47 protein-coding genes are annotated in these 57,671 nt (G+C 42.6%); 12 read left to right on the top strand and 35 right to left on the bottom strand.

From position 1 onward, the window contains the following. Positions 1 to 118 precede the first annotated feature (118 nt). Genes H8B19_RS16695 through H8B19_RS16680 form a run of 4 tightly spaced genes read left to right on the top strand, consistent with a single transcriptional unit; the run spans position 119 to position 3,031 of the window. Positions 119 to 595, top strand: coding sequence for a TlpA disulfide reductase family protein (locus tag H8B19_RS16695; protein WP_186508074.1), 477 nt, complete (start codon positions 119 to 121; stop codon positions 593 to 595). Between the two features lie 7 nt (positions 596 to 602). After that, positions 603 to 827, top strand: a complete 225-nt coding sequence (locus tag H8B19_RS16690; protein ID WP_186508072.1) for a DUF4266 domain-containing protein — start codon at positions 603 to 605, stop codon at positions 825 to 827. After that, the gene (locus H8B19_RS16685; RefSeq protein WP_186508070.1) at positions 818 to 2,119 is read left to right on the top strand and encodes a DUF3570 domain-containing protein; all 1,302 of its coding nucleotides are present in this window, start codon (positions 818 to 820) and stop codon (positions 2,117 to 2,119) included. Before H8B19_RS16690 ends, H8B19_RS16685 begins: the two co-directional genes overlap by 10 nt. Positions 2,120 to 2,137: 18 nt before the next feature. Beyond that, on the top strand, positions 2,138 to 3,031 hold the full coding sequence (locus H8B19_RS16680) for an FAD:protein FMN transferase (RefSeq protein ID WP_241737650.1): 894 nt from the start codon (positions 2,138 to 2,140) through the stop codon (positions 3,029 to 3,031). Between the two features lie 24 nt (positions 3,032 to 3,055). On the opposite strand, the gene H8B19_RS16675 is transcribed toward H8B19_RS16680, so the two are convergent. Then, positions 3,056 to 4,333: a M24 family metallopeptidase gene (locus tag H8B19_RS16675; RefSeq protein ID WP_186508077.1), complete on the bottom strand. Its 1,278-nt coding sequence runs from the start codon at positions 4,331 to 4,333 to the stop codon at positions 3,056 to 3,058. A 273-nt stretch (positions 4,334 to 4,606) separates the two neighbouring features. Here H8B19_RS16675 and H8B19_RS19265 point away from each other — a divergent pair, with 273 nt between their 5' ends. From H8B19_RS19265 to H8B19_RS16655, 4 genes are read left to right on the top strand one after another with little or no spacing between them, the layout of a single operon-like run. Beyond that, positions 4,607 to 5,911: an N-acetylmuramoyl-L-alanine amidase gene (locus H8B19_RS19265; RefSeq protein WP_186508068.1), complete on the top strand. Its 1,305-nt coding sequence runs from the start codon at positions 4,607 to 4,609 to the stop codon at positions 5,909 to 5,911. A 12-nt stretch (positions 5,912 to 5,923) separates the two neighbouring features. After that, positions 5,924 to 6,484, top strand: coding sequence for a hypothetical protein (locus H8B19_RS16665; protein WP_186508066.1), 561 nt, complete (start codon positions 5,924 to 5,926; stop codon positions 6,482 to 6,484). Positions 6,485 to 6,495: 11 nt separating this feature from the next. Then, the gene (locus tag H8B19_RS16660) at positions 6,496 to 6,996 is read left to right on the top strand and encodes a hypothetical protein (RefSeq protein ID WP_186508064.1); all 501 of its coding nucleotides are present in this window, start codon (positions 6,496 to 6,498) and stop codon (positions 6,994 to 6,996) included. Between the two features lie 5 nt (positions 6,997 to 7,001). Continuing rightward, the gene (locus H8B19_RS16655; RefSeq protein ID WP_186508062.1) at positions 7,002 to 7,589 is read left to right on the top strand and encodes a hypothetical protein; all 588 of its coding nucleotides are present in this window, start codon (positions 7,002 to 7,004) and stop codon (positions 7,587 to 7,589) included. A 65-nt stretch (positions 7,590 to 7,654) separates the two neighbouring features. Here the strand turns inward: H8B19_RS16655 and rmf are convergent, their stop codons facing one another. From rmf to H8B19_RS16540, 23 genes are all read right to left on the bottom strand, one after another. Continuing rightward, complete coding sequence (rmf, locus tag H8B19_RS16650) at positions 7,655 to 7,840, bottom strand: ribosome modulation factor (protein WP_186508061.1); 186 nt, start codon at positions 7,838 to 7,840, stop codon at positions 7,655 to 7,657. Positions 7,841 to 8,074: 234 nt separating this feature from the next. Further along, the gene (locus H8B19_RS16645) at positions 8,075 to 9,736 is read right to left on the bottom strand and encodes a DUF3466 family protein (RefSeq protein WP_186508059.1); all 1,662 of its coding nucleotides are present in this window, start codon (positions 9,734 to 9,736) and stop codon (positions 8,075 to 8,077) included. A gap of 17 nt (positions 9,737 to 9,753) precedes the next feature. Next, positions 9,754 to 11,658, bottom strand: coding sequence for an ATP-binding cassette ATPase Uup (gene uup / locus H8B19_RS16640; RefSeq protein ID WP_186508057.1), 1,905 nt, complete (start codon positions 11,656 to 11,658; stop codon positions 9,754 to 9,756). Beyond that, complete coding sequence (locus H8B19_RS16635; protein ID WP_186508055.1) at positions 11,655 to 11,888, bottom strand: glutaredoxin family protein; 234 nt, start codon at positions 11,886 to 11,888, stop codon at positions 11,655 to 11,657. The genes uup and H8B19_RS16635 overlap by 4 nt, the downstream gene beginning before the upstream one ends. Further along, a complete protein-coding gene (rlmKL, locus tag H8B19_RS16630) occupies positions 11,878 to 13,980 on the bottom strand; it encodes a bifunctional 23S rRNA (guanine(2069)-N(7))-methyltransferase RlmK/23S rRNA (guanine(2445)-N(2))-methyltransferase RlmL (RefSeq protein WP_186508053.1) in 2,103 nt (700 codons plus the stop codon). Before rlmKL ends, H8B19_RS16635 begins: the two co-directional genes overlap by 11 nt. A 98-nt stretch (positions 13,981 to 14,078) precedes the next feature. After that, the gene (locus tag H8B19_RS16625) at positions 14,079 to 14,585 is read right to left on the bottom strand and encodes a cell division protein ZapC domain-containing protein (protein ID WP_186508052.1); all 507 of its coding nucleotides are present in this window, start codon (positions 14,583 to 14,585) and stop codon (positions 14,079 to 14,081) included. Positions 14,586 to 14,588: 3 nt separating this feature from the next. Beyond that, the gene (gene pyrD, locus H8B19_RS16620; RefSeq protein WP_186508050.1) at positions 14,589 to 15,596 is read right to left on the bottom strand and encodes a quinone-dependent dihydroorotate dehydrogenase; all 1,008 of its coding nucleotides are present in this window, start codon (positions 15,594 to 15,596) and stop codon (positions 14,589 to 14,591) included. A 79-nt stretch (positions 15,597 to 15,675) separates the two neighbouring features. Next, positions 15,676 to 20,517, bottom strand: a complete 4,842-nt coding sequence (locus H8B19_RS16615) for an NAD-glutamate dehydrogenase (protein WP_186508049.1) — start codon at positions 20,515 to 20,517, stop codon at positions 15,676 to 15,678. A 262-nt stretch (positions 20,518 to 20,779) separates the two neighbouring features. After that, positions 20,780 to 23,104 carry an efflux RND transporter permease subunit gene (locus H8B19_RS16610; protein WP_186508048.1) on the bottom strand — a complete coding sequence of 775 codons (2,325 nt, stop codon included), beginning with the start codon at positions 23,102 to 23,104 and terminating at the stop codon, positions 20,780 to 20,782. 11 nt (positions 23,105 to 23,115) lie between these two features. Next, positions 23,116 to 24,117 carry a WD40/YVTN/BNR-like repeat-containing protein gene (locus tag H8B19_RS16605; RefSeq protein WP_186508046.1) on the bottom strand — a complete coding sequence of 334 codons (1,002 nt, stop codon included), beginning with the start codon at positions 24,115 to 24,117 and terminating at the stop codon, positions 23,116 to 23,118. A 72-nt stretch (positions 24,118 to 24,189) separates the two neighbouring features. Beyond that, positions 24,190 to 25,557, bottom strand: coding sequence for a DUF1329 domain-containing protein (locus H8B19_RS16600; RefSeq protein ID WP_186508044.1), 1,368 nt, complete (start codon positions 25,555 to 25,557; stop codon positions 24,190 to 24,192). A 10-nt stretch (positions 25,558 to 25,567) separates the two neighbouring features. Continuing rightward, positions 25,568 to 27,634, bottom strand: coding sequence for a DUF1302 domain-containing protein (locus H8B19_RS16595; protein ID WP_186508042.1), 2,067 nt, complete (start codon positions 27,632 to 27,634; stop codon positions 25,568 to 25,570). Between the two features lie 192 nt (positions 27,635 to 27,826). Beyond that, the gene (locus H8B19_RS16590; RefSeq protein ID WP_186508040.1) at positions 27,827 to 28,048 is read right to left on the bottom strand and encodes a DUF2835 family protein; all 222 of its coding nucleotides are present in this window, start codon (positions 28,046 to 28,048) and stop codon (positions 27,827 to 27,829) included. 19 nt (positions 28,049 to 28,067) lie between these two features. After that, positions 28,068 to 30,689: an aminopeptidase N gene (gene pepN, locus H8B19_RS16585; protein WP_186508038.1), complete on the bottom strand. Its 2,622-nt coding sequence runs from the start codon at positions 30,687 to 30,689 to the stop codon at positions 28,068 to 28,070. Between the two features lie 27 nt (positions 30,690 to 30,716). Next, a complete protein-coding gene (gene nhaC / locus H8B19_RS16580) occupies positions 30,717 to 32,189 on the bottom strand; it encodes a Na+/H+ antiporter NhaC (protein ID WP_186508036.1) in 1,473 nt (490 codons plus the stop codon). Positions 32,190 to 32,231: 42 nt separating this feature from the next. Then, entirely contained in the window at positions 32,232 to 33,575 is a 1,344-nt protein-coding gene (locus H8B19_RS16575) for a sodium-dependent transporter (protein ID WP_186508034.1), read from the bottom strand. A gap of 142 nt (positions 33,576 to 33,717) precedes the next feature. After that, positions 33,718 to 35,760, bottom strand: coding sequence for a carboxy terminal-processing peptidase (prc, locus tag H8B19_RS16570; RefSeq protein ID WP_186508032.1), 2,043 nt, complete (start codon positions 35,758 to 35,760; stop codon positions 33,718 to 33,720). Between the two features lie 39 nt (positions 35,761 to 35,799). After that, complete coding sequence (gene proQ, locus H8B19_RS16565) at positions 35,800 to 36,447, bottom strand: RNA chaperone ProQ (protein WP_186508031.1); 648 nt, start codon at positions 36,445 to 36,447, stop codon at positions 35,800 to 35,802. A gap of 10 nt (positions 36,448 to 36,457) precedes the next feature. Next, positions 36,458 to 36,748, bottom strand: coding sequence for a hypothetical protein (locus tag H8B19_RS16560; protein ID WP_422121168.1), 291 nt, complete (start codon positions 36,746 to 36,748; stop codon positions 36,458 to 36,460). A gap of 5 nt (positions 36,749 to 36,753) precedes the next feature. Next, positions 36,754 to 37,218, bottom strand: coding sequence for a GAF domain-containing protein (locus tag H8B19_RS16555; RefSeq protein WP_186508027.1), 465 nt, complete (start codon positions 37,216 to 37,218; stop codon positions 36,754 to 36,756). Positions 37,219 to 37,263: 45 nt separating this feature from the next. Then, positions 37,264 to 37,935 carry an SIMPL domain-containing protein gene (locus tag H8B19_RS16550; RefSeq protein WP_186508025.1) on the bottom strand — a complete coding sequence of 224 codons (672 nt, stop codon included), beginning with the start codon at positions 37,933 to 37,935 and terminating at the stop codon, positions 37,264 to 37,266. A gap of 67 nt (positions 37,936 to 38,002) precedes the next feature. Further along, the gene (gene bamE / locus H8B19_RS16545) at positions 38,003 to 38,257 is read right to left on the bottom strand and encodes an outer membrane protein assembly factor BamE domain-containing protein (RefSeq protein WP_186508023.1); all 255 of its coding nucleotides are present in this window, start codon (positions 38,255 to 38,257) and stop codon (positions 38,003 to 38,005) included. Positions 38,258 to 38,310: 53 nt separating this feature from the next. Next, entirely contained in the window at positions 38,311 to 39,102 is a 792-nt protein-coding gene (locus H8B19_RS16540) for a hypothetical protein (RefSeq protein ID WP_186508022.1), read from the bottom strand. A 258-nt stretch (positions 39,103 to 39,360) separates the two neighbouring features. On the opposite strand from H8B19_RS16540, the gene rsmF reads away from it, so the two are divergent. Next, positions 39,361 to 40,782, top strand: coding sequence for a 16S rRNA (cytosine(1407)-C(5))-methyltransferase RsmF (rsmF, locus tag H8B19_RS16535; RefSeq protein ID WP_206683203.1), 1,422 nt, complete (start codon positions 39,361 to 39,363; stop codon positions 40,780 to 40,782). Between the two features lie 429 nt (positions 40,783 to 41,211). On the opposite strand, the gene H8B19_RS16530 is transcribed toward rsmF, so the two are convergent. The 11 genes from H8B19_RS16530 to dapA all read right to left on the bottom strand — a co-directional run bounded on the left by H8B19_RS16530 (position 41,212) and on the right by dapA (position 54,863). Further along, entirely contained in the window at positions 41,212 to 42,072 is an 861-nt protein-coding gene (locus H8B19_RS16530; RefSeq protein ID WP_186508019.1) for an acyl-CoA thioesterase, read from the bottom strand. After that, positions 42,072 to 43,922: a protein kinase domain-containing protein gene (locus tag H8B19_RS16525; protein ID WP_186508018.1), complete on the bottom strand. Its 1,851-nt coding sequence runs from the start codon at positions 43,920 to 43,922 to the stop codon at positions 42,072 to 42,074. Before H8B19_RS16525 ends, H8B19_RS16530 begins: the two co-directional genes overlap by 1 nt. A gap of 12 nt (positions 43,923 to 43,934) precedes the next feature. Continuing rightward, positions 43,935 to 44,777, bottom strand: coding sequence for a 23S rRNA (adenine(2030)-N(6))-methyltransferase RlmJ (locus H8B19_RS16520; protein WP_186508016.1), 843 nt, complete (start codon positions 44,775 to 44,777; stop codon positions 43,935 to 43,937). Positions 44,778 to 44,884: 107 nt separating this feature from the next. Then, positions 44,885 to 46,459: a dihydrolipoyllysine-residue acetyltransferase gene (locus H8B19_RS16515; protein WP_186508014.1), complete on the bottom strand. Its 1,575-nt coding sequence runs from the start codon at positions 46,457 to 46,459 to the stop codon at positions 44,885 to 44,887. 10 nt (positions 46,460 to 46,469) lie between these two features. Beyond that, positions 46,470 to 47,447: an alpha-ketoacid dehydrogenase subunit beta gene (locus H8B19_RS16510; protein ID WP_186508012.1), complete on the bottom strand. Its 978-nt coding sequence runs from the start codon at positions 47,445 to 47,447 to the stop codon at positions 46,470 to 46,472. After that, positions 47,440 to 48,633 (bottom strand): thiamine pyrophosphate-dependent dehydrogenase E1 component subunit alpha, encoded by a 1,194-nt coding sequence (locus H8B19_RS16505; protein WP_186508010.1) that lies wholly within the window; start codon positions 48,631 to 48,633, stop codon positions 47,440 to 47,442. The genes H8B19_RS16510 and H8B19_RS16505 overlap by 8 nt, the downstream gene beginning before the upstream one ends. Positions 48,634 to 48,925: 292 nt before the next feature. Continuing rightward, complete coding sequence (locus H8B19_RS16500) at positions 48,926 to 49,684, bottom strand: ThuA domain-containing protein (RefSeq protein ID WP_186508008.1); 759 nt, start codon at positions 49,682 to 49,684, stop codon at positions 48,926 to 48,928. 117 nt (positions 49,685 to 49,801) lie between these two features. Further along, positions 49,802 to 52,036, bottom strand: a complete 2,235-nt coding sequence (locus H8B19_RS16495) for a carbohydrate binding family 9 domain-containing protein (protein ID WP_186508007.1) — start codon at positions 52,034 to 52,036, stop codon at positions 49,802 to 49,804. Between the two features lie 86 nt (positions 52,037 to 52,122). Next, on the bottom strand, positions 52,123 to 52,836 hold the full coding sequence (gene purC / locus H8B19_RS16490; RefSeq protein WP_186508005.1) for a phosphoribosylaminoimidazolesuccinocarboxamide synthase: 714 nt from the start codon (positions 52,834 to 52,836) through the stop codon (positions 52,123 to 52,125). A 31-nt stretch (positions 52,837 to 52,867) separates the two neighbouring features. Further along, a complete protein-coding gene (gene bamC / locus H8B19_RS16485; RefSeq protein WP_186508003.1) occupies positions 52,868 to 53,968 on the bottom strand; it encodes an outer membrane protein assembly factor BamC in 1,101 nt (366 codons plus the stop codon). A gap of 10 nt (positions 53,969 to 53,978) precedes the next feature. After that, positions 53,979 to 54,863 (bottom strand): 4-hydroxy-tetrahydrodipicolinate synthase, encoded by an 885-nt coding sequence (dapA, locus tag H8B19_RS16480; protein WP_186508001.1) that lies wholly within the window; start codon positions 54,861 to 54,863, stop codon positions 53,979 to 53,981. Between the two features lie 130 nt (positions 54,864 to 54,993). Between dapA and H8B19_RS16475 the strand changes: the two genes are divergently transcribed. The 3 genes from H8B19_RS16475 to H8B19_RS16465 all read left to right on the top strand — a co-directional run bounded on the left by H8B19_RS16475 (position 54,994) and on the right by H8B19_RS16465 (position 57,449). After that, entirely contained in the window at positions 54,994 to 55,518 is a 525-nt protein-coding gene (locus H8B19_RS16475; protein ID WP_186508000.1) for a glycine cleavage system transcriptional repressor, read from the top strand. Between the two features lie 25 nt (positions 55,519 to 55,543). Then, positions 55,544 to 56,008 (top strand): thioredoxin-dependent thiol peroxidase, encoded by a 465-nt coding sequence (gene bcp, locus H8B19_RS16470; RefSeq protein WP_186507999.1) that lies wholly within the window; start codon positions 55,544 to 55,546, stop codon positions 56,006 to 56,008. Positions 56,009 to 56,393: 385 nt separating this feature from the next. After that, positions 56,394 to 57,449 carry a restriction endonuclease gene (locus H8B19_RS16465; protein WP_206683202.1) on the top strand — a complete coding sequence of 352 codons (1,056 nt, stop codon included), beginning with the start codon at positions 56,394 to 56,396 and terminating at the stop codon, positions 57,447 to 57,449. The last annotated feature ends 222 nt before the right edge of the window (positions 57,450 to 57,671 follow it).

Here is a 57,671-nt window from a genome sequence, read left to right as displayed (position 1 = left end):
CTGAAATCCGCATTTATTTGGAGGTTGAGCAAATGTAAAAGCATGGGTTAATTAAGATAAAATTAAGAAACTGTCATTAAAGTAACGGTCAATCCTGCTTTAATAGGTTTTAAAATCGATGATACGTGCAGTAGTTTTTTTATGCGTTTTGTTATTCCAACCTGTCAGCTTTGCACAAACTGCCACAGACTTTTTGCTTCATTCACCTAATTTGCCAGACAAACTTTCAGACTTAAAAGGCAAAGTTGTCTATGTCGACTTTTGGGCTTCCTGGTGTGCCCCATGTCGCCTTTCATTCCCCTGGATGGAAAAAATGTATCAGCAGCATAAAGATGATGGCCTGATTGTAATTGCGATTAATCTTGATAACGACAGTGAGCAGGCTAAAAAATTTCTTAGCAGTATCCAACCGTCCTTTGCTATTGAATATGACCCGGACGGAGACATTGCCCAACAATATAAATTAACCGGCATGCCAAGTAGTTATGTCATAGACAAACAAGGCCAAATCCGATTTAAACATCAGGGCTTTTTTGTCAACAAACAACAAGCTTATGAACAGGAGTTAACGACGCTCCTGAATGAGATGGAGTAATAAAGTGATGAAAAAACGTTTTGGTCTGGCAATTATAGTAGGAATAGTCGCAACAACCAGCGGTTGTGCCTCATTAGGAGTACAACCCTGGGAACGTGATTTACTGGCAAAAGATGAAATGGCACTTGATGCCGACAGTGTTGACAGCGGACTCGATGATCACATTTATTTTAGTAAAGAAGCAACCAGTGGTGGTAAAGCATTTAGTGGTGGAGGTTGCGGATGCAATTAACTCAAAACAAAAATATTAGCCATGCCTTACTGGCGGCTAGCTGCACACTGTTGGGAGTTACACCAGTAGCTCAGGCTGCTGGTAATAGTGAAGATGGCTGGAAGATAGATACTGCTCTATTACTGTACAGTGAGCAGGACAGAGTTTCTGCTGTGGAAAGTGTTATTGCGGCCAGTAAAGACTTTGGCGATCAGCATATTTTTTCAGGCAAGCTGGTTATCGACACATTAACGGGCTCTTCCGCTTCAGGTGCCGTACCGCAGGATAAAGTACAAACCTTTACCCGCCCTTCTGGCAATGGGCAATATCAGATTGAAGCCAATACCCTTCCTCTGGACGATACTTTCCATGACACACGCGTACAATTAAATGCGCAGTGGACACAACCTGTTATGGAAAATACCCGAGTATCTTCAGGCGTGCATTTTTCCAAAGAGTATGACTATTTGTCTCTGGCGGTTAATGCATCTTTAGCCCGGGATTTTAACAATAAAAACACCACAGTCAGCGCAGGTTTTTCTTATGCAAATGACACCATAGATCCAGAAGGCGGACGCCCTGTTGGATTTTCTGGCATGGTAATAAATCAGGGACAATTTAGCTCAGAAGATGCGTATAAAAACGCCTTCGATTTAACACGTCAGGACGGAAGTGATACCAAAAGTACACTGGATTTAATGTTTGGCCTCACCCAAACCATTAACCGCCGTATGATCATGCAGCTTAATTATGGCTTTAGCAAAGTTGATGGTTATCTGACCGATCCATTTAAAGTTCTGAGTGTGGTGGATCAATCAGGGACATCGGTTAACACCTTGTACGAAAATCGCCCCGACAATCGTACAAAACACAATATTTTTGTTCAGGGCAAATACGCGTTTGATTCCGGTGTTGCCGATGTGTCATATCGCTTTGCAACTGATGACTGGGATATTGATTCACATACAGTAGACAGTAAATTCCGTTTTAATTTATCGGACAATAGCTACCTGCAACCGCATGTGCGTTTTTATCAGCAAAGTGCAGCCAACTTTTACCAGCCATTTTTAACCCAAGCTGATCCCCTGCCGGCATTTGCAACAGCAGATTATCGTTTGGGAGAAATGACAGCATTTACACTGGGATTAAAATACGGCATGACGCTGGAATCCGGCAATGAACTGGCATTCAGAGTCGAATATTATCAGCAGAACCCGAAAAACAATGGCACGCCACTACCAGGTCAGCTGCAACAGCAGGATCTATTCCCGTCTGTTAAAGCACTGATGGCTCAGGTAAGTTATAGCTTTTAATTAAGCGGACAGTCATTAATGCAACAACCATTTGTTCTAGAGCATAAAACCGGCCACATTTGTGGTCGGTTTTATGCCATGGCAAGCCCCTGTGAATTACTTATAGATACAGACGATATGTTAGTTGCACAGCAATTAGTTGCACTGGCCTATCAGGAAACAAAACGTATTGAACAAAAGTTTAGCCGCTATCTGCCCGACAATATTGTTCATCAAATTAATTCAGCTGAGGGTAACCCCGTTGCGATCGATGACGAAACCTTTAAGTTATTATCTTTCGCTGATACCTGCTATCAAATAAGTCAGGGCATGTTTGATATTACCTCGGGTGTATTACGTAAAGCATGGCGTTTTGACGGCAGTGACAAATTGCCAGATGACAGTCTGGTGCAGGACTTAATGCCTTTTATCGGCTGGCAAAAAATACACTTTGATCAACATCAGCTTCGAATGCCTAAAGGTTACGAACTCGATTTTGGCGGTATTGGCAAAGAATATGCTGTCGACAAAGTTGCTCAGGTTTGTCTGCAAGCCCAGCCAACAATATCGATTTTGATAAATTTTGGTGGAGATATACAAATCACCCGCGCCCGGGACGGGCAACAACCCTGGGTTATTGGTATCGAAAACCCACTTAATCAGGATAAGGCTGTAAAAACGCTTTCACTTTATCATGGCGGCATGGCAACCAGCGGAGATAGCCGACGTTATCTGCTAAAAAATGGTGAACGTTACAGCCATATACTTAACCCTCATACGGGTTATCCGGTAAAAAATGCTCCCCGCTCTGTCACTGTCATAGCAGAACATTGTATTCAGGCGGGGTTACTTGCCACACTGGCCTTATTACAGGGCGAACAAGCGGAAGCATTTTTAAAGCAGCAGCAAGTTCAGCATTGGTGCATGCGTTAAACTTGCTTTTATATTTCAGTATTACTACACAGCCAGAGGCATCAATTTACCAATCGGTGACTCAATAGACTGAGCTGGCTCAGTAAACCATACTGGGCCGTTTTCAGTCATATAAATACAATCTTCCAAACGTACACCAAATTCTCCGGGTAAATATATCCCCGGCTCATTTGAAAAACACATTCCTGGCTTTAATGCCTGCATTTCACCGTGTACAAAATTAACCGGTTCATGCCCTTCCATACCAATACCGTGTCCTGTGCGATGCGATAACCCCGGAAGTTTATAGGCAGGACCAAATCCCCGTGCCGTGTACCAGTTTCGAACGGCATCATCCACCTGACCGGCAGGTTGATTTAATCTGGCATTTTCAAACGCAATTTGTTGGCCTTTACGCACAGTTTGCCAAACCTTTTGCACTTTTTTGTCAGGCTCGCCAAACACAAAAGTACGACTGATATCCGACTGGTAACCATGCACACTGCAGCCACAGTCCATTAAGACAACTGAGCCTTTTCTAATAACATGTTGTTGTTTAGTTCCGTGAGGATAAGCGCTGGCTTCATCAAACAACGCCATATTCCAGATACCATGCCCGCCAAGTTGCTGTTGCGCCTTATGCATCATGGATTTAACATCCTGTTGAGTCATGCCTTCGGCCAGGTTTTGCCAAACATATTCATAGGCTTTTAACGTAACTTCGCTGGCTTTATGCATGAGTGCTATTTCGTGAGCCGTTTTAATCATTCTGCATCCGCGGGTAACAGAGTCTGCATTAACATGCACAAGATCCGGTATAGCTTTTTGAAGCCCGTCCAACACAAAATAGCGAACTGAATGTTCAAATCCTATACGCCCGTTTATCGCCCCTCGTTCTAACAAAATTTCTTTAATTAACGCAAATGGACTTTCATGCTCCTGCCACACTCGCACATCGTCATCAATAGCCAGACTTTCCCTAATACTCGGCTCCTCAAAAAAAGGACAAACAACGGCTATTTCACCTTTAGCGGGGATCACTAATGCGGTAAGCCGTTCACTACGCCACCACTGAATGCCGCTGAAATAATCCATTGCCGCACCCGGTTCAAGCACTAATGCCGATAAATGTTGCTGTTGCATCAATTGCTGAGCTTTTTCAATACGAAGTTTTCGTTCTTTTTCACTAATCGGCCTGGCGTCTTTGGTGATATCAGATAATACACCAGGAGTATTTTTTTTAGGTGTAGCCTTAACCATGCTGGTTAATCCTGCCGAAGCGAATAACGCAGTCCCCGTTTTTAAAAACTGCCGTTTGGTCATGTGAATTGTCATGGTTATCCTTGTTTTCATTTTTAGGATTTAGCATACATGATTAAACAGCAGAGTCCCCTCTAAATCCTGCCAAGTTCATATACTTTGCTATTAACAACATTTTTTATTGCAACTGTATAATTTTATTGCAATTACCCAATCATTTTTGCCTATACTGAAACAGAGCTCCTCAGCTACGTTTTAAAAATTAACGCTGTATTCAATTTGTGGTCACAAGCGATGGCATTGGAAGATATTAGATTACAGCGAACAGGGAAAAACGTGGCCTTTTCACCAACCGATATCGAAAAAATTATCACGGCACTGACCGTTGCAGCAGGATTTTCTCTGTTAATTGAACGTGCTATTGAATGGCTAAAACACATCATTGATGGTTCAAATATCAATCAGATCCGCTATCAACAATTGACGTCAAAAATCAATAATCCAAAAGCTGAAAAAACCATAAATAAATACCACAACTTACTGCAAAAACTGGAACAAAAAACACAGGAGATTCCTCCTTTAGTTAATACACAACAACAAAAATACCAGTCCCCTGTAATACCACTAGCTGATGAAGAAAACTGGGATGAAAGCCAGTTTGAGAAATACAGTTCAATCGCCTTATCACCGCTTGCACCTCCCCTAAAAGCCGACTTACTCAATGCACAACTAAACCTGTTTTACATTCTTAGCGCGGTTGGGCTGGCTATTGCGGCAACGTCTTTTATGAAATTACACCTGCTGTCCATGCTTCTGGGGAAAAGCGACCTGTCTGTTCAGGCACAATTACTGGATGAAGTCATTAGCGGGATAGTGATTGCAGGAGGGGCACAACCACTGCACGTCCTGATCACATTTTTAACCACCAAAAAAATGCATTTAGAAGAAATAAGCGCGCAACAAAAACAAACCGGGAAAGTTATTTCAGAAGCCAGAGAGGTTAAATCCAAAAGCGATACTCCGGTAAATACCAACCCTTTTGCCATCATATATCAAGGTGGAGTTAACCCGGATGCGTTGGAGTTGACTCATCTTAGACAACAGCCTGTGGATATGATTATTTATCATCATACTGCGATGCACAGTGGCTTAGCATTTGAAGGCATTATTGGTGAATTTATCGACAGTAAAAAATGGCTAACAGCGTATCACGCAATCATAATGCCTGACGGTGTGATCCACCCCTTTTGCCGATGGGATCGCGCTGGCAATCATTGCATTGGATTCAATCAACAAAGTTTAGCCATAGCCCTGCATGGAAACTTTCATTCAATAACGGATGATGATTTTAGCAACCATGACGGCCGCTATGGCAACAAAAAACCTACCTCCGCTCAAATACAGTCAGCGGCCTGTTTAATTGAACTGTGGATTCAGTTGTATGCCATTCCTGTCAATTTCAATCAAAACATACTTCCTCACTGTGATGTGTTAGCAGGAAAAACCGTATGCCCTGGCAACCAGTTTCCACATGAGATACTGCAGCAAGCTATTTTGCGCCAGCATCAACAAAGCTTATCACTAAGGAATATCGATAATTTACGTCAGCAATTTCAGTTAAAGCCCTACGTAATGGCTTAGGAATCAAACAACATGGACAGCGCCACTTCATCCGTTATTTTAGTTGCTACTGCTATTTTCATCTCTTTATTAGTAGAGCGTATTTTAGAAATTTTAATGTGCCTTTACCGCCTGTTGGAAGTCAAATACGGTTGGTACAACTTGTGGAATCAGAGTGCTCAAAAACTGCAAACGTCCATGCATCATTATCAATTAAACCAGTCTGCGGCTTCTGATAACCAGATTGAGCAGCTGCGCACCAAAGCGCTGACTAAACTGCTACAACGGTTTCGTCCTGTACAAGCAGCGGACACTGACGGATTATCCATCTCCGCCGAACGAGTAAGACATTTCACTATCCGATTAATCAATAAAATCAACGGTATGCTACTCGGTATAGCCTTAGCATTTGCTGCTGATATTGACATCATCTGTGCCATCAAACAGTACACAGATTTAAGCATTAATAACGGTTACCTGAACCATGTATTACATTTAATTTTAACAGGTATTGCCATGGGGCTTGGTTCAGCTCCTCTGCACAAAATAATTATTGCGTTAGAAAAATCAAAGAAGTTACGCAAAGCACTTTAAAAGGACATCACATGATGGATTTTATTTTGCAGTACCGCGATTATACCGGCGTTTTAATTGGATTTATCGTGCTTTTGGCTGCCGTATTTTTATTACCTTCAGGCATTCGCTCACATGTGCTTACAGCGGGAGTTAGTTTATTGCTTTTCCGTACCTGGCAAATTTATTCCAACAAACACAAACTGGCAAAGGCAGACCAAAAATGGGCGGAAATTAAACAACAACAAAAACAGTTACAACAGCAACGAGACAAGTTAGTAAAACAAACCGAGCAATTACGACAAGAGCAAATACAAATAGAACGTCAGGTAAAGGATTTAAAACAACAACAGCAAAAACTTGAGACAGAATCTCAACAACATAGCGAGGAAAAACAGCAGCTGGATAAACAGTTAAGCGAGTTATTAAAGCAGGACCAGTCTAAACAGCAACAACGTCAACAAACGTTGGCAACGTTAAGAGACATTGCCGCCGCCAATCGTCAACTTAACAACATCTCAGTCAATGGGTGAAAATTATGCGTAAATATTTTGCTTTACTGACTCTAATACCAGGCTCACTGCTGGCTGAAAATTGCGATTTCCTCATTGCCGCTGATGCATTACAACCGAAAATCATTCAGGGCAAACGTTATTATATCGTGTTAGAAAATCAAATGACTAAACAATGTATTGATACCCAAAGCATTGCCGACGATTTGCAGCGCATGGACGAACTAAAAACGTTGCTTTTAAAATACAAAAACAACTCGGATAAATTAACCGGTGATATTCAAAAATATCAGACACTATCAAAAGATTACGAACTGGCTAGTAATCAACTCGTTGAATTAACGCATAAATATGATTTACAGATTTCATTATATGATCAACTTGCGGGCAAATACGATGCGTTAACGCAGGACTATAACAAGCTGGTGCAGGACTACCGAAATTTAGCGCTGCAATCGTCCCCATCAGGCATTAAGTTAGATATCGGCGCCGGATTTAACAATCATGGTGAAGTTGGCGGGCTAATTGGTGTGGAAGTATATAAATTTAAAGTCTGGGGAGTCGTTCAGCAAGGCAATAACGCTGTGATGGTCGGGACTAACATTACATTTTAAACAAACTAATAGCTGTTGCATTTGAAACTCGAAAATGACAACAGCTATTGATCACGAATTACATATTAAAGAAATTGTTTAACACCCTGACTTCGGTCTTCCATGGCTTCCCGCCATCCGCCTAGCCATTGTGAGCGCGTATCTGAGTTTAAATCGGTGTGAGGACAAATGTCTTTGGATCTACCTGAAATGCCAGCCTGATAACCTTTAGCGTGAGCTCTGGAGAGTTTATCTCTTTTCTGTCTTTTCATTGATTACCTCGTTCATTTATTTTACGTAGGAAAGTGATCATTGCGACCACAAAAATATAGATAAGGTAACTGCGGAATTGGTTCAATACTTTTTTAACCCGGTTTGAGTCAATTGTTCCTAACCCCCTGAATTATTAAGACAATTTCATTAAATTTTTTTTGCATAAATATGACTAACCTAAAAAATAATTGTCATAAAAAAAAGGGGCTAAATGCCCCTTTTTAGTCTACTCATTATTTAGCCTTTCGACGCAGCCTGACAAACAAGGCAATGGGTAATAATATCCAGCCAAAACTGCCGCCTTTGCGCTGATTTTTTTCTTCATCAATGGTACAGTTTTCTGAGGTACCACCAGCAATAGGAACAAGCTTAACTGCCACGGCAATATCCTGAGTTACAGCTGTACCATCATCATTTAGTATTGCCGTGCCTGTTATATCCAGCATTTCTTTTTTAACAACAGCAGTGGCTAAAATTTCATTGTTGTCGTTAATATCATTTGCTTGCACGATAGAATATGGGCTATCACAAGCGATAAGGTCATTTACATCAGTGAAAGACTGCTCATTGTAATCATAAATAAATGCGTGGCGACGACGATTCACATTCAGTCCTGTGTCAACTTCACCATCCCCCACCACAATATCATTGTTATTTATGGCGCGAGCGACACTATCAGAACCAGTGAAGTAGTCTTCCGGAAAAATGGTTTCATTACTGTCAATGCTATAAACAAAAAACTTATTACGTGGGTATCCATTAATGCTTTTCCGTGCGCTCCCAACAACCAGATTATGGTCATTAATATCGACAGCTTCACTGGAATAATAATCATCAAAATTGATAATACTATCGACACCGTTATCAGAAAAAATCGACGCTAAATCATAATAAGAAATTTGCCCCAGATAGTTAACCTGACTGTATGTACTTGCGCCAACAATCACACCGTTGTTATTAATAGCTTCTGCACGGCTGGAAAAAATATTGTCATTAATACTATCAGGCCCTTCAACCACACCAAATGACTGAAAATCTATAACTTCACCAGAGTCATTTATTTTCCAATATGCTGCACGTTGCGTGAAATAATTGTTATCTGCAATTTGCTGTAAGCAATAATCTAACGGGCTGTCGCCACGTGTCTCATCGTCTTCACAGTTCGCAATGGCTTCAACACCGTTGTCTGAAAGTTCAGTCCCTGCTGAGCCCACAATTTCATTACTGTCATTTAAACCATAAGCACGGCTTCTGCCTCCTATCCGCATATCTTCAGGTTTTAGCTCAACTAACTGCCCGCCCATTTCAACATAAGCACGCTGAGGGAATTCACGCAGTTGATAGACAATTTCCTCATCATTTTCGTTGGTGTAATTTTTCGTGATGTAAGGCGCAGTTGAGTAACCAGCTATCCAGCCTTTATTATTAATTTCACTGGCCCGGTTAGTGGTGCTCTGTGTAAGTTCTCCCGTTTCCGGATTAACCTGATCATAACCAGTTAATAATTCCGCGTCAGAATTTCCACTGCCATAGGCGGTAAACAACTCTCCGCGTTGCTGGAAGGATAAATTGCCCCGTTGTTGTATCAGTATGTTGTACAAATACAACATGTCGTCATGATTGATATCACCATTTTCGACCGCATCAATATCGGTCAGGTTGTCTTTATAGGTTTGCAATGTGAGATCAAGTAAGCTCACATCGATAACAGGGTGATATACAAAATCAAGTTGAGTCAAATACTCACCCTGATCATTAATAGCCACAGAATAGCTGCTACGCCCCAGTTCGGCAGTGGGTAATTCAATAACCTGATAGGTAGCAGCCTGAGCGGCAAATCCTGAAAGCAGTGAAAACGACAGCGCGCACAGCGAAGCCAACTTAGTTTTATTCATTCTAATTCCTGTTACTTCTATTTCATGCTCTCTAACTCATCCCAACGCTCGTATGCTGAACCCAGTGACGTTTCCAGTTCACTTAATTGCTCCAGTATCGGACGAGAGAGTGAGGCATCCTGTTTGAAAAACTCAGGATCATTTACCTGATTCTGCAATTCCTGTAGCTGCTCTTCCATCTGTTCAATTTGTCCTGGTAACTGCTCCAGTTCTAATTGCAGCTTGTAAGATAGCTTTTTACTTTTGGGGGCCGCAGATGATGACTTGGCTGTTGGACTTTTTGATTTAACAGAAGTTTCAGCCGCAAGCATATTTTGTTTTTGTGCCTGATACCAGTGCTGAATATCTTCGTAGCCCCCGATAAATTCTTTAATTTCTCCGTTGCCTTCAAAAAACAAACTGGAGGTGACCACATTATCCACAAATTCCCGGTCATGGCTAACCAGAATCACGGTGCCATCATACTGACTGATAATATCTTCCAACAATTCCAGTGTTTCAACATCCAAATCGTTGGTTGGTTCATCGAGAATCAATAAATTACTGGGTTTGGTTAAAAGCTTAGCCAGCAATAGTCGGTTCTTTTCGCCACCCGATAGTGCACTCACAGGTACATTCACCCGCTCTGGTGTAAATAAAAAATCCTGTAAATAGCTAATTACGTGGCGGGTTTTCCCATTTAAGGTCACTTCGCGTTTACCATCAGCAATAGTGTCGATCAGCGTTTTATCAGGATCGAGCTGCATACGATGCTGGTCAAAATACGCCACTTCCAGTTTTGTGCCACAGTGCACTTTACCTTTATCGGGCGTTAACTGACCTAACAGTAATTTGATCAGGGTACTTTTACCGCAACCATTAGGACCAATCAGGGCTAATTTGTCGCCACGCAAAATGCTGGTTTCAAGGTGATTAACAATCTTTTGTCCATCAATTTGATACGCCATATTCTGAATTTCAAAAACAATTTTGCCAGACTGCTGTGCACTATTAAGTGTAATTTTGGCTTTGCCTTGCTGATTACGGCGTTGCGCATGTTCCTGACGTAACGCCTTTAGTGCGCGTACCCTGCCCTCATTACGTGTACGGCGTGCTTTGATACCCTGTCTTATCCAGGTTTCTTCCTGAGATAACTTCTTATCAAACAAAGCATTCTGAGTTTCTTCAATCTGTAAATCTTCAGCTTTTTTATCCAGATATTGTTGATAGTTCCCCGGGTAACTGGTTGCTGTGCCACGATCTAAATCGATAATGCGCGTGGCTAAATTGCGAATAAAGGCACGGTCGTGACTGACAAAAACCACCGTTCCCTGATAGTCGGACACCGTTTTTTCCAGCCACTGGATCATATCAATATCCAAATGGTTGGTCGGTTCGTCTAATAATAAAATATCAGGATTAGATACCAGGGCGCGAGCCAATGCAGCCTTGCGTCGCCAGCCACCTGACAAAGAAGATAATGGCTGTGAAGCACTTAAGTTCAGTTGCGATAAAATTTGCTGGATACGTTGTTCAAATTGCCAACCATCGACGTGATCTAATTGGTGCTGTAGCTGTTCCAACTTTTTAAGTTGCGCTTCGCTGTAATCTTCGGCAACAATTTGTGTTTGATGCGCGAATTGCTGCAGCAACTGGCCCACTTCTGACAGTTCTTCTGCCACATAATCAAACAGGCTCATTTCCACTGACACGGGTGGATCCTGTGGCAAACGTGAAATAATAACATCACTGCTAACAATACGCTGACCATCGTCCAGCTTCATCTCGCCAGCAATCACCTTTAGCAGCGTCGATTTACCACAGCCATTACGCCCTACTAAACAAATACGTTCCTGACTTTTCACCAATAATTCGATGCCATCTAATAAAGGAGGATGGCCCAAACTTAAACTGGCATTTTTTAATTGTAATAAGGTACTCAAGATAAAAACTCAGTTAACAATGCGGCATCAAATGGCCAACCTAACTCTTGCTGATTATCCTGCCTGAAAATAACAGGAATGCGAATGCCGTAGCGCCCAAATAAATCGTCATCAAATGCGATATCAACCGTTTGCCATTTTACTTTTGGTTGGGTTTGATTTAATAGTTCCGCGGCTTGCTCACATAAATGACAACCGCTGGTGGAATACAAAATAATCTCAGTTTGCATCGGTTAATAACCAGCAATGATGGATTTTAGGATTACGTTTAAAATCTTCTGGCAAGGTTTTTTGGCACCAGTCAGTGACCTTAAAACCAAGCTGTTCTAATCCGGCCGTATCTAATTTAAAACTACGCAGGTTATTAGAGAAAATGATTTCTCCGCCCGGTTTTAAACAGGCTTTAGCATTTTCTAACAAGGCCAGGTGATCACGTTGAACATCCCAGCTTTGATCCATGCGTTTAGAATTGGAGAATGAAGGCGGATCTATAAAGATCAAATCGTATTGTGATTTATGTTCGGCCAGCCAGTTAAGGCAATCTGCCTGAATAAACTGATATTGCTGTCCTTTTAAATTATTTAATTCAAAGTTTCTTTTTGCCCAGTCGAGATAGGTATTGGACATATCTACCGTGGTAACGGAAGACGCTTTGCCAATGGCGGCATGCACAGAGACACTGCCGGTATAAGCAAACAAATTAAGCACATGTTTGCCCGCGGCTTTTTGCTGCACTAAATGACGGGTTGTGCGGTGATCCAAAAATAAACCGGTGTCTAAGTAATCGCGTAAATTAACCCATAATCTGGCACCATTTTCGACCACTTCAAAAAACTCTTTACGCTGCGCGAGCTTCTGATATTGCTGCTTACCTTTTTGCTGTTCACGCACTTTTAAAACGATTTTTTCGGCGTCACAATTTAATACAGCGGGTACGCCAGCAATCACCTGATGCAAACGTTGACGGGTTTTAGCTTCAGGAATATCTTTTGGTGCCGCATATTCCTGTATAACCACTGCATCGGCATAACAGTCGATCGCCACATTATATTCAGGTAAATCCGCGTCATAGACACGAAAACAATTGGTTCGCTGTTTTTTGAGCCACTTCTGAGTTTTTTGCCAGTTTTTGCTTAAACGATTAGTAAAATCATTGTTGGTATCTACCTCACGAATTTCGCAGTTTGACTCGTCCATGACATAGTTAACTAACTGACATTCCAGCTTACCATTCATTAACTGGTAGGCTTTTTTAGCGCGTAAACGCAATGCACGCAGTAACTCGCGATTAGAGGTTAATAAGGATAAATGCCAGTGAGCAAAATGTTGTTTGATGTGTTTGCCCCACACTTCAAACTTGGGAATAAGCGCGGTGATTTCACTTAAACGCTCACCAAAAGGTGGGTTACTTACCAGATAACCGGCTTTATTAACGTCTGGCACGCTTTCAAACGCATCGGCTTGTGAGAACTGAATATAATCGGCAACACCTGCTTGTTCAGCGTTAACTTTGGCAACCTCGATCATCTGAGCATCGATATCGCTGCCAATAATTAATTTGTCAGGCGCAACAATAGCCTGCTCAGCGTCGTTGACTAATTGTGACCAGATACTACTATCGTGCTGGCGCCATTGACTAAAGCCCCAGCTGCGACGCCGTAAACCAGGAGGAATATTAGCTGCCATCATCGCCGCTTCAATCACTATGGTGCCTGAGCCACACATTGGATCATATAAAGGGGCATCGCTACTGGCCGCCCAACCGCTGCGCATTAACATGGCGCTGGCCAGATGCTCTTTAAGCGGCGCGGGCCCGGTATTTTTACGATAATGGCGTTGGTGTAGGCTATGACCAGAGAGGTCTAAAAATATGGTTAATTCACCTTTCCACAAACGACCCTGAATACGAATATCCGGGTACACCTTGCTAATCGAAGGGCGTTTGCCATACAGGCTATTAAATTGATCCACCACCGCATCTTTAATTTTTAACGCACCAAACTGGCTGTTATTAATACTGCGATTGGTGCCATTGAAATCGACAATAAAGGTATGGTGCACGTCAAAATGCTGTCCCCAATTGACCGAATCGGCAATGGTGTATACGTCTTCAGCCTTATCGACCGTGCCTGATGCCAGCTTGACCAGCACCCGGTTTGCCAGTCGGGAGTGCAAACAAATTTTGTATGCATGCTCGAGTGAGCCAGTAAAATGCAATTGTCCCGGTTTTACTTTTATTTGCAGATCAGGACAGATGGTTTGCACTTCCTGTAACAGTAAGTCATCGATGCCTTTGGCACTGGTAATGACTAAATCAAACATGCGTTACCCTTTTTCATATGGCGGAATTCAAATTAAGGCGCGGATTATAAGTGATTTGGCAACAAAAGACCTGCTGGATTACAAAAATACACAAACAATTACGGCAAGTAAGGCTGTAAATAGTCATTCATCACTTTAATAAGGCTAAATGGCTTTAATTGTGCCGATTCATCCAGTGCAACTTGTGAGGAAATTAACATACATACGCTCGCCTGCGCTTCCTTCTCAACAATATACACCTTTAATTGTTCGCGTTTGCATTGCAGTAATGCAAAATGATGATGCATGCCATGCAAGCGAGGTTTAGTGAAATACCAGCTTTTGGGTGCCAGTGGTTTATGAAAAAAACGTGCTGCAACGGCATTAATTGCGATTTGACTGGCTAGCTCTGAGGTTAATCCGGCAGCAAACTGCTGAATATCCTCTTCAACGGAAGTAAAGCACTGCAAATGCTCCAGCGTAAATTCCTGCGGCAAACTCACATGACCAAGCAAGTGTTTAGATTTGTAGGGCGTGTGATAAACGCCCTCTTCTAACTCAAGGGTAAGACACTGAGTGTCCTCATCCATCACCCAACACCAGTACATAGAAGGCTGCAACATCATAAATTACAGCTCTTGTACTATCTGTTTAATCAAATCAGGTCCCTGGTAAATTAACGCAGAATAAACCTGAATCAGACTCGCGCCAGCGTTTAAACGCTGTTTCGCAGAAGCACCATTATATATACCACCCACGCCAACAACAGGCATAGCACCATCCAGCGCTTTCACTAGTTGCTCTGTCACTAGCAGGCTCTTATCGGTTAATGGTTGTCCACTGAGTCCACCCGCTTCTTTAGCGTAGCGCAGCCCTTCAACCCCTTCGCGCGATAACGTGGTATTGGTTGCTATCACGCCGTCGACTGACGCTTTAGTTAGAGATACAGCAACATCGTTGATTTCATCTGTAGTTAAGTCGGGAGCAATTTTAATTAAAATGGGCACTTTTCTACCGTGTTGATCTGCCAGTTTTTGTTGCTCGAGCATTAATCCATTCAATAAATTATCTAACGCTTCACCATATTGCAGATTACGCAGCCCTGGGGTATTGGGAGAACTGATATTTACCGTAACATAACTGGCGTGCTCATAAACTTTATTCAGACAAATCAGGTAATCGCTTAATGCATCTTTTTCTTCAGTCACTTTATTTTTACCGATATTGATGCCCAAAACACCCGAATACTCCGCTTGCTTAACCTGCTCAACCAAATAATCGACACCTTTATTGTTAAACCCCATTCGGTTGATAATGGCATTGGCGTCTTTTAAGCGGAATAAACGCGGCTTGTCATTACCATCCTGCGCCACAGGCGTAACCGTACCCACTTCAATAAAACCAAATCCCATTGCCGCAAACGCATCAATACACTCACCATTTTTATCTAAACCCGCTGCTAACCCAACGGGATTATCAAATTCCAACCCAAACACCGATACCGGCTTTTTAGGCAAAACTTGCGAATACAACTGACGTAATGCATTGTGTTGAGTGAGTTTTAACCCCGCCATGGTTAAATTATGTGACGTCTCACCATCCAGCTGGAATAACAGTTTTTGCAACAATGAATACACGTAATACTCTCTTTTTATTTAATTTACAGATACAAAAAAGCCCTGATATTGTCAGGGCTTTTGATAAAAACAACAACTACTAATGACGAATACCGCAATTAACACTTAGCAGCATTAACTCACGCAATGCCACAGAGAATTTTGCAAATTCGTGTGTGGTACTGGTTTTGAATTCGTACATCATGAGTGTCCAGCGTTCTAATAATGCTTCATGCTCAGCCATCCAGCGTTCCAGGACTTCGTCTGCATCCTTACCCTTTTGATCAAATTTAAGAATCACAGCTGCCAGTGAACGTTGCTGCCAGTCGAGCTCTTCACGGTATGAAGCCCGGGCAAGCGCCTGCCAGTGGTTAGAAACAGTTTGACGATTAATTTGATCAAGGAACCAGTGGATTTCCAGTTTGTAACCCAGTTTATAATAAATACTGGCCACTGTTGCTTTATCGCGTGATTCAGACTCTGCAACTTGTGCTAAATCAAAACATGAGAACATTGAACTCAGACACGCGACTTTCATCGAAATATCCTTTGGAACACCTTTATCCTGCAATTTAGCCGCACGTTGCTCCAAATCAGAATACTCTTCTTCGATCATATATTGCTGCATATTTTTCAATAAATCTTCAGCAAACGGACGGTAGAACGCAATCTCTTTACCAATATCTGACTGCTTGTTGCCGTGGCGTAAATACCAGCGTGATGAACGACGCAAGGTACGGCGAATCTCAGTTAACATGGCCAGTTGAACATCCGCCGGAACTTTATTATCCAAACCCTCAATTTGTTCCCATAATGTCTGTGCATCAAACACACCTTTAACGATGGTGTAGGCCTGCGCGATTTCGGCATGAGAGGCTCCGGTTTCTTCCTGTATACGGAAGACAAAGTTCATGCCCATATCATTTACAATGTTATTGGCTAACTTAGTTGCAACGATCTCACTACGCAAAGCATGCCCTTCCATCTGACTTTTATACTTCTTACGCAGTACCTCAGGAAACGCCGTAACCAGCAAGGTTTCGTGATAGGGGTTTTCAGTAATTTCCGGAATATTCAGCGATTCTTTTAATTCCATTTTGCCGTAAGCAAATAGCACAGATAACTCCGGACGGGTTAACCCTTGTGCTGATGCAAGGCGCTCTGAAATTTCATCATCGCTTGGGATAAATTCCAGTTCACGATTTAAACGACCACTGCGTTCCAGACCATGGATAAAGCGCAATTGTTCACGTAACACTGACACGCCGCCACGTTGCGTAATCGACATAGACTGTGACTGGCGATAACAATCTTCCAGAACCAACTCAGACACATCATCGGTCATGGCATACAATAATTCTTTACGTTGCTTAATGGTCATATCACCATTGGCCACCAGCGCATTTAACAAGATTTTGATATTAACTTCGTTATCGGAACAATCCACCCCACCAACGTTATCGATAAAATCGGTGTTCATTCGGCCGCCGTTAGCTGCAAATTCCATGCGACCTAACTGTGTACAACCCAGGTTTCCGCCTTCGCCGATGATTTTGGCTTTAAGGTCCTGACCATTTACACGTAAATCATCATTGGCGCGATCCCCCACTTCGGAATGGGTTTCCTTACGGCTTTTCACATAGGTGCCGATACCGCCGTTCCAAATCAGATCCACAGGCATTTTCAAAATATTATGAATCAGCTCGGTAGGCGTCATGGTTTGTTTGGTGGTACCAAGCGCTTTTTTCATTTCTGGTGACAACTTGATAGATTTCGCGGAGCGCATAAATACCCCTCCGCCTTTTGAGATCAATTTCTTATCGTAGTCATCCCAGGATAAAGAAGGATTATCAAATAAGCGCTGACGCTCAACGTAACTGCTTGCTGCATCAGGATTCGGATCGAAGAAAATATGTAAATGGTTAAAGGCTGCCATGAGACGAATATGTTTTGACAACAACATACCGTTTCCAAATACATCCCCTGCCATGTCTCCTATACCCACACAGGTAAAGTCAGTATTCTGGCAATCAATACCTATTTCACGGAAGTGACGTTTTACCGACTCCCACGCACCGCGTGCGGTAATACCCATTTTCTTATGATCGTATCCAACACTACCACCTGAAGCAAAGGCATCTCCCATCCAAAAGCCATATTCTTCCGAAATCGCATTGGCGATATCCGAGAAGGTCGCGGTCCCTTTATCCGCAGCCACAACCAGATAAGGGTCATCTTCGTCTAAACGTACTACGTTTTCAGGTGGAACAATTTTTCCATCGACGATGTTATCGGTAACGTCCAATAAGCTGCGGATGAAGATGCGGTAACACTCCTGACCTTCTTTCAAAAACGCCTCACGGCCACCATCTGTAGGAGGACGTTTGCAAATAAAACCCCCTTTGGCACCCACTGGAACAATAACAGCATTTTTAACCTGTTGAGCTTTCACTAAGCCCAAAATTTCTGTACGGAAATCTTCCTGGCGATCTGACCAGCGCAAACCTCCACGAGCAACTTTACCACCACGTAAATGCACACCTTCCACTCGTGGAGAGTAAACAAAGATTTCAAATTTAGGACGTGGTAGCGGCATATCGGGGATAAGCTCAGGCAACATTTTGAACGACACATAGGGTTTGTCGTTACCTTCGCTATCTTTTTGATAAAAGTTAGTACGAAGCGTTGCCATGATCATATCCAGATAACGGCGAACAATACGGTCATCATCCAGATTACTCACCTGATCCAGTTCAGATACTACTGCATCAGACAAATCATTTAACTTTTTCTCAGAACGTTTTATTGCCGGGTTTAAGCGCTGTTCAAATAATTTCACTAACAGATCAGCGATTTTCGGATACTTATCCAGTGTCCGGGCAATGTAATCCTTGCTGAAAGAACTACCGGTTTGACGCATGTATTTTGAGTAAGCACGTAAAATAGTCACATTACGTCCGGGCATACCGGCACCCAATACCAGGCGGTTAAATGAATCATCTTCCAGCTGTTGCGTCCACACATCGGAAAACGCCTGCTGGAAAAGCGCCTGTGCCTGCTCCAGCGTCAATTTGCCGCTGTTACTGTGCAACATGGTGAAATCCATGATCCAACAGACTTTTCCGTTTTCACATTTTACCTGATAAGGACTTTCGTCAATCACCCTCAAACCAAAGTTTTCCAGCATCGGCAGTACATCAGATAAATGGATTGGTTGATGCAGGTGGAACAGTTTTAACTTAACAATCTGACTGTCTTCATTTTCTTCCAGTGGACGATAAAACAACATATCTAACGTCTGTTGCTGATTTAGTCCTTCTATCTTATCGATATCTACCACGGCACTGCTGGGCAGGTTGTGATCTTTATAGCTACGTGAAAATGCATTCAGGTACTGACTTTCAAGCAAGCGGCCAGATGCCTCACCATGGGTAGACAATAATGCTGTCGACAATCTGTCATCCCAGCTCTTGCCCAGCTCGATTAAGTTCTTTTCTATTTCCTTCACATTTATTTCCACGTTGTTATTTTTAACACGAACAATGTAATGGGTTCTGGCATAAACCGATTCAGAGAAGAAAGTCGTAAACTCAACTTCTTCTGTGCTGCCGAATGCTTTTTGTAATAATGCCTGCGTACTGATACGTAACGCTGTGTTGTATCGCTCTCTGGGTACATACGCCATACAGGAATAGAAGCGGCCAAAATCGTCTTTACGCACAAACAACCGGGTAATGCCACGCTCCTGCATCTGGAAAATACCTTTAAAGATACTTGCCAGTTGTACTTCATCGACCTGAAGCAATTCATCACGAGGATAAGTTTCCAGCGTATTTAAAAAAGCTTTATAGGCGTGAGTGCCCTTATTAAAACCAGACTCGGCACATATACGTGCAATTTTATTTTGCAATACCGGTAACTGGGTCGCACTACTATTATAGAAATTCGCTGAATAAAGGCCGAGGAAGCGATCTTCGCCAACGACTTTACCCTGTTCATCAAATCGTTTTACCCCAATGTAATCCATATAAGCATTACGGTGTATGCGCGATTTTGAATTGGTTTTAGTCAGAATCAGGGGATTGCGGCTTAATGTTTCTTCACGCGCAGACAATGGAATATTCGACAACAGACGGTCACGGTCACTGATAGACTTTTTCATTAAACCGAGACTGGATTCTTTATCCGGTACCCAGCGATAATCACCTTTTATTGCCTTAGACTCGTAACCTCGATAGCCCATCAGAGTGAAATTATCGTTCAAAACCCAGGTCAGGAACTCAATGGTTTCTTTCTGAGTTGCATCAGTATTTGGGTTAGGATTTTTCGCATAGCTATCGATAATTGATTGCAGTCGTTCACGCATTGGGATCCAATCAGAGACTGCCAATGAAATTTCATCCACAACCGAATGAATTTCCTGTTTTAAAGCATCAATATCTTTTTGCTGACTTTGATGATCGATTTCAATCATAAATACCGTTTGTTTCAGCATGCCTTTGGGTTTTCTGTTACCTTCAACAAACGATTTAACGGAATTATCAGCATTTCTAACTAACTGTACCGGGCAGTTCAGCAGTAAGTGGGTGGTGATGCCCATACGATTGAGCACCATACGAATTGAATCCACCAAAAAAGGCATGTCATTTACTATGATTTCAATGACAGTATGGGTGGATTTCCAACCGTTTTTGGCAACCTCCGGATTAAACACATTTATTCTTGCGTTTTCACCATCAAACTTATCAAAAATATTCCACAAGCTGAGCGCAGCACCGTACAGATCACTATCATTACGGCTTTCTAAATCATCTTTGGATATGTTTCTGAATAAAGAGCGGGCAAATTGTTCTACATGTGAAGAATGCGCAGGGTCGACTTTTTTATGGATAAAATTGTAAACATTTTCGAGTAAAACTGAATGGCTATTGGCAACCGACATTTTATTACCTTGTTGAGATCGCGTTAACCCATATATTGTAACAAGAGACTGAGATATATATAGTTTTTTCTAATTCCATATTAAAAATAAATCACATTTTCGCGACCGTAATAAGCATCATGCAATCGGTTTATCCCAAACATATGTGTATTAAATCGCCTCAAATGTTAATTATTTATTAATAAATTGCATTTATTAGGATGTAGCTCGCAAAATAACAAAAAAGGGAGCAAATGCTCCCCTTTTTTGGTTCAAAATAAAATTACTGTTTCTTATACCAAAATAGTGAAGCAAGTGCTGGTAAGACTATAATCGCCCCCAACATATTGACCACAAACATAAAGGTTAACAATATGCCCATATCCATCTGAAATTTCAGCGCTGAAAATACCCAGGTACTCACTCCAATAGCCAGTGTAATACCGGTAAATAATACCGCACTGCCCCTTTCCTGCAGGGCTTCATAATATGCCTGTTGCACCGGAATATTTTGTTTAAGTTTTTCATTCATTGTCGACAGGATATAAATACCATAATCAACACCTATACCGACACCTAAGGCAATAACGGGTAACGTCGATACCGTTAAGCCAATATTGAGATAAGTCATCAATGCCTGCGCCAGTACAGATACCAAATAAAGTGGCAGCACAACCACCAGAGTGGAACGCAGAGATCGGAAACTCAATAAACATAATAAGATAACAGCACCAAATACGTACCACATCATTGGGTTTTGAGCACCTTTTACTGCTTCATTGGTTGCGCCCATGACACCAACAGGACCGGATGCCAGTTTAAACTTCAGATCATTGGTTTCGTACTGCTGACGATAATCCTTAACCGCAGCAATGACAGTTTCAATGGTTTCAGCTTTGTGATCCTGCATAAACAAAATAACTGGCATGACCGAGCAGTTGCCATTCAGCAACCCTGACGAAGTAGGAATACGAGCAATTGCCTGTACCAGAGTTTGCTGATTACGCGGTAATACACGCCACTTAGGATTTCCCTCGTTGTACCCTGCGTTCACAATTTTAGCCACGGAAGCCAGACTAACGCTGGACTGTACCCCAGGAACGTTAGTCATTTTCCATTGGAAGTCATCAATGGCTTGCATCACAGAATGAGACGTACACCCATCTTCGGTGGTTTCAACCAGTACAGACATATAATCCACTGTAATGGCGAACTTATCTGTAATTAAGAAGGTGTCCTGATTGTAACGAGAAGATTCATGCAGCGCTGCGGCGCCATTCTCTAAGTCGCCTATCTGCATTTTTCCTGACTGATATAGTCCAAATGCAAATAACACTAAACTCACCACGACAATAATAATGCCGTTGCGAGTGGTTGCTGCACCAGACATCCAACGCCAGTATTTGTCCGCGGTCAGTGACTTATTAACAAAACGACTTTTGTAATTCTCACCCAATCGAATATAAGACGTCAGCACAGGTAACAAAATCAGGTTAGTCAGGATAATAACAGCCACACCTATACTGGCTGTAATCGCCAATTCACGGATGATACCTATATCGATAACCAACAGAGTTAAAAAGCCCACAGTATCGGATAACAGCGCAATACCACCGGGTAATGCCAGACTGACAAAAGCAAATTGGGCCGCTTTACAAACCGTTAAGCCCTTGCGAACTTCCTTGCCCACAGCATTGATCATTTGCACACCGTGACTTACCCCGATGGCGAATATCAGGAAAGGCACCAGAATTGACATCGGATCGAGGCCAAACCCCAACAACGTAAGTATGCCCAACTGCCAGATAACTGAAACAATCGAACACACTATGGTTAACACAGTTTTCTGCAATGATTTTGAAAACAGATATACCATCAGGCCGGTAATCGCGATGGCTATGGCAAAAAACAGTAAAACCCCTTTTGCACCGTTGGCAACATCACCCACCATTTTGGCAAAACCAATAATGTGAATAGAGATTTTATCGTTTTCGAACTCACCGCGAATTTGTTTTTCTAAACGCTCAGCCAGTTCAATGGTATTAAGCTTTTCTCCGGTATTCGGATTGATTTCCAGTAATCGGGCATTAACCATCGAACAGCTAAAGTCATCTGACACCATGCGCCCGACAATACCGGCCTTGATCACATTTTCCCTGACTTTTTCAAGCGCACTGGCATTCGAAGAATTAAAATCGGCAGGGATAACCGGCCCACCTGCAAAACCATCTTCCACCACTTCGGTAAAGCGAGTGGAAGGAGAGTAAAGCGAGCTAACCTGTGCCCTGTCTATCCCTGGAATAAAGTACAACTGGTCATGCACTTTTTTTAAGGTATCAAAAAAATCCTGATTAAAAATGTCACTGTCTTTATCACACACCGCAACCAAAATACTGTTTGCTCCACCAAAATCCTTTTGATGCTTCATATAGGTTTGCATATAGGGATGATTAAGCGGAATATTCTTAGTAAATGAGGCGTCCAGTTTTAGTTGAGTGGCCTGATATCCAAGAAAAAGAGTTAATAGCGCAAAAATGGCGAGTACTAAGCGTCTATGGCTAAAGATAGCGCTTTCACATATCGCAATGGCTTTTTTTGTTGTCAGCATAGAGCCATTCCCTACTTAATATTTAAAATTTGTAAACCCGCTTCAGTCGCGGTAACGATTTGACCTTTAAACCACACAGCTCCAACAATGGCTTTCCCCTCTGCGGTTTGACCAGCAGTGATACTGTCGCCCGATACATTAAGGTAACGCCCATTATTGCCCACCATCACCAGCTGATTATTATCCAGTTCCACTATGTCATTAATTGACGAATTGATTAAAGATTTAAGATGTACCGGATTGCCATCTTCAATACGGTACACGTTTCCACGCAGACCAGCCGCAAAAATTGCGCCTGACGCCTGCTGATGTACCGCAAAGAAAGAACCATAATAATTGATATCCAACCGTTGCCAGCTTTTACCTTCATCTTCTGAAAAAGCAATTAAGCCAGCTTCACCCACTAAATAAAGGGTATTTCCCTGATTATCCGACAGATGATTTAAATGCGGTAATATGGAACTCAGTTCCTGCTTATAAAGAGAAACATCTTCTTTTTTCAGATCCTCGAGATAGGCCTGGTCATCTTCACTTAAAAACTCGGCATGTAACTCACGAGTCCAGTTTTGTCCGCCATCCTCGGTACGATAAAACAAGCCATACGCTCCAATAGCTATACCTTGTTTTAAATTAAAAAAGTGCACATCCATAAGCGGCTTTTCCAGCTCTGGATTTTGCCACTGAATTGTCCATGAAATGCCACCATCGGTAGTTGCCAGAATAGTCGCATCATGTCCCACTGCCCAACCGTGTTGCTCATCTAAAAAATAAACTGCGGTTAGTGTTGCTGTGGTAGGAACAGCTTGTTGCTGCCAGTCAAGTCCATTGACGGAAGTCAGTATGTGACCTCTTTCTCCCACCGCAATTAACTTCTCGTCACTAACCCTGGCAATATCAAGCATTAGAGATTTACTGGCTAGCGGCGCCATATATGCATCAGCCGCAACAACACTTTTTGTTGTTACAAGGACACAAATACAAACCAGCAAAGATGAAAGTTTATAAATTTTCATATTTTCTATATTTTTCCTTGTTACAAATAAAAACGGCTGGCTAAGCCAACCGTTTGCTCCTGCTAAGCGATATTATCTTAAACCATCTCTTCGCAGTGCCTGCGGTGTGAACTCACTGTCATCAGGCTTAATAGAGAAGTCATACATTTTGGTTTCATTATCCAAACCTAGCGCCAAATAACGACGAGAGTTCAGATCATGATAAACCTCAAGGGTAGACCACTGGGTTGGTACTTCATAGTAGTTTAACCCATGTGCTACAGCGACTCGATACAATTCACCGCGGTTATCATATAAATCAGCTATTTGAATTTGCCAGCTATCTTCATCAATGTAGAACACACGTTTTTGATATACATGACGGAATTCAGGTTTAAGGTTTGCTTCCACCACCCACACACGATGCTTTTCATAGCGGGTTAAGTCAGGGTTTATATGTCCTGGCTTAAGGATTTCGTCATAGGTCACTTTATCGCTGTGTAATTTGTAGGAGTTATATGCAATATATAACTCTTTTTTACCTTTAAGCGTCCAGTCATAACGATCCGGTGCACCATTAAACATATCAAAATCATCGCTGGTACGCAGACCATCAGAAGCGGTTCCAGGTGCGTCATAGGCAACATTTGGCGCGCGGCGTACACGACGCTGGCCCGTATTATATGTCCATGCCTGACGAGGTTCTCTCACCTGGTCCATGGTTTCATGAACTAACAATGCAGTTCCGGCTAAACGTGCTGGTGAAGTTACTTTTTGTTTAAACTTCATTACCATGTTTTCTTCCATCAGCTGTTCAGGCGTCAGGCTGGTATCAGCATATTTAACCAATAATTCATCATCAAAACCTATGATGTTGTAATCACCCGAAGCGGTAACAGCCGCCTGTCCACCAAAACGGGAAATAGCATTTCCACGATAACGCAATATGTGGTTCCAAATCGCTTCGAGTCCATTTTTAGGGAACGGGAACGGAATGCTTACTGATGCATTTTTAACCCCATTACCGCCTTCCACTAACTCTGCATGTGTTGCGTTTTGTTTTACCGCATCATAAGTAAATTGTGGAAACGACGCAGAACGGCGAGTTTGATAAACCGGCATTGCGTAAGTATCAGGATAAGTTTCAAATAACTTTTTCTGACCATCACTTAAATTGTCTGCATAATCTTTATAGTTTTTTGCAGTAATAGTAAATAAAGGCTTATCAGAGGCAAAAGGATCAGGATGATGATCCCCCACTTTATAGCCTGCTGGTGGTTGAGTGATTCCACCGGTCCAGGCCGGAATACTACCATCTGCATTTGCTGACTTTACCGCCCCCATTGGGGTTAATTCACTTCCTAATTTGGCCGCTTCAGCGTCTGAAACTTTAGCCTGCAATCCAGCTGAACCGCAAGCTAAGGCAATGGCTGTCGTGACTAGGGCAAATTTATTCATCATGTACGTCTCCCTAGATTGAATATTTAATATTGAATGACACATAATCGCGGTCTGCCAACGCATTGGTGGTACCGACACCACCCCAATATGCGTTATATGACATACTGGCTGACCAGCGACTCAGGTAATCAAAATCAAGCGCAATGCTGCTCGATTTTCTACCTTCAACAAATAAGAACAATGGATCAGGTGTAATACCATCAACATCATGGGCAAACGTGCCACGCAGTGACATATTTACACCAGAAAACACGTTGTTAAAGTCGGCTTTGGCCAATAAACGATAACCCCATGCACTGGAAGTTGGGAATGGATTGGTTTCAGGCCCGTTAGATAAACCGGTGTGCAGACCTTCTTTGCCAGGTATCGGGCCACTGCGACCTGTACCAGGGCCATTTAAACGTAATACGGAAGGATCTGGCATATCGTTAATTTCAACGTAACCCACCTCGCCCAGTACCACTAAGTTGTCAGTTCCCAGTGCCGGACCAAATAAGTGAGTCGCCGTCACCTGAGCCTGAACTGTGTCAGACAATACGTACCCCTGGGCAGTATCACCCGGTCCAACGGTATAACCCAGATAATTATCTAATTGCGAAATACCCTCTAAATCCGGACGCAGGCCAGCGTAAGCTAACTGCTGAGGCATACCAGCATATAATAATTCAACGTCATCAATTTGCAGTGGCTCATCCTGACGGTAAGCAATTTCACCCGCCAATGCGGTTTCACCCACGGTAGTATTAAAACTAAAGCCATATAACTTGATATCTTCCGGATATCCAAATTCTGCTTTAGTAAAAGCACGTAAATCGGTCAGGTTATTTTTATCAATGGTGTGAGTCGCTAAATAAGCTAAGTCTGCACCAATACTTGCAGCGGTAAAATCAGATGTCACACCAGAAATAAGCGGACGCTGACTATGGTAATTAATGTGATAAAAACCAAATTCAGTATCGTTTAACGCTTCAGAATAGTAAGAAAGTTTAATACCGTACTGACCGGCATCATCCGCGTCGTGATGTGCAGCATCACTATATCCACGCACAGCAACTTTGGTTGGGAATGCTAAATACGCCTGACCAATTTGTTCTGCACTGGCTCCGGATTTCAATGCACCGCCCAAAGCATTTAAGTTAGCTAACAGGAAATTCAGATCGATATCGGGATTACCGGTAAAACCAAGCTGTACTAACGCTTGTTGACCGCCCTCACCTGCAAAGTCATTAGTGGAGAAATAACTGCCTGACTGAGGTAAACGGCTACGCTCCCACTCATATTGGTAATAAGCAGCTAAACCTAAGTTGTCCGTCAAACCAAATGAGGCGTAAACCATTCCAACAGGAATAAACACTTCTTTTAACTCGGCACCAGGCGCTTGTGCGCGACTAACATCAACCGGATTTGTGGTATTTATACCATGCTGAATAAAGGTACTTTCGCCCCAGCTAACAACCTGATCGCCAATACGTAGCGACACAGGCACGTTACCCAAGTCAAAATCAGCATAGAAAAATGCATCCAGGAAACGTGCATCAGTACACAACTCTTCTTTGGCTTTTGGATCGGAACAAGGATCAAAAGGTTTAGTGACACCAATATTGGCTGCTGAGACTGGGTTTGCCCAATCCCTGTCACTGTCCATTAATGCAAAATCATAAAAATACATGCCGCGTAAAAACACACCCATGTTTTTATAACGAATATCTAAATCATGCGAGCCCTTGAACAAGGTCGAAAAGGCTTTGCCCGGATCGTAGAGTAAATCACTATTATCACCATTAGTTGAATACGATCCTTGTGATTGCGCCCAGATATCACTAGAAGCATAAACAGTATTGGTTGTGCCGTTGTAACCCGCCCAATTAAACTGAGGCTGGTTGCTATTACCAATTAAACTCCAGTCTCTATCTTCTACACGGTAGCTGGTACCAATAGAAAAGTTGGAATCAAAACTGATGGAAAGATCACCCTTTTCCCAGCTTGCTGCTGCAGCTGGCATAGCTAAACCTGCCAGTATTGCAGCAACGCCCAGAGCAATGGGTGATTTATTGGACAGTTGAGGCTTATTCTTCATTTTTACTGTTCTCCCTCGATTCTGCTGAGGTACGTCTTGTAGGATGTAAGCAGAATGTCTTCATAATTGTTAACAAAATGATTACATCATTTTTTGGCTTTAGCAAGAACAAATCGTACCAGTTGATACGCTGAGTTATTCTCAACAGTTTGGTGCTAAATGTCTATAGTTTAAGAAATTTTAGCAACAATGCTAATTAACCCTTTCAAAGGATTTGACTTTATTATTGTCGGATACCAGCAATCTGAAACGACCATGGATTCCATTACTCTGAGTGTAGGGGCGTAAGTTACTCGATGGTAAACGTACTTTTTCCCCTGATTCTGCACGAAGCAATACTGAATTTATCCCTGGCCGGTAAAGGTTTTCACATTGTTGGTAGGATAAAGATAGTTGAAAAAAATAGCTTTTCACCGCTGATATATTTCACCCTTTAAATATTTAGCGCCTTTGACACTTTTTCATACAAATCAGTACTTAAGTCAGGCTGGTTAGCCAAACGCATCAGCTGATGTTTAATTAACGGCTGACGTATCGCGTCATAGCGCTTAAATTGCAGCATAGGCGTAACAATTCGCGCGGCTACCTGTGGGTTAATTTTATCCAGCAAAATCAGTTGTTCGGTAAGCCATTTGTAGCCACTTCCATCAATGTGATGCATGGCTTGTGTGTTATAAAAAGCAAATGTTCCAATCAAGGCTCTGGTACGATTGGGATTACGTAAACTAAAACCACTATGTTCTTTTAGCAATTCAATTCGCGATAAAATATCACTGCGAAAAGCCCCTGCTTGCAACGCAAACCATTTATCCATTACCAGAGCATCATGCTGCCAGCGTTGCTCAAAATCAGCCATCAGTTCATCAAAAAGGGCAACATGGTTATCCTGACACGCTTTTAATACACCCAGGGTGTCTGACATATTATCAGCCGACAAATATTGTTGTTTTGCTTGCTCAGCATATTTAGCCGCGTCAGCAATCAACAGGTAGTTAAGGCAAACATTGTGCATTCGGCGTTTAGCAACCTGCTGCTGATTATATTCGTAAGCTGCTGTTTGGTTGTTCTGATAATGATAAAACCAGCTTTCAACCAACTCTGTTGCCAAAAAATGCTCAAGGCCCTGTTTAATGGCAAGCAACGCTTCTACATCAATTTGAGAATTAAGTTGCGCCATAGTTTCAAAACTAGGCACACACAACATTTCAGCTTTCAGCGCCAAATCAATTTTGTCGTCGTTTAATACTTCAGCCAGTACATTTTTGATACTGCATAATGCCTTTTGCGGTAACCCCTGTTGAGGATGCTCAGATTCGAGTGTTTGATTGATATAGCGGTTAAGTAGCTGATGCCACGCATCAAAACGACTGAACGCGTCAGAGGCATTTAACATGATGAGTTTTAGTTGTTCATCTGTTTGTGATAAATGCAATTTAACCGGTGCTGAAAAATCTCTTAATAAACACAATGCTGCAGGTTGATTGGCACAATGAAATGACCAGCTTTGTTGCTGTTGCTCCAGTGTCAAAACAGCGGATGTTTGTTGCCCGCTAAATAAAGGTAAAGGTGTGCCCGTCGAATCCAACACCTCAATATCGAGAGGAATAGACAAAGCTTGTTTATATGACTGATCAGCCGTGGGGGCATTAACTTGTTTTACACTAAGCGTTAGTATTTGATTTTGTTCATCAAACAGGTAATCGGCAAACACTTCTGGCGTGCCTGATTGTGCATACCAGCGTTTAAACAGGTTTAGGTTTTTTTGATTAGCATCAGCCATTGCATTAACAAAATCGTCACAGGTTACAGCCTGTCCATCATGGCGCTCAAAATACAGATCCATACCAGCACGAAACCCTGTTTGCCCCAGCATTTTGTGTAACATGCTAATGACTTCCGCACCTTTATTGTAAACAGTAACAGTGTAAAAGTTATTCATTTCCATTACTTCATCAGGACGGATGGGGTGTGACATTGGACTGGCATCTTCAGCAAACTGATGCTCACGTATTACTTTAACGTTATTAATCCGGTTAATCGCAGCACTAGCCATATCAGAGCTAAACTGCTGATCACGAAAAACCGTCAAACCTTCTTTAAGGCTTAACTGAAACCAGTCACGACACGTAACCCGATTTCCGGTCCAGTTATGGAAATATTCATGGGCAATGACGGATTCAATATTGAAATAATCTTCATCGGTAGCCGATAAATCATCTGCCAGTACAAACTTGCTATTAAAGACATTTAAACCTTTGTTTTCCATGGCGCCCATATTGAAGAAATCAACGGCGACGACCATGTATATATCCAGATCATATTCCAGCCCGTATACCTGTTCATCCCAGGCCATGGCTTTTTTCAACGATGCCAATGCATGTTCGCCTTTTGCTGCATTGCCTTTATCAACAAATAGCTGCAATTTCACCTCACGTCCCGACAGGGTTGAAAAGCTATCTTCAAGCAAGTCAAAATCACCAGCGACCAAAGCAAATAAATAACTTGGTTTTTTATATGGATCACTCCAGCTTACCCAATGCTTGCCGTTTTCAAGCTCCCCCTGCCCGGTAGGATTGCCATTGGATAACAAATAAGGAAACGCAGCTTGCTCAGCTTCGATGTAGACATCATAAGTCGCAAGGTTGTCGGGTCTGTCGAGGAAATAGGTAATTTTACGAAAACCTTCAGCTTCGCACTGTGTGCAGTAGGTTCCGGCGGATTTATACAAGCCTTCGAGAGAAGAGTTTTGCTCAGGATTGATTTGAGTATCAATGCACAATTCAAAATTGTCTGCATCGATATTTATCTGCAGTCCGGCATCAGTTTGCAGATAATCGTGGTAGGGTTCGCCATCAATATTCAGGCTGAGTAGTGTTAAATCCACACCATCCAGTACTAAGGTGTTGGCATGCTTCACTCGCCGGCTGATTGTTGAGATAGCCCGCACTTTGGTGCGGGTCTCATCTAAATAGAATGCCAGTTTAACGTGTTCAATTTCAAAATCAGCAGGCTGATAATCTGCCCGTTTCTTTGCCACTGGCACACTATGAGTCATTACTACCTCTTTTTAATGGTTTTGGAATTACACCGTCTGTGTTTGTTGTTTATGCTCTTCTGTCGGCTCAATACGCAATATTTTAATACCAACATAAGCATAAATAATCGCTAACACCGGACTAATCAAATTAAATACCGCGTAGAAGAAATACTGGAACGGATCCACATGCAATACGCTATGCATATAGGCACCACAGGTATTCCATGGAATAAGCGGGGAAGTTAAGGTCCCACCGTCTTCAAGACTGCGTGATAAATTCAGTTGGTGTAAGCCACGTTTGGCAAATTCATTTTTGTACATGCGGCCAGGCATTACTATGGACATATATTGATCGGCAGTAATAAGGTTGGTACCAATACAGGTTAAAATTGTGCGACTGATCATATCACCCGCCGATTTAGCCCCTTTCAAAAATACGCTTACAGCACGCTTTAATAAACCGACTTTTTCCAGTACGGCACCAAAGGTTAAGGCACACATAATTAACCAAATAGTATTGAGCATACTCGACATGCCACCGCCGCTTAATAAATCATTTAGTTCGCTGTTGCCAGTATCCATTGATACACCATCAAACAATGCCGTCCAGGCTACGGTGACTGAGGCTAACCAGCCCTTATGATCCTGAGTCGCTAATTTATCTATGACTTCGGGTTGAAAAATCACTGCCCATAGTGCACCTAACAGTGCTCCAATGGCCACCGCTGGGAAAGCTGGCATTTTTCTGACAGCTAGCGTCAATAACACAATCAGTGGCACCACCATTTGCCAGCCGATATTAAATTGCTCACCCAATAAACGCTGAATTTCATTAATTTTGTCAGTCGATGCCTGACCCGATTCGCTAAAGCCTAAAATGGTAAAAATGATTAAGGTTAAAATAAAGCTTGGTACAGTGGTCCACAACATATAGCGAATATGATCGAATAATTGTGTGCCTGCCACAGCGGGTGCCAAATTAGTGGTTTCAGACAAAGGAGATATTTTATCGCCAAAATAAGCGCCGGAGACAACCGCACCTGCGGTAATTGCTTCTGACAACCCCATCCCTCCGGACACGCCCATCAAAGCCACACCAACTGTCGCCGCAGTGGTCCACGAACTACCAATACTCATAGCGACGATGGCACAAATAATACAGGTGGCAGTATAGAAGATGCTTGGATTTAACAGCTCCAGACCATAATAAATCAATGTGGGAACCGTGCCGGACAATAACCAGGATCCAATCAGGGCCCCTACCGCTAACAAAATGAGAATGGCACCTAATGATAATGCAATACCATTTATCATCGCCTGTTCAATATCTTCCCATTTAAAACCGTTTTTAATTCCAATAATGGCGGTAATACCGGTGGAAATCAGCAAAGCGATTTGGTTGGGACCATAGGATGAGTTGTCACCAAACAGAATTACCGATGACGCTAATAACGCCACCAAAATGACAATAGGGATCAGCGCATCGGTTAACGATGGCGTCTTATGTTGATCAGGCATGTTATTGTATTCTCCTGAGCGAGATCTTTAACTGACTATGTATTACAACGAACGGTAAAACATAAAAATAATGACAATCGGGCAAACAAAACGTACATACCATGGCCAGATTTTCCAAAACAGTGAAGACTCTACCTGTTCGTCACCTTGTTTTAGTTCTGCCAGTACTTTGTCACGTTTCCACACCCAACCTAAAAAGATACACAACATTAAACCAAGTAATGGTTGACTATATTGCGTGGTTAAAGCGATGACCAAACCGAATAGATCGTCAAAGTTTAGTGCAATGACAATACTGCAAAAGTAAATAATAGCAGCGATTATCCACACCGCCTTTTTACGGTTGACCCCTTTATTTTCAACCACATAAGCAACGGGTACTTCAAGCATTGAGATAGACGAGGTAACAGCAGCAATTATCATTAACGCAAAAAAGGCAAAAGCGACAAAACTACCCGCAGCGCCCATGGTATCAAACAACGCAGGCAATACTGCAAAAATAAGGCTGGGGCCGGCTATCAACTCACCTGCGTCATTAAAAATGACCACCCCATTGTGCGCTGCCACATACATAGCTGGAATAATCAGTAATCCGGCCAGAATTGCGACACCAATATCAACCAGAGCAACAGAGGCTCCCAAGGTAGACAGTTTTTCAGATTTACTAACATACGAGCCATAAACCAGCATAGTCCCTACACCTAAAGACATAGAGAAAAATGCCTGCCCCATGGCACTTAACAATAAATCAGCATTCATTACCTTGGAGAAGTCTGGTAACAGGTAATTTTTGAGACCGGTCATGGCTCCATCTTGTGTCATGACATACAGAATCAACAACACAATAATTGCCAGTAACGCAGGCATTAAACGTACTGACCACCGTTCAATTCCATCTTTAACGCCCCCTGATACAATCAAAACGGTCAGTACCATAAACAATCCACAGAACAGAATGTTACGCACTATGGCGGCACCATCCCCCATATCCTGCATTAACCAGCTAGCCCATTCCGCCTGACCAAATAACTGAGAAAGAGAAGAAAGGCAGAACGCGGTCATCACACCAGCGACTAATGAGTAGAAGGCCAAAATCAGAGATACGGTTATACATCCCCAAATCCCGCTCGCTTTGCCGGCTGTCCCACCTATTTTACCCAGAGCATCAACCATATTTGAACGGCTTGCCCGTCCAATAACAAACTCCGCCATCAAAACTGGATAAGCCAGTGCAAATGCCAGAATAATATAAACAAAAACGAAGGCTGCTCCCCCGTTGCTTGCGACTTGTGTAGGAAAGCCCCAAACATTGCCTAACCCCACAGCAGACCCGGCCGCTGCCAGTACAAAACCTAATCGGGAAGAAAATTCACCGCGTGCACTCATATTATTACCTGTCTCATTATTATTATTTTGTTATCTGTGCTGCTTAAATAACTTTTAGCCTGACAGATAATGCCCATTTCTGAGATAAAAAAACAGGGCTGAATTAAGAGCAGCCCTGAGAATTGTTCAACTACTACGCAGATTACTGGTGATTAATCGCGTATTTACCTGTAGCAATCACATCAAATGTAATTTGTGTTGCCTCATCCAAAAATGGGTCGATTTTATCAAGTAAATCATCTGGCACATCGTCCAGTGATTTAACAGGCTCTTTACCCATTCTGGCTAAACGTTCGTTAGTACGCTTTAAACGTCTTGCATCGTTTTCTTCACGCTCTTTTTTACGCTCGGATTCAACCAGAGAGATAAATTTATTATCTTTTTCTTCTTTATAGCGTTTGATGTCATCAAACAAATAAGCGAACTCCGGGTCGTGAGCGATTCGCTCTTTATGTAACTGATCAATATACGCCAGCGCTGAAGTTGTTTCGCCTACCGTAGTGTAATTGGCATGTGCAATACTATCCCATGGCAACGCGTTATCAGCCTGACTTTCACCCCAGTCTTTTGGATCTATCGGGGATGGGAATGAAATATCCGGCATCACACCTTTATGCTGTGTACTGCCACCGTTAATGCGGTAAAACTTAGCAATGGTGAATTGTACGCTACCGATTGGATTATCGTACAAATCATAAATACGCCCTAAACCACGATGTTGCTGAACCGTTCCTTTACCATAAGTATGTTCACCTACAATCACGGCCCTTCCATAATCCTGCATGGCGGCGGCAAAAATTTCTGAAGCCGACGCACTGTAACGATCCACTAATACTGTCATAGGACCATCGTAATAAGTCACCCCATCGGTATCGGCATTGACATTGATACGGCCTGCACCATCACGGATCTGCACCACCGGGCCTTTATCAAAGAACAACCCTGACAATAACGTCGCTTCGGTTAACGAACCACCACCATTGCCACGTAAATCAACGATAATGGCTTCAATATTTTGTTCTTTAAGCTTCTTAATTTCAGCAATGACATCGGTATGCAGGTTATTATAAAAAGATGGGATTTCAATAACGCCGATTTTATGTCCTTTATGTGGTCCGGCTTCAGGTGAAACGACTTTAGATTTAGCCGCCTTATCTTCCAGTTTGATTTTGTCACGGGTTAATGACACGATCACAGGTGCTTTTGAGTCTGACACGCCTTTTAGTACTTGCAAACGTACGACTGTACCTTTGGGGCCTTTTATCAGCTCCACCACCTCATCCAGTCGCCAGCCGATAACATCAACAAACTCTTCGTCGCCCTGCGCAACACCGACAATCTTATCTTCAGGTTTAATTTGTTTGGATAACTCAGCGGGGCCGCCTGGTACAATACTACGAATAACGGTGTAATCGTCTTCGCTCATCAGAACTGCACCAATACCTTCAAACGACAGATTCATTTCCATCTGAAAACGTTCAGCGTTACGCGGAGACAAATAACTGGTATGCGCTTCAATACTGCGGGCGAAGGCATTCATGACCGTTTGAAATACGTCTTCGCTCTGAGTTTGGGTTAAACGCTTAATAGCGCGCTTATAACGCTTAGTCAGCAATTCAACTATTTCAGGCCATTCTTTGCCATTTAATTTTAAATTTAACGCATCATATTTAACGCGCTGGCGCCACAGTTCATCGACTTCAGCATCAGTTGCCGGCCAGTCGGCGTCTTCGCGGTCATAACTGAACTTATCGCCCTTTTTCTCGAAATCAAATGGCGTGTCTAACAAGGACAAAGCGTATTCATATCGCTCAACCCTGCGTTGCAAGTTCAATTCAAAGATGGCGTAGGCTGGATCAAGATGTCCTCTTTCCAGCGCTTCATCGAAAGAGTCACGATATTTCTGTAACTGTTCAATATCCGACGACAGAAAAATATTGTGACTGGCATCCAGTGAACGCAGGTAACGGTCAAAAATCTTTTCAGAAAGTTGATTGTTTAACGTAACTTCTTTGTAGTGGGCACGGGTAAACAATGCTGAAATACGTTTTGCGGCTGTTGCGTGCTGGCTTTCCTGCTTGAGCACCGGTAAGTTTTCCACTTTTTCGGTTGTCTGTCCGGATATAGCTGAAACACTCATTCCAGCAATTGCCAGTGCAATCGAAGCACGCAAAAGATTTTTCATATTACTACCTCTAAAGATTTTTAACGCAGCCAGGCTCCGTTATTTACTATTGTTGGCCAGTCTCAGCTTATCCGCCTGAACTTTCACACTCATGCCTGTTGCCAACTGAATGTTAACGCCATCTTTAGCCACTTCGGTAATGGTGGCTGGCATAGGTGATTTACCAATTTTGACAGTTACCTGAGTACCGACCACTAAATCCTGATCTGTCAGTTTAGCAGGAACAACTTTAGCTTTAGGCGTCTGAGACTTGCTATTAGTTCCTTTTACCTTTGAATTTATCGGTTTGGCAGGCTTATTTTTGTAACTTTTTTTATCAGAAGGCTTTTTGCGGTTTTGCTGCTGACGTTTTTCAGCCACTTTTTGTTTGCTTTCAGTCAGAGTTTGCAAGGCATGTTCGGCATGCTCTTTGTCTATAACAGCATCCTGTTCACCCAGCAAATTAACACGATGTGCACCTTCTTTCACCGCATGCAAATAGCGCCAGCTATTGGTGTAATGACGCAAACTGGAGCGTAGCATGGTTTTGCTGACACGCGTCTCACCTTCCAGTTGTTCGCATAAATCCTGAAAAATACCAATTTTCAGAGGTTTAGCTTCTCCTTCAACAGAAAAGCAGGCGGGAAAGGTTTCAGCTAAAAAAGCAATCACTTCTTTGCTGGAAGAAAACTTTTCGGAATTATCCATTAAAACTTCACTAATAATCGTCGTTCTGACCGGTTGAATCCTCATCATCCCAAGTTGCCAGTAAATGGTCAACCCAGTCTTGAAGATCCTCCACGTCTATTTCTACTAAATGCTGATCTTTCGACCAAAATTCCCAAACATGCTGAATAATGCGCTCAAACTGGGTAACTTCAATATCATCATCTGCTTTATCATAAAGATAATGCAGCATATCATTGAATTTTTCAGTAGCATCTTCCGCTTGCTCATCCCAATGATCCATATCTTCCACTGTTGCCAGAACAACATGGATATCGATCATTTCTTTCATTTAAGCGAATCCTGCAGAATATTAACGATACGGGCCAGGCCCTCTGCATCTTGTTGATCAAAACGCGAAAACTGGGGACTATCAATATCCAGCACCCCTGCCAACTGACCATTAATATAAAAAGGCATGACAATTTCAGAATTGGATGCCGCATCACAGGCGATATGACCGCCAAACTCGTGCACATTTTCCACAATCTGAATATCGCCGGTTGCGGCTGCAGTACCGCAAACCCCTTTACCCACAGGGATTCTGACACAAGCTGGTTTACCTTGAAAAGGACCAAGAACCAATGTGTCATCTTTTAATAAATAAAAACCCGCCCAATTGATGTCGGACAGGTTTAACCATAATAATGCACTTACATTCGCCAAATTGGCAATCAGGTCACTTTCATCAGCTAACAGCCCTTGCGCCTGGAGTGCGATATCATGATATAAGTCTGATTTTGCCTGAGTCATGATTTTCAACAAATTGCTTAAGTGCGCGCATTGTCGCTGTGAATGCTAGTCAGATGCAATAGTAAATGTCACCTGAACATCTGCTTTTATCTGCATTTCACCGGGTAAATAGCCACCAGCACTGTCCATTGCTTTAAATCTGACCATTTCTGCCGGCGCCGAATAACCCGAAACCTCGTTAATGGACTGAACACCTGAAATCGTTACCTGTCCTGCACTGGCTAACAATTTTGCCTTTTTACTGGCATTTTCTACCGCTAATGTTAACGCCCTATCGTACAAAGACGCATGATCAGAGCTCATATACTGGAAGTTATCAATACGTCCCGGCCCTATTTTCAACAAACCATCGATAACTTTACCGTAATTTGCCAAATCACGTAATGTCACTTTTAACTGACGGGATAACACAAAACCCTGTTGCTGAAGATGATTGTCCTGACGTTCCATCCAGGGAGAAAGCTGAACTCTTAAAGACTGTACATCTTTGGCTTCAACCCCGTACTTTTTTAATAAACTGGCAACCAGTTCACTTTTTTGCTCCAAAATAGCATTCAGTTTGTCAGTTGAAGGGCCCTTTTCTTCAATATAGATACTAAACTGCAACTGGTCCGGTACCACTGACACCTGACCTTTACCTGAAACATTAATTACATTTTCAGCTGAAACGGCACTACAAAAAAATAAAAATAAAGCGCTAACAAAATGATATTTCATACTTTTCTCCATTTAAACAACAGCGCCAAAATAGAGTGATGCAGATGAATACTGACTGAATTGCAGGTTAATTTTCCAGTGCATTTTTCTCGAAAAACACGGCTTTATCTGCAATAAAGCTGACTTTTATGAAGCGCGAGGATTTATCGCCCCAAATGCAGCTATTAGTACCAAATTTTTCTTCACAGGCATCAGGCGCTCCAAGCAGGCTTTTAACGTCCTGTTGGCTCATGCCCACTTCCAGTTTGTCATAATTTTCCATTGTCACTTTTGAACATGCTGATAAACATAAACATGCCAGCACAATTAATTGTTTTTTCATAACCATTCTCTCCGGATACGTCGGTTATTATCTGATTATTGTCAATGAGCAGGTTAAAACACACCAGCATATACCTGATGAAATACCTTGCGTAGCTCCTGTTCACTCACCCCTTGATTCCAGTTCATGTGTACATCAAAAAAAGCAGGGTCTTTTACTGCCTGCTTAATGGCCAAATCAAATTGCTGTATCAACCGCTTTCCTTCCACACTATTACTGCACATGATATAGCCAAATCCATAGTCCGCCGCTTCGCTAATGGCATAACTGTTCAATTTGACACTGCTTGCTAATTGTCCCACGTAACGGTTAACGACTGAAGGATATTCGACAATAGCCTGTATCCGGTTGTGTGAGAGCATATTGATTACTCCAACAAACATACCCGACGAGGTGCGACTCCATAATTTCGATTTAACCCACGGACTATTGAGTAACGCATCAAGCTGATTACCATAGGAACGGCCGCCAACCACACCCAGTAACCGAATATGTTCGTCAGAAAATAATTTGGCAAGTTCAATGGGCTTATTATCGCTCTGCTTTGTTTCCAGAGTTTTATCCAGCACGGAGCCGCCTAAAACAAACAATCGTAATCCGGCTGACACTGTTTGTGGATAGTGAGTAAAAAGATACTGCTGTTGTCTCTCAGTGGTTTTTAATTTATTACTGGCACAGGCATTTTTATGCGCATCTAACAGTTGAAATGCCCGATTATTATTAGCAGATACAACATTAAAATTAATGTCACCTGTATAATGTCGAATCACATCAATCGTTGTCTGGGATATATGTAACGACTGCCGCAAATCATCTTTTTCACCAACAGGTGAATTAATCCACATTACTCTTTGCGCGTTGCTGTACGCAGGTATGAGAAATAAAACAACTGCAGCCAGCTTTATTATGCTGTTTCGAAAGCCTGTTTTTCGTCTATTACTAAATAATCGAGTTGCACTAAGCTCTATGGCCGATTTATGGTTATTATTCACCGTGCCTGACACCCAATATTTTTCACATGGTGAAAACATCCTACCAAACCCCACCATCATTAAAAGTAAATGATACAATAATTTACTTATCAAATTTGCTAAAACATGCCCATGAATCAATCAGCTACCGTGTCATTTCCAGCAGAGTATCTGGCGCTTATTACCCCATATATTCCTGAACACTCTTCTTTGCAGGATTTTACCCGGATAAGCAGCACCCCATTACGCAAAAGCATCAGGGTTAACACTTTAAAAATATCAGTGGAAGAATTTAAGCAACTGGCGGAACAATTGAACTGGCAGTTAACCCCAATTCCCTGGTGTGCCAGCGGCTTTTGGCTGGAGCGACCAACAGAACAGGAAAAATTAGCGCTGGGCAGCACTGCTGCGCACTTCGCTGGATTATTTTACATTCAGGAAGCCAGTTCAATGATGCCTCCTGAAGCCTTGTCATGCGGAGCGAATTTGTCAGGTAAACTTTTACTGGATATGGCTTCTGCTCCGGGTTCCAAGTCTACTCAATTAGCAGCCATAATGAATAACAGCGGCGTTTTAATCGCTAATGAACTGTCATCCAGCCGTATAAAAGTTCTTAACGCCAATATTCAGCGCTGTGGTCTTACTAACACAGCGATGACTCATTTTAACGCCGATGTATTTGGTGAATGGCTGCCAGAAATATTTGATTTTGTTCAGCTTGATGCACCTTGTAGTGGCGAAGGTGCCATACGTAAAGATCCTCTGGCATTTAAAAACTGGTCTTTATCTTCCACCAACCAGATAGCCAGCTTACAAAAAAACCTGATAAAAAGTGCTTTTCTGGCGCTTAAACCTGGTGGTGAAATGATCTATTCCACCTGTACTTTAAATCCGCTCGAAAACCAACAGGTGTGCCTTTGGTTGCAGCAGCAATTCCCTGATGCCGTAGAATTTATCAACTTAAAAAATCTGTTTAACGGGGCAGAAAAAGCGGTTACTGAACATGGATTTTTGCATGTCTGGCCGCAAATTTTTGATAGCGAGGGATTTTTCGTCGCCAAAATACGCAAAACGGCCGCAGTTCCTTTCGAATTCAAAGGCAAAGAACAAACCAACTTCCCTTTTACCCCGGCAACGAAAAAGCAATTCAACCTTGTAGAGCAGTACTTAGACAATCAGTTTGGTTGGCAATTGCCTGCAAGCCATAAGCTTTACGTACGAGATAATGAATATTGGTTATTTCCTCAAGCATTTATCCCACTTATTGGCAAAATGCGTTTCCAACGTATCGGTGTAAAACTGGCTGAGCTATTTAAATTTGGATTTAAGATAACCCATGAAGCTGTTATGTCATTTAGCGATGATTTTACAAAAAACCTGATAGAAATAACCGATGAGCAAGTTTCTGAACTTTATGCTGGAAAAGATCTTAAATCTTCTCTAAATCGTAATAGTGGGGAAATGGTGGCCATGTACCACAGCGCACCTGTAGCCTTATTAAAGGGGTTAAAGGGAAAGCTTAAAAATAACTTACCCAGAGAGTTAATCCGTTAATAATTTACCTATATGGCCTGTTGAAAAAGCTGGGGACAAAGTGAGGACAAGGTTGTGGATAAGGCCTGAATAAAACTCAAAACATGAACAAATAGTTTATTAAATAGAATGATAACACCTTGAATTAATTGAAAATTTAAAATGTGAAATAAATTCCACCAATAATTGTTTATTTTTTAAACTTCGTTATCTACAATTAAGTTCTGGTTTAAGACTGCTTCTCCCAATTGGAATCAGTTTGTTTGGTTAGCGCACGGCTCATACCATGAGCCATTCCCCTGGACCCAGAACTTAGTTTAGTCTCTGGGTCTTTTTTTATCCGAAGCCCGTCAACTAAAACGTTTAAGCCACATTTACACTCAAAAAACAGACTTACAAACAGTAACGTAACGCCTGTAAGTCTGACTAACATATTTCATCTCTGAATATTTAAGATTGAATATGACGAACAAGACCTTCCTGCATGGTTGAGGCAATTAAATTGCCGTCTAAATCAAAAAACTGACCTTTAACTAATCCCCTTGCGTTGCCCGCAAACGGACTATCCATACAATAAAGAACCCACTGATTAAAATCGAATTCACGGTGAAACCAAATCGCGTGATCAATAGTCGCCATGCGAATCGATTTATCCATAATCGATAAACCATGCGGTTGCAGGGCGGTGACTAAAAAATAATAATCTGAGGCATAGGCCATCATTCGCTGATGCATGCTGATATCAGCACCTAACGCTTCATTGGCACGCATCCATACATATCGAACAGGTTCCCGGCTTTCTGGTGCGGCAGGGTTAATTGATTGCACAGAACGCATATCTATCGGTTCATGATAACTGAGCTTCTCTTTTACGCTATCCGGCATATTGGCAAACAGTTTGCGGTAGCACTCAATTTCGGGCGTCAGTGTTTCAGCCGCAGGTACGTCTGGCATCTGTGCAAACTGGTGTTCCAACCCAGTTTCAGGGAACTGGAAAGACACTGTCATAAAAAAGATGGTGCGGCCGTTTTGAATAGCCTTTACCCGGCGGGTACAAAAACTGCGGCCATCACGAATACTTTCAACGTCATATACCACTGCTTTGGAGGCATCGCCCGGCAATAAAAAATAACTGTGCAGAGAATGTGCAACCTGCCCTTCAGCCACAGTTTGTTGGGCTGCCGCCAGCGCCTGTCCTAACACTTGTCCACCAAACAACGCACGGAAACCCAAATCCCAACTCTGTCCGCGGTATAGTTCGGTTTCCAGTTGTTCTAATGTGAGTAATTCACTTAATTTAACTTCTTTCATTATGCTGTCCTGCCTGCATGGGGATTACGCGGATAAAATTTTTCCGGTAAGTGATCCATATGCTCAAAATAACGGGTGTCTTTATAAGGTAACTTCATAAAACCGGAAATACCCAGACCATCAATTTGTGGAATTAACTGAATAAGTTCATCTAACAATGCAGCAAATTGCGGTTCTTTATTGATATCCAATAGCACGTAATAACTATGAATTTTTAAATGGGTGGGGAGTGCTTCAAAAATAATACAACCCGTATGATGTATATCATTAAGTTGTTTGATCACATCCATCATTTTTGTTGGTAATTTTAACAACTCATCCGGATCATCACCATCTTCAAAATACGAATGCATTCGGCTGCGATTTTCCAGTGGCGCGCCTTGCGGCCCACTTAAATCTGCCAGATCATAAGGAATACGCAATCCGGTTTCTGGAATAAAAGGCTGGCTCTCTGATTCACGCTCAACATGCAGGGTATCTTTTGCATTAAACATGCAGCTTTTAAAAATGCCCTGACGGTGTATTGCACGTGCTAAAACCACCACATTATTCACCGACATTTCAAAAGAGGCTTTAAGTGATGGATCGTGTAAATTTAGACTCGAATCGATATACACACCTTCTGCCTGCCAGCGCACAGCCAGCCCACCTACCACAGGGAATTTACCTAAGCGCCCTACCGCCGCTATAAAAGCTTTTTCGGTTTCGCCCATGCCCTGCATATAGTTTTTGTAATAACGATCAAATTGCGCATCATTTAAATAACTGAGCTCATGATGGTAATTTTCAACCCGTAAAAAAGATTTACGTGAACTGTACACCACGGTTTCGATTTCACGTTTTTTCGGCGCCATCCAACAAGGGATCATGGGTTTGTATAGTACTTTATCCTCATCGGCAAACACCATGTTTTTCATATAAGCCATATTGGCCATAAAATAATCCCCTCCCTGCTGGCGGGTTTGAGGATCGTCACTCATCATGGCCGTTAAAGTCTGGGCCAGCTCTTTAGGTAAATTAAGTGCATTAGGTGTAATCACTTTACGCCCAAAACGACTGGATTGTCCTGAGGCCAGAGCATACAAGGTACTGGCTAAGCCCTGCTCGTCAAAACGCACGCTGGATAACGCACCGTTTAACTGATCTTCCCCGATAAAATACACATCACCTAAGCGAGCATTGGTTTGCTGTAAATCCGCTGACATCAGTTCCATCACGCTATTACTCACAAACTGTCCACTGGCATCCAGTTGTGCAAATACCGATGAGCCCCAGTCTATCAGCGCAATTTGTTCGCTTTGTGGGTCGAGCATGATGTTTGAGGGTTTAATATCACCATGCACTATCGGTTTATTTTGATCCTGATATTCAAATTCACGTAAGGTTTTTAATATCGCCGCCATTTGCACCGCAATACTCACCACCAGTCTTGCCGGTAACGGACCTTGTTGCAGCGAATATTGCTCCAAATCTAGCCCTGCTGCGCGCTCCATTACCAAAATGGCTTGTTTTTTTACCCGTTGAAATTCAACTAAAGGTGGCACATTTGCATGATCGACCTGGCTTAACATGTAAGCTTCATCTTCCAGCCTGTCTTGCACATGTTGCGGCAGGTTTACCCGTGAAAATTTAAACACCAGTGATTGCCCATCGGGCGCAGTGCCAGCAAACACAAAACCAAAGGCGCCTTTGCCGATATATTCAATATTGGCGTAGCCCAGGCGTTGTAATTGCTGATGGCAAAGCTCAAACCAGTCTTTGAGCTTTTGCGCATCCTGATGCGACAGCAAATAAAATGACTGTTCATCAGGAATATAGAAATGTTTAAGACTGCGTGGCTGCTGTTCCATAGCGATATCTAATTACTGCGGTTGAATTAACCACTGGCTGCGATAACCACTGCCGGGTTGCTCGCTGAGTGTCTGGTCTAACTCTGGCAACATGGCTTCAATTTGCTGATCACATTCAAAAGGCAAATTGATAAACGCCATGCCCGAGCCGTACATGCCCAGCTCTTCTGGCTGCGGTTTTACCCAAAGTTCAGCCACATATAAACTGCTGGGTTGTGACTTGTGCAAGGCTTCAAGCATACGCTGACTTTTATCGCGCTGTTTTGCCAGCAACGGATACCAGATTGCGATGGTGCCCCCTGCCCAGCGTTTTTGTACCTGAGTCACGGTTTTAACCACTTTCTGGTAGTCTTCGGCGAGCTCATATGGTGGATCAATTAATATCATGCCACGCGCAGGTACAGGCGGTGTTAAGGCCAGCACACCTTCATAACCGTCACGGTGATGGCAGGCAATACGCGCATCGTTGTGCATATTACGTCGTAAGTTATCAAACTCATTATTGTGCCATTCCATCAGGCATAGTTTATCCTGCTCGCGTAACATTTTGGCGGCAATCGCCGGTGAGCCGGGATACTGATTATGTGCGCGAAACCCACGAATAAGTTCAAGGTAGGCATTAATGGCGCTGTTATCTGTGTTGATATTTAACAGTTTATCAATGCCGCCAACATACTCTTTATTTTTACTGGCCATTTCAGCATCCAGCGCATACACACCAGCACCACTGTGGGTGTCGATATAAATAAAGGGTTTATTTTTTTGCTTAAATTTATTTAGCAATATGCTCTGGCATGCATGCTTTAACACATCTGCATGATTACCCGCATGAAAGGCATGACGATAACTAAACACTACAATTTCCTAATTCAGACAGGCCACAAGTTTACTTCAGCCATAATAAAAAACCCACCATTTGGTGGGCTTTTCGCTTAAGGTTCAAATCCTTTGCAAACTTAAAATTATTTAAGTGCTGCCAGCATAGTTAATGGATTCTCAAGGTATGAACGCCATAAGTTACTGAAACGTACCATAGTGGCGCCGTCAATTATACGGTGATCACCCGACCAGCTGATATGCATAATATTGGCCGCAAACACCTGACCATTAGCATCAAAACGTGGCAGTTTTTGCATTTTACCCAGTGCCACAATCGCCGCTTCAGGTTTATTGATAACAGGTGTTGCCACTGTGCCACCAATCACACCAACATTAGAAATACTGATGGTGCCACCTTTTAAATCGGCGCTGGCTAAACGACCGGCACGCGCCTGATCAATCAGTCGGTTTACTTCAATCGCCACCTCTTTTAATGACAGATTTTGCACACCTTTAATATTAGGCACCAACAAACCGATTTTGCTGTCTACCGCCATGCCAATGTTATGATCATCAAAATACGTCAGCTCGGTGCAATCGTCATTAACCTGCGCATTGATAACGGGAAACTGTTCCAGTGCCAGTGACATCGCTTTGATCATAAACGGCATAAAGCTCAGTTTGATGCCCTCTTTATCAAATTGCTCTTTTAACAAGGCGCGAGCTTCAATTAATTTGCCCATATCCACTTCATCAGACACGGTAAAGTGTGGGATAGTCGATACCGAATCGACCATTTGTTTGGCCATCGCGGCTTTTACACCACGAATTGGCTCAACCCGTTTTCCACCAGTTACGTTTGCTGGCTGTGAGTTATGGGCTTGATATTCAGCTTTCGGTTGAGAATTGACTTCTGATGTTAAAGATTGGGCACCGTTAACATACGCCGCAACATCTTCTTTCATCACCCGGCCTTTTTTACCGCTGCCGTTTACTTTAGCGATATCAATGCCCTGCTCTCGCGCCAAACGACGCACAGCCGGGCTGGCCAACGCTTTGCCCGAAGCTTTAACCGGCGCTGAATCGTCAGTTTTAGTTTGTTCAGGAGTCGCCTGAGCTTTTGTTGTGGATTGTGGCTGACTTACAGCACCGTCACCAACTTGCTGAGCAAATAACGGTGTATGCACTTTGGCAATATCACCTTTGGCATAATACAGCTTAGTCACCACACCATCGTGTTTAGCCGGAATTTGTACCAGCGCTTTGTCGGTCATCACCTCGGCTACGGCCTGGTCTTCTTTGACCATCTGGCCTTCTTCAATCAGCCATTCCACCAGCTCGCATTCAACAATGCCTTCACCAATATCCGGCAGTATAAAGTCAATTTGCTCACCGCTAGCACTGTTTGTTGTACTAGCAGATTCCACCACGGACTCTTGCTGAGCAGCAGGCGCTTTGTCGTTGTTAGCTGATACGACATTATTGTCACTTTGCATCGCAAACAACGGTTCATGCACTTTAGCGATATCACCTTTGGCATAATACAATTTAGCCACAATGCCAGAATGCATAGCAGGAATCTGTACTAATGCTTTGTCTGTCATCACCTCGGCAACCGGCTGATCTTCTTCAATCTGCTGACCTTCTTCTACCAGCCATTCAACCAGTTCACATTCAACGATGCCTTCGCCAATGTCGGGTAATATAAAATCTTTCATCGACGGCTCCTTAGAAGTTAACGCTGCGCATAATGCCTTCAAACACTTTTAAGTGATCAGGCATATATTCTTTTTCGTGCGCTAATGGATACGGGGTATCTAAACCACAAATACGCTCAATCGGTGATTCCAGATGCAGGAAACATTTCTTCTGAATCGTTGCGGCAATCTCTGCGGCAAAACCACCGGTTAACGGTGCTTCATGGCTAATTAACAAACGACCGGTTTTAACCACCGATTGCGCCACGGTTTCCGCATCCCATGGGGTAATAGTACGTAAATCGATAATTTCGCTGGAAACCCCTTGTTTATCCGCCATTTCTGCGGCTTTTTCCATGATTTCCATCTGAGCGCCCCAGGCCAGTAAGGTAATGTCATTTCCTTCTTTAAGCACTTCAGCTTTGCCCAGTGGCAAGGTGTAATCATCTTCAGGTACGTCACCCACAGAGGCACGGTAAATGCGCTTGGGCTCCATAAACAACACTGGGTTATCGTCCCGAATGGAGGCTAACAATAAACCTTTGGCCTGATACGGGTTACGTGGCACCACAATTTTGATACCGGCTGCATGGGCAAAAAACGCTTCAGGTGATTGTGAGTGATACAAACCACCTGCAATACCACCGCCATATGGAGTACGAATGGTTAACGAACCACAGGTAAACTGGCCACCGGAGCGGTAACGGAACTTAGCAGTTTCGTTAACGATTTGGTCAAAGGCCGGGAAAATGTAATCACCGAACTGAATTTCGGCAACAGGGTAAGAGCCCTGTGATGCCAAACCATTAGCAAAACCAATTATGCCCTGCTCGGTCAGTGGCGTATTAAAACAGCGTGCTTTACCGAATTTTTCCTGCAGGTTACTGGTGGCGCGGAATACACCACCAAAGTGACCCACGTCTTCACCAAACGCCATGACTTTATCGTTTTCTTCCATGGCAATAATTAAGGCGTTATTGATCGCCTGTAACAGATTCATCTTAGCCATGGTTTAGTCTCCCTGATGTTTTAGGATAGGCTTCGGGATATTTCGCAATATGCTGTTTGAGTTCTGTAAGCTGTTCTTCAAGATTCCAGGTGGGTTTGTCATACACATCTGTGATGATTTCATCAATCACACACACGGGCACCTGCTCCACACGTTTCAGTTCCTGTAAGACTTCCTGACGCATGGTTTCCAGTTCTTTTTTGTTGGCTTCTTCGTCCAGCCAACCCTGTTGTGCTAACCAGCCAGCCAAACGTTTAATCGGATCTTTATCCGCCCATTTGGCTTCTTCTTCTTTTGAACGGTAACTGCTTGGATCATCCGAGGTTGAATGCGCCGCTAATCGGTAGGACATCGCTTCTATCAATACCGGGCACTGTTCTTCTAATGCAATTTCGCGTGCGCGCTTGGTCGCAGCAAAAACAGCCAGTGCATCGTTACCATCCACTCGAATGGTTTTAATGCCGTAACCTAAACCACGTGAGGCAATACCATCACCAGCAAATTGCTCTGCCGCTGGCGTTGAGATTGCGTAACCATTATTACGACAAAAGAAAATCGCCGGGCAGTTTAATACCGCCGCCATGTTCAGACCTGCATGGAAGTCACCTTCCGATGCCGCGCCTTCACCAAAATAACAAATGGTCACGGCTGGTTCGCCCGCCATTTTCTGGCCATAAGCGTAACCTGCCGCCTGAGGGATCTGGGTGCCCAGTGGAGAGGAAATGGTCATAAAATTCAGTGCCTTATCACCATAGTGAATCGGCATCTGACGACCTTTATTCGGCTCCTGCTCATTACTGAACATTTGGTTCATGAATTGTTGGGTAGTGTAACCACGAAACGCCAGTGCGCCCTGTTCACGATACTGCGACATGATCATGTCTTGTGGTTCCAGCGCTGCAGCACTGGCCACCGCAGCGGCTTCTTCGCCGGTACTGGCCAGATAAAAACTGATACGTCCCTGACGCTGCGCCGCCACCATACGTTCATCCAGAATGCGGATAAACTGCATAGTTTCATACATTTTGATCGCCAGCTCTTTAGATACCTCTGGCACGTCCGCACCTTTATAAACACTGCCATCCGGTTGCAGAATCTGGAGCATAGGAATATCAACAATGCCTTTTTCAATCAGTTTTACCTGATGCACACTGTTGATGTCAGACAAATGGTTTCTCGTATTCATAATTGACCTTTCATCGGTTCATTACCTTGATTGATTGTAAGTGTAGGGTACAAAGCAATGTGATGGATAAGGCCAACATCATATGCTTAAGCCACAATCAAATTATTGCTTTTTACGAAAGTGGAAAGGATCGCAAATAAAATACAGAGTTTAAAATGAATGAAAAATTAGGATATTTAACCTAACTTTCTAAAGGATTATAAAAGGATACTTATCAATGTGAGCAAAAGGTTAACAGACCACCTAAAACAAAAAAGGGGCAAATTGCCCCTTTATACCTGTTTAAAACACATTATTTAAGCATGCCTTTTCCGGTTGCGGCCCAGTAAATACCGCCATAGAGATGTTTCATAAATAATGCATCCTGCCAGCCTTCACGCATATGACCTAAATTAGTATAAAACGAACGACCACCATCATAAAACTGGTACCAGCTGATAGGATGAAACTCGCCCATACCCTCACCTTTTACGCGGCCCCAGTCTGCTTTGGGCTCATAGGTTTTTTCGTCAACACTTAAAATGTAATGCAGATCTTTACTTAATTCCGGGCCAAACTGATACCATTCGTCTGTCCACAAAAAACTGTCTGGTAGTGTTTCAGTGCCGGGGAATTTACGGTCCAGTACACTGACCCGTGCAGTTTGATTAGTAGGATGGATCACAAATGTGCGTCCTACCATTTTGGTATACCAGGGCCAGTCGTATTCGGTATCAGACGCACTATGAATACCAATAAACCCCTTGCCCCCTTTTATGAAGCGCTCAAAGGCGGCCTGTTGTTCATCATTTAAAATATTGCCTGTGGTATTGAGGAAAATTACCGCATCATACTGTTCAAGATTTTTATCATTAATACGGCTGGCGTCTTCTTCCCAGTCCATATCAAAGAAATGACGTTTAGACAGTTTTTCGATGGCAGTCACACCCGCATTAATTGACTTATGGTGCCAGCCATCGGTTTTACTGAAAACCATCACTTTAAACTGACTGGCCGCCACATTAGCCACTAAACATAAAGTGGTGAATACAAATAGAATGGTGCGTTTCATGCGCGCTTTCCTTAACCTGTTATTAACATTTATCCGCTCAAGCTTGCGCTTACACGAAAAACTTATCTGGTAAATTTTCCGCGTAAACTATCACAAACTTGCTGCACTGCTCGCGAGTTAAAGCTGCCATGCATAGCTGAATTTAGCAAATAAAGTTCGGTCGGTTTTAAGCAAATGGCGGGTGGCATAATCCTGCAAGCTGTTATCTGAATATCCCAGATACACTAATGTCTGAGGATTAATTTCATAGGAATACAGCAGCTGTGACGACAAATAGCGTTCTTCAGCATCAAACCAGTCTGGTTGTTCATAGTTAGTCAGATTACGGTCAATACGTGTGTACTGAGTAATTAAACTCAGGCGGCTGCGCATATTAAACTGCCAGGTTAACTTTACCTGAGTTAAATTGGCGGTTAAAACCTGCTCGCCATCGTGTTCAAGCTGGTTATAGATATGGAAGGTATCAAAATTAAAATGTTTATTGATTTGCCATTGCACATAGGCTTCCAGATTAAGACTGTCAGACAAACGGCTATTTTCCACATCCACCACTTTACCTGGTTGAATAAATGCAGCCACTAGTAGTCCCCCAACTGGGGTAAATTCGTTCCAGACAGATAGCTGGTCTTCATCAAAATACTGGCCATTGAATAAACGCTTACGGTGCAACAGGTTTACATCACCGTAATACTGCATTTTACCTTCGGCACTGGCGTACACTTCCCATTCCTCTTCTAGCAGATTGCCGTCCAAATCACGGGTTTTATCATAGTTACCACCTGCGTTGGCCAGACTAAACCAGTTATCACTATCTAAATACCAGGTACGACTGCCCCCTACTTCTCCTCGCTCATAGTTGGCTTGGGAGATAAAACCTAAATCGGCACGGAAGCCTTTGTCCACACGCTTAAAGTTCACATAAGCATCAAAGTCACGGTTTTCATGGGTCATTTGCACAAAATAAGCATTGCCGGTTTGTGTATCTTCCAAACCAAAATCCTGCTGCAACTGAAGAGGGTTTTTTGAATCGCTACGTGCCACCTGATACTGCACCTGATTGTTGCCATCAAACCAGTAACTGCCGTCAACGGAGGCTAATTGGTTACGATAGCCGTCACCGTTGCGATTGGTCAGTAATACGCCGACATTGTTTTGTTCACCTACATCCATTTTATAGCGTGCAATCGCCACTTTACTGTCGATATCCAGCACAGCCAGTTCATCTCCCAAACGACCGGGCAGTAAAAAACTGGTGCTGTTATCGTCAGCCACCATCAGGCCATAACTATGCACCCCGGTTTTACCGGTTATTTTGGCGCCATAATCAGGGTCTGCGATATTTCGGGTATGTACCAAATTAAAATTGGATGTCGAAAAATAATCGGCGCCATCTAAGAAAAAGGGGCGTTTCTCATCGTAAAACAGCGAAAAGGTATTATTCACATCAAGCTGCGCTGAGTCGGCCTCGACCTGAGAGAAATCAGGATTGATGGTGGCATTTACCACCGCATTTTTAGTTATGCCCCAGCGGACATCCAGCCCCACATCCGATTGGTTATCGCCGTTTTGCCAGTGTGGTTGTGGCTCAACGTCCTTTAAATCAGTTCTGCCCAACGTTAAGGTGGGCGTCAATTGTAAATTATTACCCGGCTGAACATCGGCAAAGCCTTTAAAACCGTCAAACTGACATAATGTACAATTGATGTTGCGATCAAATGCAACATTAGACAATGCGGTCCACTCGGCACGCGGATAATTGCGATAAAAACCAATATTCCACAGGCTGGGTTCAGTAACATGGGCGAAGCGCAGCGCTCGAAATGGGATCGCCATTTCAACCACATATCCTTTGGTATTAACCTGCCCTGCACTATCCCAGATAGCGTCCCACGAGTCGTCTTCATTTAATCCGGCATTATCTTCAACCGTTTTATCTGCCTGCGCCCCCATGGGGTTAGCAAAAAAGGAAAATCCGTTACGTTTATCATTAAAGGTATCGATAATCACGCCCACGTTATCGTCAGCATTTAAGTCGTCACGTTTACGGTAACTGGCGCGAATATCGTCAGGATTAGGATCAAATGCTTCAAACGCAATATATAAATACTGGCCATCTTCATACACATAAGCATTGGTTTTAACTGGTGCGGCTATGCCTTCGCCCGGATCATTTTCATAATCCAGGGTAATTTTGGCAGCCTGTTGCCAGATGGTTTCATCAAGAGATCCGTCAATGACCGGAGCCTGAGCGAGTCGTGGTAGATGATGTTGTGAGATGGGGGTTGCGTTTGTCTGAAGGGTACTGATTAAAAATGTGCTTATAATAACAGCCTTGATAAATCTAAAGCGCATATTATTCCATTAATTTATAGTTATTTCCTATCAATGTAACGCTGCAGAAAAAATTCTGCAGCATTTAATTGGTTTTATTTTGGATACTAAAGTGGCACACCCAAACGATTAGCTACGGCTTCGTAGGCTTCAACCACACCACCTAACCCCTGGCGGAAACGATCTTTATCCATTTTTTCGTTGGTTTCCTTGTCCCATAAACGGCAACCGTCTGGTGAGAATTCATCACCTAAAACGATATTGCCGTCGGCATCCAGACCAAATTCCAGTTTAAAATCAACCAGCACTAAACCCGCATCATCAAACAAGGCTTTTAGCACCTCATTAACTTTAAAGGTGAGCTGTTTCATGCCTGCAATTTGCTCGGCAGTCGCCCAGCCAAATGCCTCGATATGGTATTCATTAACCATAGGATCATGCAATGCGTCATTTTTTAAGAAAAACTCGAAAGTCGGTTTATCAAACACCTTACCTTCTTCAACACCTAAACGGCGAACCAGAGAGCCTGCCGCACGGTTACGCACAACACATTCCACCGGGATCATATCCAGTTTTTTCACCAGGGATTCTTCGTCAGACAGCAGCGCTTCAACCTGAGTCGGGATACCCGCTGCTTCCAGCTTGTTCATAATGAAATGATTAAACTTGTTATTAACCATGCCCTTACGCGCCAACTGGTCAATTCGCTCACCATCAAAGGCAGAGGTATCGTTACGAAACTGCAGAATAAGCAAATTCGGATCATCAGTTGTGTAGACCGTTTTTGCTTTACCACGATAAAGTTCTGCGCGCTTTTCCATTATTTGAAATCTCACCCGTTAGTAATAAATGTTAAATATCTAAGTTTTTCTGCGACATAACGTCTGAGAAGACGTCATACAAATCTTTCACTTTTTCAGCAGCAAAAGGCTCGTTATCTTCATTCATGAAGGTGATCGCCGTTTTATTGCCGTCAATTTGTTCCAACTGCACACGGTAATCGTCTTTTTTCAGATCCAGTTCATTGGCACCACTGCCCCATAAACTATCCCACCAGCTTTCGTCGACACCTTTGTATTCAACAAAGATAAGGCCGGCGGTTTGATCTAAATCTTTTACATCAAAACCCAGTTTACGGAATACCAGTAACAAACGTGGCCAGGTCACAGTATAGTTGGCATCCACGATATAAGCCGGTTGCCCCTTGGCATTAAAACCAATTTCACTTTGCAGCCCTTCGCGAATTTCCTGAATACGTTTTACTTCTGTCAGTACACGCTGGTCGCGGTAATTGGCAATCACACGGTTAAGGATATTCACCTCGTTAGCACGAGCATTGGCATCAGCCAGTCCGGCGACCACTTCACCGTTACGACTTTCTTTGTATTCTTTTAACTCAACATGCAACGCGGCACTACGTCCATGACTTTTTTTCGTCAGGGTAAATTCAAAACGAGCGGCGACTTCGGTCACGCCTTTATCCCAGTCTAGCCAGGAACTGTTACTTTCATCGTTATATACAAACCAGTCTGTCAGTAACACTTGTTTGTCTTTATCAAACGACAATACACCGATATTATTTTTTTCCAGAAAACCAATCAGGTTATCCCAAATATCGTTATCCAGCGGTTTATCATCCGTAATTTGATCAAACCAAACCGTCGCTTCTTTAGAGCCTTCTTCAATATGTGAGCCTGTTACCATAGGCATTACCACATGCGGCGCAACCACTTTTAGCTTTTTACCCAGCAAAATCTGTTGCTGTTTTTCGCCGTTAGGGATAGCAAAATCATTAGTATATTCCGGGGTATCCACCCCTTCAGGTAACTTGGGCGCCGACAAATGCTCACGTTTGAGATAATCGTAGCTGCCATTGGCAATTTGTCGTTCTTCAATGCTGTTACAAGCGGCTAAACCAGCCAGTAACGAAACCAGTAATACATTTCTGGTCATGCAATTTCCTCTAATTTGTTATTATTCCCACATCGAGCATGACCTGTTCGATGAGTTTTTTATTCGCAAGTTCCGCAGTCACTAACGGTAATCGCACAATATCTGACTGAATCAAACCCATACGTTGTAATGCCCACTTTGGCATCACAGGATTGGGTTCAATAAACAGCAGCTTATGTAATTGCGCAATTTTATTATTGATAGCTTGTGCTTCAGCAAACTGACCGTTGCGAGCCAGTTTTACCATTTGAGCAATCTCTGCCGGCACTAAATTCGCGGTAACGGAAATGGTACCATGGCCACCCAACTGGATAAATTCCAGTGAGGTATCATCGTCACCACTTAATAAAATAAACTCATCATCAACCAAGGCTTGCGTGTCTTTTAAACGCTGCATATCGCCAGTCGCATCTTTAATACCGACAATTTTGGGATGTTTGGCCAGCTCAGCAACCGTTTGTGGCAACATATCCAGTACGGTCCGGCCAGGCACGTTATACAGTAAAACCGGTAAATCGGTACAGTCGGCGATGGTTTCAAAGTGCGCCACTAAACCACGTTGCTGTGGTTTGTTGTAATAAGGCACCACACTTAAAAAACCATCTACTCCCAGCGTGGCCATTTCCTGACTTAACTCAATCGCCTCTGCCGTAGAGTTGGCACCACTACCAGCGATAACGGGTATACGCCCTGCCGCATATTCAACTGTCTTTCGGATAACTTCAATATGCTCATCAACCGGAAGCGTGGCTGATTCACCGGTGGTTCCCACCGATACGATGCCGTCAGTACCGGCATTAACATGGAATTCGACAAGGGCTTTCAGCGCGGGGTAATCAATTTGCTGATCGGCCGTCATTGGGGTAACGAGTGCGACTATACTACCTTTAAACATGTGGGCTCCAAGCTTAATAAGCGGCCAATCTTAAAGGCCGCCCCGCTTAAAAACAAGCAATGCAGTGATAAAAAGCAAAATAAAAAAATCTATGTTAAAGTTAGTTGTTTTTTAAAAAGGAAAAATCAAGATGAAACAACAGCTTATTGTAACAATACTGGGTACGGATCAGGTGGGAATATTAAGTGCCCTGTCCAATACAATGAGCGAATCCGGTTGTAATATTCTTGATAGCCGCCAGGCCATTTATGGACACGATTTATGCCTGACGATGATAATAGAAGGTGAGCACGCAGCCATCACCCGTGCAGAACTGAATTTACCGGCGGTATGCCAGAAGTTCGATTTATTATCCATTATGAAACGCACCCGCGAACATCACCGACAGGATCTGACGCGTTTGGCAAATGTTGAGTTTGTCGGGTTAGACGCCATCGGCATTATCCATAAGGTGACCAATTTTTTTGTATCTCACAATATTGCCGTTTCTGCGTTTCGTCAGCATACCTTCACTGAAAAAAGTACCCAGGCCAAAATGCTCAAAGTCAAAATGGTGATCAGTTTGCCAGATACAGCAGATGCCGAAGCCATAGTAAAGTGGTTCAGCGCTTATCTTGATGAATTAGAACTAATCGGTACCATTACCTTGCATTAATAGCCTGAACATTTTAAGGAGATTTATGAATTATTTAGCCGAAGGGTCAACAGCCCCGGAATTTTCGATTCCCGACCAAAACGGCGAGCCCTGTTCCCTGAGCCAGTTTAAAGGTAAAAAAGTGCTGGTATATTTTTACCCCAAAGCCATGACGCCCGGTTGCACAGTACAAGCCCAGGGATTACGTGATACCAAAGCGGAACTGGATGCAGCCAATGTTGTGGTACTCGGTATTAGCCCCGATCCGGTAAAACGCCTGCCTAAATTTATTGAACGCGACAATTTAAACTTCACCTTGTTATCGGATGAAGACCACGCCGTTGCCGATAAATTTGGCGTATGGGGCCCTAAAAAGTTTATGGGTCGTGAGTTTGACGGTATCCACCGTATTAGCTTTTTAATTGATGAAAACGGTGTGGTGGAGAAGGTATTTGATAAATTCAAAACCAAAGATCACCATGAAGTGGTATTGGAGTATTTGAAGGGCTGATTGCCCTCCACCATTTCAAAAGGCCGCTAATAAAGCGGCCTTTTGTTTTTTTAGCCAAACGCAGTTTGGCATTCCTGCGATTCAGCCGTTACAAGTATTTAGAAACATCCTGTTCTGCCACTCAACAGCCAAATTTGTTTACCTAAAAGTCGACGTCGCAGTTAAGTCAGGCAAAGCCTGACACGGAAACTCGATTTATATTTCGGTCAAATTATTTCTATTTCGAAAAAACAACTGGCAAAATTAACTTTTATGGAACATATAGTTTGTTAAAGGAATACGAAAATAACATTTGAGGGAGTAAAAAATGATTTACCTTTGTAATAACTGTAATACAACAACATTTTCAACTAGTTGCAATAAATGTGAAATTCAAGAATCTCATATGGTTCCCCTAAACCCTAGTTTTTACCCAGATTTCCATTATGTATCAAAAGGGTTTGTCAAAGATTTATTTGGGAAAAAGAAAGAACAAGAAAATTTAAATAATTTATTGGATAGAGTACTGACTAAATATAATGAATTACTTAATCCTTATTTTTTAAACTATGCATATTTACTGCTTGGCGATAGTCATGAGGCAAGCACAATTAATAGTAATAATAACGAGTACAGTTCTGCAGAGTTGTTCCAACAAGTTTTGGTTCGGAAAGGATTTGTTGAACTAAGAGAAAGACCCGACTTATTGTATAAGTTGCTGTCGACTACCGTCTTTGCGTCTACTTATTCTGGTTTTAGAAGAGAAATAAAAAGGCATATCAAAAACGATTTAGATAGTTCTCTTAGATCTTGGATAGATGAATCGGGGACGGATTTCAGAAATAATTTATGCTTATTTTTGTACTTTATATGGGAGTCAAAATCCGTTGGTATAGGTCTATCATTTAATGAAAATGCTAGTTCAAATAGAGATGTAAGTTTACTTGAAAATGGGATGATTACAGGTTTCCTTTCCAAATGTGAAAGGATTTATAAGGAGATCCTAATAGATAGACTTGATTTTAAACTATCTAATTTTGATCCTGAAAATTTTGTGAGCATATACTCTATAGATGCAATGGATGGATTTTCTTTTGAGGAATTTTTGGTTTTACTTTTTCAAAGACTTGGTTACGACGTAAAAGAAACAAAGAAAACTGGTGATCAAGGTGCTGATCTGTTCGTTGAAAAATTTGGTAAAAAAATAGTAATTCAAGCTAAAAATTATAGTGGAACTGTCGGAAATTCAGCAGTTCAACAAGCACTTTCTGCCAAAACTTTTTACAACTGTGACGACGCAATGGTAATAACTAACTCCTATTTTTCTCGTTCCGCAAAAGAACTAGCGTCGGCTTCATCTGTTAGATTAATAGATAGATCAAAGCTTATGGAATATTTGGACGATTATAATCAGGCTTTAGTTGAGTCTCTAGAAAACAATTATAGTTCAACAACATCTTAAAATACTGCGTTCAAACTCATTAGATATACTTTCAATTATGCTCTGCACAAATTGCATACAGAAGTTTTACTACTGAAATTTATTACTAAAGCCAAGCTAGCGCTTGGCTTTTTTCTGCGCCTCTGACTTTTAGACAAAATCCAACTGGCTTTCGAATGGCCGAACACGACGTATATGGACTCCACCTGTTTAGCAACCTGCATTTTCAAAATTAAGATGCGA

This window comes from Neptunicella marina, from assembly GCF_014270035.1.
In the GTDB taxonomy this organism is placed as follows: Bacteria; Pseudomonadota; Gammaproteobacteria; order Enterobacterales; family Alteromonadaceae; genus Neptunicella; species Neptunicella marina.
This window is presented reverse-complemented; position numbering and strand designations above follow the sequence as displayed.

Coding starts and splice junctions, on each gene's coding strand:
- H8B19_RS16695 (WP_186508074.1), top strand. CDS start 119: ATGATACGTGCAGTAGTTTTTTTATGCGTTTTGTTATTCCAACCTGTC.
- H8B19_RS16690 (WP_186508072.1), top strand. CDS start 603: ATGAAAAAACGTTTTGGTCTGGCAATTATAGTAGGAATAGTCGCAACA.
- H8B19_RS16685 (WP_186508070.1), top strand. CDS start 818: ATGCAATTAACTCAAAACAAAAATATTAGCCATGCCTTACTGGCGGCT.
- H8B19_RS16680 (WP_241737650.1), top strand. CDS start 2,138: ATGCAACAACCATTTGTTCTAGAGCATAAAACCGGCCACATTTGTGGT.
- H8B19_RS16675 (WP_186508077.1), bottom strand. CDS start 4,333: ATGACCAAACGGCAGTTTTTAAAAACGGGGACTGCGTTATTCGCTTCG.
- H8B19_RS16665 (WP_186508066.1), top strand. CDS start 5,924: ATGGACAGCGCCACTTCATCCGTTATTTTAGTTGCTACTGCTATTTTC.
- H8B19_RS16660 (WP_186508064.1), top strand. CDS start 6,496: ATGATGGATTTTATTTTGCAGTACCGCGATTATACCGGCGTTTTAATT.
- H8B19_RS16655 (WP_186508062.1), top strand. CDS start 7,002: ATGCGTAAATATTTTGCTTTACTGACTCTAATACCAGGCTCACTGCTG.
- rmf (WP_186508061.1), bottom strand. CDS start 7,840: ATGAAAAGACAGAAAAGAGATAAACTCTCCAGAGCTCACGCTAAAGGT.
- H8B19_RS16645 (WP_186508059.1), bottom strand. CDS start 9,736: ATGAATAAAACTAAGTTGGCTTCGCTGTGCGCGCTGTCGTTTTCACTG.
- H8B19_RS16635 (WP_186508055.1), bottom strand. CDS start 11,888: ATGCAAACTGAGATTATTTTGTATTCCACCAGCGGTTGTCATTTATGT.
- rlmKL (WP_186508053.1), bottom strand. CDS start 13,980: ATGTTTGATTTAGTCATTACCAGTGCCAAAGGCATCGATGACTTACTG.
- H8B19_RS16625 (WP_186508052.1), bottom strand. CDS start 14,585: ATGATGTTGCAGCCTTCTATGTACTGGTGTTGGGTGATGGATGAGGAC.
- H8B19_RS16615 (WP_186508049.1), bottom strand. CDS start 20,517: ATGTCGGTTGCCAATAGCCATTCAGTTTTACTCGAAAATGTTTACAAT.
- H8B19_RS16610 (WP_186508048.1), bottom strand. CDS start 23,104: ATGCTGACAACAAAAAAAGCCATTGCGATATGTGAAAGCGCTATCTTT.
- H8B19_RS16605 (WP_186508046.1), bottom strand. CDS start 24,117: ATGAAAATTTATAAACTTTCATCTTTGCTGGTTTGTATTTGTGTCCTT.
- H8B19_RS16600 (WP_186508044.1), bottom strand. CDS start 25,557: ATGATGAATAAATTTGCCCTAGTCACGACAGCCATTGCCTTAGCTTGC.
- H8B19_RS16595 (WP_186508042.1), bottom strand. CDS start 27,634: ATGAAGAATAAGCCTCAACTGTCCAATAAATCACCCATTGCTCTGGGC.
- pepN (WP_186508038.1), bottom strand. CDS start 30,689: ATGACTCATAGTGTGCCAGTGGCAAAGAAACGGGCAGATTATCAGCCT.
- nhaC (WP_186508036.1), bottom strand. CDS start 32,189: ATGCCTGATCAACATAAGACGCCATCGTTAACCGATGCGCTGATCCCT.
- H8B19_RS16575 (WP_186508034.1), bottom strand. CDS start 33,575: ATGAGTGCACGCGGTGAATTTTCTTCCCGATTAGGTTTTGTACTGGCA.
- prc (WP_186508032.1), bottom strand. CDS start 35,760: ATGAAAAATCTTTTGCGTGCTTCGATTGCACTGGCAATTGCTGGAATG.
- proQ (WP_186508031.1), bottom strand. CDS start 36,447: ATGGATAATTCCGAAAAGTTTTCTTCCAGCAAAGAAGTGATTGCTTTT.
- H8B19_RS16560 (WP_422121168.1), bottom strand. CDS start 36,748: ATGATCGATATCCATGTTGTTCTGGCAACAGTGGAAGATATGGATCAT.
- H8B19_RS16555 (WP_186508027.1), bottom strand. CDS start 37,218: ATGACTCAGGCAAAATCAGACTTATATCATGATATCGCACTCCAGGCG.
- H8B19_RS16550 (WP_186508025.1), bottom strand. CDS start 37,935: ATGAAATATCATTTTGTTAGCGCTTTATTTTTATTTTTTTGTAGTGCC.
- bamE (WP_186508023.1), bottom strand. CDS start 38,257: ATGAAAAAACAATTAATTGTGCTGGCATGTTTATGTTTATCAGCATGT.
- H8B19_RS16540 (WP_186508022.1), bottom strand. CDS start 39,102: ATGTGGATTAATTCACCTGTTGGTGAAAAAGATGATTTGCGGCAGTCG.
- rsmF (WP_206683203.1), top strand. CDS start 39,361: ATGAATCAATCAGCTACCGTGTCATTTCCAGCAGAGTATCTGGCGCTT.
- H8B19_RS16530 (WP_186508019.1), bottom strand. CDS start 42,072: ATGAAAGAAGTTAAATTAAGTGAATTACTCACATTAGAACAACTGGAA.
- H8B19_RS16525 (WP_186508018.1), bottom strand. CDS start 43,922: ATGGAACAGCAGCCACGCAGTCTTAAACATTTCTATATTCCTGATGAA.
- H8B19_RS16515 (WP_186508014.1), bottom strand. CDS start 46,459: ATGAAAGATTTTATATTACCCGACATTGGCGAAGGCATCGTTGAATGT.
- H8B19_RS16510 (WP_186508012.1), bottom strand. CDS start 47,447: ATGGCTAAGATGAATCTGTTACAGGCGATCAATAACGCCTTAATTATT.
- H8B19_RS16505 (WP_186508010.1), bottom strand. CDS start 48,633: ATGAATACGAGAAACCATTTGTCTGACATCAACAGTGTGCATCAGGTA.
- H8B19_RS16500 (WP_186508008.1), bottom strand. CDS start 49,684: ATGAAACGCACCATTCTATTTGTATTCACCACTTTATGTTTAGTGGCT.
- H8B19_RS16495 (WP_186508007.1), bottom strand. CDS start 52,036: ATGCGCTTTAGATTTATCAAGGCTGTTATTATAAGCACATTTTTAATC.
- purC (WP_186508005.1), bottom strand. CDS start 52,836: ATGGAAAAGCGCGCAGAACTTTATCGTGGTAAAGCAAAAACGGTCTAC.
- bamC (WP_186508003.1), bottom strand. CDS start 53,968: ATGACCAGAAATGTATTACTGGTTTCGTTACTGGCTGGTTTAGCCGCT.
- dapA (WP_186508001.1), bottom strand. CDS start 54,863: ATGTTTAAAGGTAGTATAGTCGCACTCGTTACCCCAATGACGGCCGAT.
- H8B19_RS16475 (WP_186508000.1), top strand. CDS start 54,994: ATGAAACAACAGCTTATTGTAACAATACTGGGTACGGATCAGGTGGGA.
- bcp (WP_186507999.1), top strand. CDS start 55,544: ATGAATTATTTAGCCGAAGGGTCAACAGCCCCGGAATTTTCGATTCCC.
- H8B19_RS16465 (WP_206683202.1), top strand. CDS start 56,394: ATGGTTCCCCTAAACCCTAGTTTTTACCCAGATTTCCATTATGTATCA.